This window comes from Microbacterium sp., assembly GCF_011620715.1.
Lineage (GTDB): Bacteria > Actinomycetota > Actinomycetes > Actinomycetales > Microbacteriaceae > Microbacterium.
On record NZ_WOYP01000023.1, the window covers coordinates 1 to 53,165 of the forward strand.

The following is a 53,165-nucleotide window of genomic DNA, read 5'->3' on the forward strand; positions in this document are numbered from 1 at the left end:
GACAAATACCTCTTGACCTGGGCTTCTTCAAGCGGAGACGGAGGGATTTGAACCCCGACTCTGGGGTTGTGTCCAGGTACGCTCGGGCACGTTCGCGTTGCTCTGACGTGGTTCGCGGTCATTTTCGATGGCGTTCAGAGATGCTCGAAGCTGTTGAGTTGTTCGCAAATCTTTCGCACGTCGCTTCTCGCCGAAGCGGGGACGGGCCTTCGCTCGCACCATGCATCGGAGTTCACCCGCGGGCGTCCGGCAATACGTATCGGGCACCGCGGCGGTCCCCAAGCATCTCAAGGAGGCCTCGATCGCGCATTCTACGCAGCAGCACCTTTGCCGCGTCCGATGAGATCGCACATAGTTCCGCGGCGTCGCGACGTGTGATCGCACCATGCGAATTCACGTATGTGAGCACCATCTGCTCCTGCTGCACCTCATCGAATGAGCGCACGCGCACGTACCCCGAGGGTGTTGACAGAGCACGGTATGAGGCGGCGGTCAGCGTGTACCGGCGCCCGCGACCGTTGCCACGCATTTCAACAACACCGCCCTCGACGAGACGAGTGAGCGTGTTCCGCGTGGAGATCTCGCTTGCCTGAGTGATGCGGGACAGCTCGCCGACGGTGAGTCGCGGGTCATCCAGTAGCGCATGCACGATCTGCAGCTCGTCCAGCGAGAATGGTCGCCCGCCACGTTCGTCGTGCTCAACCACGAACTTCACGACAGCGAGGTCGGCTTCCCCCGTCGGCAACGACACGACCACCTGAGTTGCATCAGTCCGCGAGAAGTCCGGTGTCGTACGGCCGCTTCGCAATGTCCACTCAAAGACACGATTGATGCCGCGCCCCGTTCGTTCCACTAGGCCAGCCCGGAAGAACGCCTCCGAAAGGATCCGACTGCGCGGACGTGACGTCGTGAGGAAGTTGTCGAGGGTGACGCCGCGGGGGAAGCCACCAGGGTTCGAGATCGTGAGTTCACCATCGCTCAGCCTCACCGCAATCGGACCGAGCATTGTGTAGTCCCGATGCACGAGAGCGTTTGCGATCAACTCACGGGCAGCGACCGGCGGAATCCGCGGAACTGCGACTCGCGTCAGACCGATATCGATCTCTTCCTCGTCGTTGTACCGCTGGAGCTGCGCGAACAGGTCCTCTGCCGCCTTTAGCAGGGGGTCGTGCGCAAAGACGTTCTGCCTGATCGACGTGCCCTCGATGACCTGGAACGCGGTCTCGTGCGTCGGGATGTATTGACGGATCGCTTCCGGGCGGCCGAAGAGCAAGAGCGCCCCCCGGCGTACCACCGGCGAGTCCTCGCGGCCGTCCAGCACACCTAGTGCACGACCAATCTCGAAATCACTGAGCGTCGTGAGCACACTGGCGTCTCCTGAACTCACTCCCACCATTCGACGCAGGCGGTCGAACTCAAGGGGATCGAGATCGCTAAGCGTGGCCCGGGGCTCCGCGATTGCTGCGTAGTCGATCTCCCCGCGCTCGATGCGGTCGGCGAGCATCTCGTGCGAGAGAAATGGCATGCATTCGGGCCTCCCATCCGCGCGCAGGCCTCGCCGGACGTAAAGCCCTCTCGACGTTCCCGTGACGGTGGCAGCATGCGGAACAGAGATGGCGATGACCGAGACACCGCCGACCTCGACCAGATCCACGGCGGTCACTACTGGAGGAACAGTCTTGTTCGAGATCACAGCTTGGAGGCGGAACGGGTCAGTGGAATCACCGTGTCGGGGGCGCGCGCCGGTGATTGCGCCGTCGTCCTCGATCCCGAGCAGTAATGTCCCGCCGTCGCCATTCGCCAGGCACGCGACGGCCTCTGCGAGCTTGTCATCGCTGAATTGTTCTCGGCGGTCGGACTTGAACTCAACAGTCAGCGACTCGCCGGTGGCAGCGATAGCAAGGACCTCGTTTGGATTCACAACCAAACTATCCCATATTATTTGGGAGTATTACGAATGACTCCTGATCGAATCCAAAGACACCAATCCAATGACCAAAGCGCAGCAGCCGACTGTCCGCGCGAGTCCATGTCATCGCTCATTGCAGATTCCCTTCTCGTTGTCGGATCTCGCCGAGGCGCGCTCCGCGCTCTGCTCTGCGATCATACGAGCCCAGTACCCGGTGTTGGCGACGGGCGTCTTGTCGTCGTGGACATCGGTCACGAGCTCAGGCGCGAAGAGTCGGAGGAATTCGTCCGCGTTATCGAGGATGACGCCCGTGCTCGGGTGGTGCGCGAGGAATGCGCGGCAGGTGCTCGTGCCATCGTCGGCAAGGGAGAACTCGCGCAGCCGGTAGCTGTCCCCTTGCCGGTTGAAGTGCAGCAGCGTGTCGGGAGCGATCTGCGGGCAGGAGATGAGCCACGTTTCAAAGCCATGCCGATCGCGGCGATTTGAGCGCGTCCTGATTGTGGTCTTCGTCGCGGGCGGCCACACTGGCGCGTCGGGACCGTGCAGGTCCCATCCGGTCAGCCCTTCCGCGAATGTCGCGTGGAGGCGTGCGTCGAGGTCGTCGCCGAGCGTCAGCCTGGTGGTGAAGAGGAGCGCGGGGTTGAGGACGCAGATGGCGAAATCAATGTCGTGGGTCGCGATGCCGCCATGCTCGAGTAAGAGCGACCACGCGTCGCGGATATGCAGGGCGAGGGTTGCCAGTGTCCGTGGTGTGGCCTTCTCGAGGGTGTGGAACCAAAGCCCAGCGACGCCTTCGCGGGTCAACTTCTCAAGGTCCTTGCGGAACACCTCCACGGGCGGGGTCCCCGCCTTGAACTCCACATTGAGAATGCGGTCCCCGTTGCGCCGGCTGCCGTGCACCGTGAGGTCGGCGCGCGCGCTCAACGCGTACGTGCCACTCTGCTGGTACGTTTCCGCCGTCGGTGTCTCTACCGAGTAATACGAGCCCGCCTGCTCGAGCAGCACGCACATGAGCACACGCGCTTCCTGCTCGCTCACGCGGCGGATCCCAGCCCGAGTGTCCGCGAAGATCAACTTCGGTGCCGTCGGTTCATCGCTGTAGGCGAGCCACAGCCGTTCGGCGAGCGGGACGCAAAGGTCACCGATGACATCCAGTGTGGTCACACCGTCCACCAGGCACCGTCGCCTTCCAATACCGTCCGCACGCCGAACGTCGATTCGTACATCGTAGGAGCCTCCGTATGGATCGGCACCAGTCGGCTCGGGGCGATCGCGTCGACCAGAAGCTTCAGATCAGCGATTCTCGCGTGCCCGGAGGTACGGTGATGGATCAGCGGAATACCTGCTCCGCCGAGGAGGCGCCGCAGCCGTACACCACTCGGCTTGTCGAGGTACCCGTCCCACATCGACCACACAACCGCTCCTCCGCGGTGTGCTCCGCTGCGGATCAGGTGTGGGATCTCTCGCTGATATGACCCGAGCAGCATCCATCGGCCCCTCCCTGCCGCGAGGTCGTCGCCGAATACACGCCGTTCCTTGACTACCACGACTCGGTCGAACTGTTCTGCGTCCTTCACCTTCACGCGTTGGTGGAGGGGGACGAATGCCCGCATCCGCGGCCAGTCGGCATGCACGTGAGGGGATCGTCGGACGGCCGGTCGCTTCGAGCACATCCGCGGAGTACAGGTCCACCGCCACATCTCGGCCAGCGCGCAGCGCCGCCCGGTACGCGGTAACGGCCCGGTCGATGTTCTGCGGCGAGCTCAGTACGACCACCATCCCGTCCGTCTCGCGCAACGTCTCCGTAAGTGCATGTTCGACCGCGGTCTCGGAATCCACTGCAGTCTGAGCATCGTCCCCATCGATGACGGCAAGCCGCAGGGAGGTGCCTTCGATCACCAGCGCGTGAACGTCTCGCGGCGGATGGGCCAGGAGATGTTGCAGGGAGTGCTTGCGACCATGACCACGAAAGTCCCCCGTGTAGAACAGCGAGCGTCCGCCCGCCTCGATATGCAGCGAATACGCGGCGAATCCAGAGTGGTCCGTGAGGTAGGGAGTGACGGTGAACGGACCGACCCGGAAGGGCTCGCGATCGCGGTAGTGCCCTGCCTCACGGAGATCGATGCCCGACCCCCAGAAGTCAGCGGCACGCAAAATGTCTGCGGCACCGCGCCCGATCCACACCGGTATCGTCGACGGCAACGTCGGGACCAACCCCCAATGACCCTGATGCCCATGACTCACCAACACCGCCAGCGGCAAGGGGCCCGACTCCCCGATCCCGACAGCCTGCGGCAGAACCGGCTCTTCCCCCCACCAGCGGAGCGCCGGCGTCGATCAGGATCGTCGCCGCGCCGTAGGAGAGCTCCACGCAACTCCCGCCAACCTCGGTTGAACCGCGCAACACTCGTGCTCGAAGCGCCTCCCCCATGAACTGGACGCTAGGCGACGCCGCCGACACCCGTCCCCAGCCACGGGCTGAGTAGCCTGCGCATTGCACGAAGGGGCGAGGGATGGAGCCCCTCCCCCTCCGAACAAGCGCTATCCGCCAGAATCATCACCTGAACTGGGCTTTCACATGATCACGGAGGGCAGGAGACAGATATGCGCCCTCCAATTGCGAACAGAAAGTTGTTCGCAGCGTGTTCGCAAATCGGTCCATCGTAAGGAACAACATGCCCCTGATCAGGGCTTTTCATGGCGGAGACGGAGGGATTTGAACCCTCGGACCCCGTGAGGGGTCTCCACCTTAGCAGGGTGGTGCACTAGGCCGAACTATGCGACGTCTCCAGGCACCCAGCGACCGAGGCCGACGGGATGTGCCCAGCAATCATAACCGCTCGTGCTGGAGCGCAACGAACCGGCTATTGCTCCGCACGGGTGCAGGTCACCTGCGCGGCGGTGGTCCCGGTGATCTCCGGCGGCAGGTCGACGCGCGTCTCTGCGGCCACCGAGTCGGACGGTGCGGGAGTTGTGCCATCGGCATCCGGAGTCGCCGCAGGCGTCGGTTCGGCCGCCTCGCCCGTGACGTCGACGCCCGACCCCTGGCTGGCCTCCCCGGTCAGCGTGATCGGCTGGTTAGCCCGCAGCGCCGCGAACAGCTGGTCGGCGACGTCGGTCAGAGGCAGCACGCTGATGAAGTCGGACGTGTATTCGGTGGGGTACTGCACGAAGACGATGTCCTGGTACGGCACGTCCTTCGCCGCCATCGCGATCTGCACCATGCGCGTCGGGTTGGCCAGCTCCGAGCTCAGCACGAGCTGCGGCGGGTCGCTGCGAGTCAGGCCGACCGCGGTGGACGCGAGATTGAACAGCACCGGGGCGTTGGACAGCACTGCGTCGGATTTGAGCTTGCGCACCAGGGAGGACATGAACTGCTGCTGGTTCGAGATGCGACCGAGGTCGGACCCGTCGCCGATGCCGTGGCGGATGCGCAGGAACTGCAGCGCCTCGACCCCCTGCAGCGTGTGCGTGCCGGCGGTGAGACTGAGGCCGGTGTTCGGATCGCTGATGTCGCCGTCGACGCACACGTCGACGCCGCCGATTGCGTCGGACATGTCGATCACGCCGGTCCAGCGGATGGCGCCGGCGAACTGGATCTCCTCGCCGGTGAGCTGCTCGATCGTCGCCACCGTGCAGGCCAGGCCGCCGTAGCCGTATGACGCGTTGAGCGGCTGCGAGCTCATGGCCGAGTACGAGCCCCCACTGCCGTCGGGGCACGCCGGGATCGGCACCATCATGTCGCGCGGGAATGAGACGACGGTGATACGGCGCGGCTGGTCGCTGATGTGCATCAGCATGGTGACGTCATTGCGCTCACCGGGCGCGTCGTCCGGGTCGGCGCACCGCGGGAAGAGGGCGACGTCCTGTCCCTCGCACGAGTCCGAACCGACCAACAGCAGGTTGACCCCGCCCTCGATCTCTCCGATCGACGGGGGCAGCGCCTGGTCACCGGCGATCTCGACCGAGTTCTCACCGAGTGCCGACACTGTGTCCCACACCGCATATGCCGCCACCCCCGCCGCACTGACGGCCAGGACGGCCACGACGACGCCGAGGATCGAGAGAACACGCAGGAGCGGATGCCGCTCCCGCTGCACCGCATGGCGCGCCAGCGGCGCCTTCCCTCCCTCAGAGGGAGCCTTCTCAGCACTCACGAACCGTCAACCGCGCAGGTTTCCGGCCGAGCAGGTGTTCTGCGACGCATCCGTACCCGGGATCGAGTCAGGCAGTTCGATCGCGGTCTCGGTCGGAGCGTCGGTCGCGCCGGGGGTTGCGGCCGGATCGGCAGTGGCGGGGTCGGTCGGGGCGGGATCCTGGGTGATGACGCCACCACCGGCGTTCGGGTCGCTGGTCAGCACGATCGGCTGGTTCGCGGCGAGCGCCGCCCAGAGCTGGTCGGCGGCGTCGTAGTTCGGCGCGACACGGTTCGAGTCGGCCGGGTCATCGACGACCGGGTACTGCACGAACACGATCTGATCGAACGGCACGCTCTTCACGGCGAGCGCGATCTGCACGAGCGTCAGCGGATTCGTCAGGCTCTTGCTCGGGGTGGTGTTCTCGACCGCGGTGGTGGCCAGCTTGAGCAGTGTCGTGGGGTTGGTCAGCACCTCATCGCTCACGAGCTTGCGCGCCAGTCGCGACATGTACTGCTGCTGGTTGCTGATGCGGGCCAGATCGCTGCCGTTCTCGAGACCGTGGCGGGTGCGCAGGAACTGCAGCGCCTCGATGCCCTGGACGGTGCGGTTGCCCGCGGGCCAGTCGATGCCCGTGTAGAAGTCGCGGATGCCGCCGTTGCCGATGCACACTTCGACACCGCCGATCGCATCGGTGATGTTGATCACCCCGCCGAAGTTGACCTTCGCCGCGAACGGAATGTTCATGCCGCTCAACTGCGAGACGGTCTTGACGACGCAGTTGAGACCGCCGTCCATGAACACTGAGTTGATCTGCTGCTTGCTCGCGCCCCCTGTCTCGGAGCCGTCCTCCCGCGTGCACGATGGCACCGGTGCCATCAGGTCGCGCGGGAAGGAGATCACCGTCACGCGCCGCGGCGCATCGGAGATGTGCACGAGCAGGTTGACGTCGTTGAGCTCGCCCTCCGAGTCTGCGCCGGTGCAGCGATCGCCGAAATACGCGGCGAATTCGGGCAGGCATTCGTCGGTGCCGGCGACGAGCAGGTTGACGCCACCCTCAATCGCCCCGATGTCGGGCGGCACGGCTTCCTGACCCTCGAGGTCGACGGCATCCTCGGTGAAGGTCGCCGTGATGTCGTAGGCGGCATATGCCGCGACGCCGGCGCTGGAGACGAGCCCGACCGCGACGACGATGCCGAGCACCTTGAGGAGCAGCGCGAGCGGATGCGGCGACTTCAGCTCACCGTGACGCGCAATGGTGCGGCGGCCACGCTTCGCGGGCTTGGTCGACTGACTCACTCGGGTCCTCTCCGGATGCTTCGGGGTGCAGGCCTCGAGAGCACACCCACGACGAAGCGGAGGGTGTGGGATTCGAACCCACGGGACATTGCTGCCCACTGGTTTTCAAGACCAGGTCCATCGGCCGCTCGGACAACCCTCCCGACGGACGACCGCTTGTGGCGGACGTCCCTCGAACAGGCGTCGAGTCTAGCCGACAGCACTGCTGACCCATTCTTCCAGGGACGCCTGGGCAGGTCCTGTGTCTCGACCCGGTTCCTTGGTCGGCGACGCGAGAACCGCGGGGCGCGCCGGCCGGAGCTACAGCTCGCGCAGGACGGCCGCGACCCCGCCCGCCTGAACGGAGGTGGTGACCTCGCCGGCCGCATCCCGCACTTCCTGCGGACCCTGCTCCATCGCGACCGCGCGGCCGCCGTTCTCCAGCGCCCACCGGAACATGCCGAGATCGTTGCGTCCGTCACCCATGACGAGCACGTGCGCGGGATGGATGCCGAGCCACTCGCGTACGCGATCTAGTGCGGTGCCCTTGTCCACGCCCTGCGGCGCGATGTCGAGCCAGGCCGTCCAGCCGACCGCGTAGGAGACTTCGTTGAGGCCGATCCGCTCGACGAGTTCGACGAAGTCCTGCTCGGTGTCGCCGGGCGAGACCACCACGATGCGGCAGACCGGCACCGAGCTGAGGTCATCGAACGGCACCCGCGCGGCATTCGCGAGGTTCCAGTCGCCGAGGTGCTCGGTGAAGAGCCGGCGGCCGTCGGGCAGCTCGACCATGTATTTCGCATCGGGCAGGTGCTCGCGCAGAAGCGTGAGCACCTCGCTGGGGTCGAAGGTCTCGACGTGGAAGCGCTCGTAGCCGTCTTCGTGGCCCGCACGCCTGTGCAGGATCACGGCGCCGTTCGAGCATACGACGAACTCGGGAGCGAGCCCGAGCGCCTCGAGGATGGCCTGGGTCCCCTCCCAGCTGCGGCCGGTCGCCAGCATCACCTCGTGGCCGGCGCGGTGCACGTGCTCGACGGCGTCGACGACGCCGGGGCTCAGCGTCTCGTCTTCGAGGATGATGGTGCCGTCGATATCGAGCGCGATGAGCAGCCGCCCGGTGGACACGCCCGGGTCATCGACGTCGCGCGCGACCTGTTCGACGAGCTTGGCCGCATTCATCTGCTTCACGACCTTGACGCTGCCCGTCGGCGGCAGGTGGGCCTCCGTCACGCGACAGGCTCCATGATCTCGAGGCCGCCGAGGTAGGGCCGCAGCACCTCGGGAACGACGACCGAGCCGTCAGCGCGCTGGTGCGTCTCGAGCATCGCGACGATCCAGCGGGTCGTGGCGAGCGTGCCGTTGAGCGTCGCGACGTGCTGGGTCTTCGTGCCGCCTCCCCCTTGGCCGCGGGCGCCGCCTCCCCCTTGGCCGCGCGCGCCGCCGCCGACTTCGACCGGCGGGCGGTGGCGGATGTCGAGCCGGCGAGCCTGGTAGGTCGTGCAGTTCGACGTCGACGTGAGTTCGCGGTACGCGCCCTGCGTGGGGACCCAGGCCTCGACGTCGTACTTGCGGGCGGCGCTGGACCCGAGGTCGCCGGCGGCGACGTCGATCACGCGGTAGCTCAGCCCGAGGCTCTGCAGCATCCCCTCCTGCATCGCGACGAGGCGCAGGTGCTCGGCCTCGGCATCCTCCGGCGTGGTGTAGACGAACATCTCGAGCTTGTTGAACTGGTGCACGCGGATGATGCCGCGCGTGTCCTTTCCGTAGGAGCCCGCTTCGCGCCGGTAGCACGTGGACCAGCCGGCGTATCGCTTGGCGCCCTGCGACAGGTCGAGGATCTCGTCCATGTGGTAGCCGGCGAGGGGCACCTCACTCGTGCCGACCAGATAGAGGTCGTCCTCTTCGAGGTGGTACACCTCGTCGGAGTGCTGTCCGAGGAACCCGGTGCCGCGCATGACCTCGGGCCGCACCAGGGTCGGCGGGATGAGGGGAATGAACCCGGCCTGCAGCGCACGGTCGAGGGCCAGCATCATCAGCGCGAACTCCAGCCGTGCGCCGATTCCCTTGAGGAAGTAGAACCGGCTGCCCGACACCTTCGTGCCGCGCTCCATGTCGATCGCATCGAGCAGTTCACCCAGCTCGACGTGATCGCGCGGCTCGAAGTCGAACGTCGGGATCTTGCCGTGCGTGCGCAGGGTGATGAAGTTGTCCTCGCCGCCGGCGGGCACACCCTCGATCACGATGTTCTCGATCTTCGCGAGCGCGGCGTCCGCAGCCTCTTCGGCGGCGGTCACGCTGTGCTGTGCGGACTTGACCTGCTCGCTCAGCGCTTTCGCCTCGGCCACGAGAGCCGCCTTCTCTGCTTTCGGCGCCTGCGCGACGCGCTTGCCGTGCACGTTCTGCGCGGCCCGCAGCTCTTCGAACGCGGTGATCGCGGCACGGCGCTCGCGGTCGGCCGCGAGCGCATCGTCGACCGTGCTCGCCGACTCTCCGCGCGCCTCCTGCGAGCGCTTGACAAGCTCGGGATTCTCGCGCAGGAAAGTCAGATCGATCACCCCGCAAGTCTAGTCAGCGGCATCCGCCCCGATCCGTGACCTCGGGTACCCCGCATTCCGCGCTCATCCCGCCCGGCATCCACGGCTATCGTGTCACCATGACCGAGCCTGCCGTCGCCTCCCGCCGGGCCGCGCTCGTCTACAACCCCATCAAGGTGAATGCCGCGATCCTGCGTGCCACAGTCGAACGGCTCTCCGCCGCAGCAGGCTGGGCGAAGCCGCTGTTCTTCGAGACCACGATCGAAGATCTCGGCTCGGGCGTTGCCCGTCAGGCTCTCGAGGCGAGGGTTGATGCGCTGCTCGTCGCCGGGGGCGACGGCACCGTGCGCGCCGTCTCGGAAGCGATGAGCGGCACCGGCGTGCCGGTCACGATCATCCCGAGCGGCACGGGCAACCTGCTCGCGCGCAACCTGCTGCTGCCGCTGACCGACCCGACGGCGATGGTGCAGGCGACCTTCGACGGCGACCGGCAACCGGTGGATGTGGGCTTCGCGGCGATCCGGCGTGCCGACGGGTCGAGCGAAGAGCGCGCGTTCGTCGTCATGGGCGGCATGGGCCTGGACGCCGCGATGATCGCGAACACCAGCGGCGACCTCAAGAAGCGCGTGGGCTGGATCGCCTACGTCGATGGAGCCGCGCGCTCCCTCGCGAACGCCAAGCCGTTCCGCATCGCCTACCAGGTGGCCGGGCGACGCCTGCACTCCGCGAAGGTGCAGAGCATCCTGGTCGCCAACTGCGGGTCGCTGCCGGCGGGGCTGGAGCTCATCCCGCAGGCGTCGGTGACCGACGGTGAGCTCGACATCGTGATCTTCCAGCCCAAGAACACCTTCGGGTGGATCCTGGTATGGCGCCGGCTCGCGTGGGACAACAGCATCCTGCGCCGCTTCCGTGCCGGGCGCCAGGTGCTCGCGCTGCGCACCGAGGACAACGCGGTGCTGTACGCCCGCGGCAGGGGTCTCGATGTCGCGAGCGAGGCCCCGCAGCCGGTGCAGCTCGACGGCGATGAGTTCGGCGAGGCGGTCCGCCTGCGCTGCCGCGTCGTCGAAGGCGGCATGATCGCGATGGTGCCCAAGGGTCACGACACCTCGAAGATCTGAGCTCGGCTCAGGTGCCGGGCGTCGACGCGTCCGGCGCGACGGCGGTCGCAACAGCGGTGAAGAGCGGATTCGCGATGTTCGCGGAATTCGGGGCCCCGGTCGAGGGGTCGAATGCCTCGTCGGCGTAGGTGGCGGCGATCGCGACGGTGATGTCCTCCGAGGGCAGGTACGCAGTGACCCCCGCGAAGCCGTGGAACTGCGGATTCTGCAGCAGCCAGTCTCCGGACAGGACGATGCCCAGGCCATATGTGTAGAACTCGTTCTGCACGAAGCACGTGTTCGGGCAGGCATCGAGTTTGGTCGTCTTGCCGCGCAGTGTCGGCGCGATCATCTTCTCGAACGACTCGGCGCTGACCATATCGCCACGTCCGATCGCCTGGATGACCGTCGCCATGTCGGTGATGTCGGTGTTCTGGATCGAGCCCGGCCCGAGCGACCACGACGGGTTCCAGTACGTCGAGTCCTCGATGTACGGCAGACCCTCGGCGACCTGCAGGTACTCGCGACGCTCGCTGTCGAAAGCGTGCAGCACCGGCTGCAGGATCTCGGGCGTGCCCGGGTCGGCGGTCTGCTCCATGCCCAGGGGATCGAAGATGCGCTCCTGGATCAGGTCGATCATCGACTGCCCGGTGATCTTCTCGAGCGCGAGGGCGAGCAGCACGTAGTTCGTGTGCGCGTAACCCCAGTTGGTTCCGGGCTCGAACAGGAGCGGCTGGCTGGTGCCGAAGGTGTAGAGCTCCTCCGGGGTCCACTGCCGGAACGGGTTCCGGTTGAAGTCGTCGAGGAACGTCGGGTCCTGGACGTAGTCGGCATAGCCCGAGGTCATCTGCGACAGCTGTCCGAGCGTGACCTTGTCGGCGTTCGGAACATCGGGCATCCAGGTCGCGAGCGGGTCGTCCATCGTGACGGTTCCCTCGTCGACGAGCTGCAGGAGCACCGTCGAGACCATGGGGATCGAGACCGCCCCGCTGCGGAAGTGCATGTCCGTCGTGGCCGGGACCTCGGCCATCGACTCACCCCATGCCTGCATCAGCACGACCTCGTCGCCGCGCAGGACCCGTACGATCGCCGCGCGCACGTGATTCTGCTCCATGGTGCTCTCGACGGCGGCCTGGATCGCGGCGACCTCGGCCGGGTCGGCCGTCGAGCCCCCGGCATCCGGGCTCGCCGTCGTGGTCGGGGTCGCATCGGGTGCGGGCGCGGTGCAGCCGGCAAGCAGCAGCGCAACCGCCATCATGGCCACGCCGCCGATCGCCATCGCCCGAATCCGTCGCGAATCGCCCACGAACACCTCCCTGCCCCGCTGCCGATCGCATGAACGCGCCCACACTACCGTCGCGAGGCACTCGTGCGCGGGGTCGGCCCGACGCATGTCGACCCCGACGGGATCGTAACCGCGTCGGCGCGGTTACGATCCGAGGGTGAGCCAGCCCTCGGTCGTATGGTTCCGCGACGACCTCCGGCTCGCGGACAACCCCGCCCTGAGAGTCGCGATCGACCGGGGCGAGCCGATCATCGCGCTGTACGTGCTCGACGAGGATTCGGTCGGCATCCGTCCGCTCGGCCGCGCGGCGAAGTGGTGGCTGCACGGCTCGCTGACCTCCCTCGGCGAGCGATTGGCTGAGCGTGGCGGCCGCCTCGTGCTGCGTCGCGGCCCCGCCGGCCGGGTCGTGCGAGAGGTCGTGACGGAGACCGGCGCCGGAGCGGTCTTCTGGAACCGGCGTTACGGCGGAGCCGAGCGGGCGGTGGATGCCGACCTCAAGGACGGGCTGCGCGGCGACGGCCGGACCGTCGAGTCGTTCGCGGCATCCGTCCTGTTCGAGCCGTGGACCGTGCGCACGGTCGGCGGCACACCGTATTCGGTGTTCACGCCCTTCTGGCGCGCATGTCAGTCCATGCCCGCGCCGCGGGCGCCGATGCCGGAGCCGCGCACGGTTCCGGCGCCGGACCGGTCGCCGGCGAGCGACGCGCTCGACGAGTGGATGCTGCTGCCCACCGCTCCGGATTGGGCGGGAGGTCTGCGCGAGACGTGGGAGCCCGGCGAGCCGGCCGCCCGCGCCCGGCTGCGGGACTTCCTGGCCGAGGACCTCGGCTCGTACGACCGCTCGCGCGACGAGCCGGCGACCGGGTCGACCTCGCGGCTGTCGCCGCATCTGCGCTGGGGAGAGATCAGCCCGTACACGGTGTGGAACGAGACCGCCGATGCCCGCGGCGCGGGCGCCCATGCCGCCTCGGCCGGGAGGTTCCTCTCCGAGATCGGGTGGCGCGAGTTCGCGACGCACACGCTGTTCCACTTCCCCGACCTCGCGACGCAGAATCTGCGGCCCGAGTTCGATGCGTTCCCATGGCCGCCGCTCCAGCCCACCCAGCTCGAAGCGTGGCAGCACGGCCGCACCGGGGTGCCGCTCGTGGATGCCGGAATGCGCGAGCTCTGGCACACGGGGATCATGCACAACCGGGTGCGCATGGTTGCGGCATCCTTTCTCGTCAAGAATCTGCTGATCGACTGGCGGCACGGTGAGCAGTGGTTCTGGGACACCCTGGTCGACGCCGACGGCGCCTCGAATCCGTTCAACTGGCAGTGGATCGCCGGGTCTGGGGCCGATGCCGCGCCCTACTTCCGGGTGTTCAACCCCGAGCTGCAGGCCGCGAAGTTCGACCCCCGCTCGGAGTACATCCGCGACTGGGTGCCGGAGCACTCCGGCGGCGAGGCGACCGATGCGATCGTCGACCTGGGCGAGACCCGCAAACGCGCGCTGGCCGCGTACGCGCAGATGCGGAGCACGTCGGCCCGAGCGGATCCGTCCCGGTCTGTTGACAGCAGCGGTGGGGAATAGACCCGACGGCCAGCGCGGTTGGCTCTGTGGATGTCAACTTCTGCGCCCGCCCTGTCCGTCCTCGACCTCGTGCCGGTGCGCACCGGGCAGACCAGCGCCCAGGCGGTTGCTTCGTCGCTCGCGCTCGTGGCGCGCGCCGACGAGCTGGGCTACCGCCGCTATTGGTTCGCCGAGCATCACAACATGCCCTCGGTCGCATCGACGACCCCGCCGGTGCTGGTCGCCGCGGCCGCCGCGCGCAGCGAGCGGATCCGCGTGGGATCGGGTGGCGTGATGCTGCCGAACCACTCGCCGCTCGTCGTCGCCGAGCAGTTCGCCGCCCTCGAGGCGCTCGCGCCCGGGCGCATCGACCTGGGCATCGGACGTGCTCCGGGCAGCGACCCGGTGATCACGCAGCTGCTGCGGATGTCGGGCACCACCTCCGACGTGGAGCGGTTCCCCGAGCACGTCCGCGACATCCTCTCGCTCGTCTCGCCCGAAGGGGCGACCGTGCGGTACACGAGCGGCGGAACGTACGACGTGCACGCGACACCGGCCGCCGAAGGCGCTCCCGAAGTGTGGCTGCTCGGCTCGAGCGACTATTCAGCGCGGCTCGCGGCATCCCTCGGTCTTCCCTACGTGTTCGCCAATCACTTCTCGGGCGAGGGACTCGATCGCGCGCTCGAGCTGTACCGCGGCGGCTACCGCGCCTCGGAGGCTCACCCTGAGCCGCAGACGTTCCTGACGATCAACGCCGTTGCCGCGCCCACCGCCGAAGAAGCAGAGGCCCGCGCGCTGCCGCAGCTGCGCATGATGGCGCGGCTGCGCACCGGCAAGGCGCTCGTCGCGCTCGAGACCGTCGAGCAGGCACGGGCGGCGCTCGCCGTCGAGGCCGACGTGCAGACCGAGTCGGTCATGGCTGCGGCGCGCAGCCGCTGGCTGGTCGGCACCGGCAACGAGGTGCGTGCACAGCTGACCGAGTTCGCGTCGCGATACGCAGTCGACGAGGTCATGATCTCGCCGGTCGCGGGGGCATTCGACGGCGAGCCGATGGATGCTGCGCTCGCGCGCGTGCAGACGCTCGAGCTGCTCGCGGCCTGAGCCCGTTCCAGGCCCTGAGCCATGCTCGGCGGACCTACCAGGCGATCAGCTGCAGCGGCGTGATCTCGATGAACACGCTATAGCGCGCGGCCATCTCGGGAAGGGTGAGCTTGAGGCCCGCGAGACCGCCGCGGTACTTGCGCGCGTACTCTGCGCCGATGTCGTCGAGCCAGTCGGCCGTCGGCCGCGGTGACAGCTGCGCCGTACCGCGCAGCACGGTCAGCTGCTCGTGGTCGGCGCCCGCCTCGAGGTGCAGGGCGACGCGGGGGTCAGCGCGCAGGTTGCGCACCTTGACGGTGTTCGGCTCGCTGAGGACGAGCGCGCGGCCATCGTGCCACAAGAACCAGACAGGCACGACGTGAGGGTATCCGTCGCGGCCAGTGGTGCCGATCCACGCGATCTGCTCGGACTCGAGCCGCGCGATCGCGCGAACGTGCACGTCGTTCGACGGCTCGAACACGAATGGGGAGCTTCCGATCGGCATGCCGCTCAGACCTCCGGCTCGCCGCTGACGAGCCCGCGCAGCCAGTCGCGCGCCTCGACGAACACGTCGTCGGAGTACCGGTCGGGGTAATGCACGATCGCCCGGTCGGCGCGCGGATAGGAGCCGAGGAAGATCACCTTCGGGCTGAACCGGCGCAGGCCCAGCAGGGCATCGGCCATGCGCTCGTCCTCGATGTGCCCGTCGGCGTCGATGACGAACCGGTACCGGCCGAGCGAATCGCCGATCGGCCGGGAAGCGAGCAGTGAGAGGTTGATGCCGCGCGTGGCGAACTGCTCCAGCATCTCGAGCAGTGCGCCAGGGTGGTCATCGGGCAGCTCGGCGATGAGCGAGGTCTTGTCGGCGCCGGTCGGCGCGGGCGGCGCGGTCGTGCGGGCGACGAGCACGAACCGGGTGACCGCGTTGGGGTTGTCGCCGATCTTCTCGGCGAGCAGGTCGAGGTCGTGATGCTCGAGGATGCCCGGCGGGGCGATCGCGGCATCCGCATCGCTCGTGCCGTCGAGCAGTCCCACGGCGCTGGCGACATTGCTCGATGCGGGGATGTGCGCGTGGGCAGGCAGAGTCGTGGTGAGCCACTGCAGGCATTGCGCATAGGCGACCGGGTGGGCGGCGATGAGCGAGACAGCTTCGAGTTTCGTGCCGGGACGGGCGACGAGCACGAAGTCGACCGGGACGAGGTATTCGCCCACGATGCGCAGGCCCGGCATCGTGGCCAGGGCGTCCTGCGCGGTCGAGACCCCACCGTCGATCGAGTTCTCGATCGCGATCATCGCGGCATCCGACCGGCCTTCGACCACGTCTGCGAGGGCCTCGCCGACGTTGCGCACCGACTGCCAGGCCTGGTTGCGCGCCTCAGGAACCTGCGCGAGCGCCGCCTCCGTGAATGTGCCGGCCGGGCCCAGGTAGCTGTAGGTGCGGCGAGGGGCGTCAGCTGTGGTCACCCGGATAGCCTAGCCACCGCCACGTTCGGTGCTCCGCCTCGCATCCGTGGCGCCGATCACCGTTGTGGCAACGCGGTCCGGCGCACAACTCCTGCAATCTGTGCGCGCATGCGCCGGATCCGAGGCGAGAGGACCCCCGGGCGGGAAAAAGTGCAGGAGTTGTGCGCCGGGGCGGCGCGGGCATCGAGTCGAACGTGTGCAGTGCAGATGCCGACGAAGCCCAGCAAGGGGCAGACTGGGACCATGAGCCGCGCGGGACAGCCAGCTGAAGCATCCGATCTGATCGACATCGACGAGCTGATCAACGCCTATTACGACCGCAAGCCGGATGCCGGGGTCCCCGAGCAGCGGGTCGCCTTCGGCACGAGCGGGCATCGCGGGTCGTCGCTGAGCACGAGCTTCAACGAGGACCACATCCTCGCCACCACCCAGGCGATCGTGGACTATCGCAACGCCCAGGGCATCGCCGGTCCGCTGTTCCTGGGGCGCGACACACACGGTCTGTCGCTGCCGGCCGAGCGCAGCGCGATCGAGGTGCTCGTGGCGAACGGCATCGACGTGCGCGTCGACGCCCGCGACGCGTGGGTGCCGACACCGGCGCTCAGCCACGCGATCCTCGCCTACAATCGCGGCCGGACGCTGGATGACCCGGGCCGCTCCGACGGCATCGTCGTGACCCCGTCGCACAATCCCCCGCGCGACGGCGGCTTCAAGTACAACCCGCCGAACGGGGGGCCCGCTGACACCGACGCGACCGGCTGGATAGCGGACCGCGCGAACGAGCTGATCGCCGGCGGTCTGGAGGGAGTGCGTCGCACTCCGTTCAAAGACCTCGACGGCGACGGGCTCGGCGAGTACGACTTCCGAGAGGCGTACGTGCGCGACCTCGAGAACATCATCGACATCGCTGCGATCAAGAAAGCGGGTGTGCGCATCGGAGCCGATCCGCTCGGCGGCGCCTCGGTCGAGTACTGGGACCTGATCGGCGAGCACTACGGGCTCGACCTCACGGTCGTCAACCCCGACGTCGACCCGACCTGGCGCTTCATGACGCTGGACTGGGACGAGAAGATCCGCATGGATCCGTCGTCCCCGAACGCCATGGCGTCGCTGGTCGCGAAGCGGCACGACTACGACATCCTCACCGGAAACGACGCGGATGCCGACCGCCACGGCATCGTCACCCCCGACGCCGGGCTGATGAACCCCAACCACTACCTCGCGGTGGCGATCGACTACCTGTACGCGCACCGTCCGGGATGGCCGGCGGACTCGGCGGTCGGCAAGACCCTGGTGTCGTCGATGATCATCGACCGGGTCGCGGAATCGCTCGGCCGGACGCTGCTCGAGGTGCCGGTCGGATTCAAGTGGTTCGTTCCCGGACTGCTGGACGGCTCGGTCGCGTTCGGCGGCGAGGAGTCGGCCGGAGCCTCGTTCCTGCGGTTCGACGGCACCGTGTGGACGACCGACAAGGACGGCATCCTGCTGTGCCTGCTCGCCGCCGAGATCCTCGCGGTGACCGGCAAGACACCCTCGCAGCGTTACGCCGAGCTCGAGGAGACCTTCGGCTCGTCGGCCTACCGGCGCGTCGACGCGCCCGCGACGCCGGCGCAGAAGGCGCAGCTGGCCAAGCTCGCGCCCGAAGCCGTCACCGCGACCGAACTGGCCGGCGAGCCGATCATCGCGAAGCTGTCGCACGCACCCGGCAACGGGGCCGCGATCGGCGGCGTGAAGGTCGTGACCGAGCACGCGTGGTTCGCCGCGCGCCCGTCCGGCACCGAGGACGTGTACAAGCTGTACGCCGAGTCGCTGCGCGGCGAGGAGCACCTGCGCGAAGTGCAGGAGGAAGCCCGCGCGGTCGTGGACGCGGCCCTCGAGGCATAAGCGACGGAGTCCGTCAAGCGAGGGTGCGGGCGAGCGCGGCGCCTGCCTCGCGCAGCCACCGCGCCGGGTCGGCGATCGCGGCCTCACCGCTGCCGGCCAGTTCGGTGAGCGAGACGGATGCCGCGAACGCCGAGGTGTCGGCATCCGGGGCAATTCGCCCCGCGACCAGCGCGACCGGCACCGCCGCCTCGGCGGCGAGCGCGGCGACGTGGGTGGGGGCTTTGCCCGCGGCGGACTGCCCGTCGAACGAGCCCTCACCCGTCACCACGACGGATGCCGCCGCCAACGCTCCGCGAAGGTCGACGAGCTCCGCGACCTCGGCAGCCCCCGGGACGATCCGCGCCCCCCAGGAGAGCAGCCCGAAGCCCACTCCTCCGGCAGCCCCGGCTCCAGGAGTCCGAGGATCGGCGGGCAGCAGCCGCGCGAGCCGGGCCAGGCCGGCATCCGCGCGGAGGACTGCGGCCTCGCCCAGGCCCTTCTGCGGTCCGAAGACAGCCGCCGAGCCGAAGGTGCCGAGCAAGGGGTTCGTCACGTCGCTGAGCACGAGCACGCCTTTCGCGGGCAGGGGGCGAAGCGCCGACAGGTCTGCCGCCGCCACGGTGTCGAGGCCGCGGGCGCCGAGCGGGATCGTGGTGCCGGCGGCATCCGTGAATCTGGCGCCGAGCGCGGTCAGCATGCCCGTGCCGCCATCGGTCGAAGAGCTGCTGCCGATGCCGAGCACGAGTCGCGAGACAGGCTTCTCAAGAACCCCGTGATCGAGGGCGGCCGCGATCGCCTCGCCGAACCCGACCGTGTGCGCGTCGAGCGGGAGCACTCCTGACCCGAGCAGTTCGATGCCCGACGTGGACGCGAGTTCGACGACCGCCGTGCCGTCCGGGGCTTCCGCGGTGGCGGGGAGGAGCAGCCAGGATGCCGCGACCGGGCGTCCGTGCGGACCCGTCACGGTCACCGGCATGCGAGTGCTGTCCGGGATCGCCGCGGCGAACGCTTCGAGCGTGCCCTCTCCGCCGTCGGCCATCCCTCGGGCGAGGATCTCGACCGAGGGATCGACCGTGCGCCACCCGTCGGCGAGTGCCGCGGCCACGTCGGCCGCGGCGATCGACCCCTTGAAGCCGTCGGGCGCGAGGACGACCCTCGTCACGGCACCACTCACGGGGCAGAGTCTACGGGCGCGGAAACCAGCGGCGAGATCGCCGGCAGCGGGTGGTTCTCCGGGCTGGTGCAGGTTGGTCACGGCCAGGTTGTCATGACGTCTGCGCGATGAGATTGGGCGTAGCATCACAGCACCGTGGAAGATCAGCCGAAGGCGCTATCCCGGCCACGGGAGCGGCGAGCTCCGAAACACCATCCGCCTACTCTTCAACGATGAGGAATGACCATGTCGATCAGCCCTGCTGCCGAACGTTTCCGCGCCGCGCGCGATCAGCTTGACGAGCTTCGCGAGGACTACCCGCGAGCGCTCTCGGAGTTCGCGTGGCCGCAGATCGACGGCGCGTTCAACTGGGCGATCGACTGGTTCGACGACATCGCGCGCGGAAATCACGCGCCCGCCCTGGTGATCGTCGAGGAAGGCGGTCAGCGCGTGACGCGGACGTTCGACGAGATGGCGACGCGCTCTGACCAGCTCGGGCACTGGCTGCGGGCGCGAGGAGTCCAAAAGGGGGACGCAGTCCTGCTGATGCTCGGCAATCAGGTCGAGCTCTGGGAGTCGATGCTCGCGCTCACCAAGATCGGTGCGATCATCCTGCCCACGACGCTGGCGATCGGCAGCGACGACCTGCAGGACCGCCTCGAGCGCGGCTCGGTCGCGCACGTGATCGCAGCCGGGGATCATGTCGACAAGTTCACCCTCCTGCCGCAGCAGGTGTCCGGCGTCCGCGTCGGGGACGGCCCACAGGGATGGGCCGATTACGACGAGGCGTTCCGCACTCCTGCCGATCGGATGCCGCACCCCGGCACGCTCGCGACCGACCCGCTGCTGCACTATTTCACCTCCGGCACGACCAGTCGCCCGAAGCTCGTGGAGCACACACACGTCTCCTACCCGGTCGGTCACCTCACGACGATGTACTGGCTGGGTCTGCGTCCGGGCGATGTTCATCTGGCGATCAGCTCGCCCGGGTGGGCCAAGCACGCGTGGAGCTGCTTCTTCGCGCCCTGGATCGCAGAGGCGACGATCTTCGTGTACAACTACGCGCGGTTCAACGCCGATCGGATGCTGGAGACCATCCGCGCCGAGGGGGTCACCTCGTTCTGCGCACCTCCCACTGTCTGGCGGATGCTGATCCAGTCCGACCTCTCCGCCGGTCCCGGTGGGCTGCGCGAGGCCGTCTCGGCGGGCGAACCGCTCAACCCCGAGGTCATCGCCCAAGTGCGCACCCACTGGGGGCTCACCATCCGCGACGGGTACGGTCAAACCGAGATGACCGCAGTGATCGCGAACTCCCCCGGTCAGCCGATCAAAGACGGCGCGATGGGCCGGCCGCTTCCCGGCTGCCCGATCGTGCTCATCGACCCGGTCACCGGAGAGCAGTCCGACGAGGGCGAGATCTGCGTGGATCTGGCACAGCACCCGACGAACCTGATGACCGGATACCTCGCCGATCCGGAGCGCAACGCCGAGGCATCCGCGGGCGGCTACTTCCACACGGGTGACATCGCCGCGCGCGACGAGGACGGCTATCTCACTTACATCGGTCGCACCGACGACATCTTCAAGGCCTCCGACTACAAGATCAGCCCTTTCGAGCTCGAGAGCGTCCTCGTCGAGCACCCCGCGGTCGTCGAGGCGGCCATCGTCCCGGCCCCTGACGAGCTGCGGCTCGCGGTGCCCAAGGCCTACGTCGTCCTGGCCGCGGGCGTCGAGCCGACGATCGAGACCGCGCACGACATCCTGCTGTACGCCCGCACCCATCTCTCGGCGTACCAGCGCATTCGGCGAATCGAGTTCTTCGACCTGCCCAAGACCATCTCCGGCAAGATCCGCCGTGTCGAGCTCCGCCAGCGCGAGGAGCGCATCCACCGCGGCGAAGAGTCCGCCCACGAATGGCGGGACGATCAGATCCGCGACGCCCCGATCGAAGGCGAAGCAGGATCATGAGATCTCGGCCTCTGTGGACATCCACCGGGCCGACACCACACGTCTCACCCCCTGAACGGCGCACCCCCTGAACGGCGCAGAGCCGGCCTCCGCCGGGACCCATAACCTCCCGACGCGCGGGCCGCAACCCCCTGGCGGGTAGCATTCGACCGCGCGTAGCTTCGTAAGGTGCGGGGCATCCGAGCCTCGGACGGAGGGAGCGAAGGTGGCCTACATCACCGTCGGCACCGAGAACTCGACGGACATCCGACTCTTCTACACCGATCAGGGCAAGGGTCAGGCGGTCGTGCTGATCCACGGCTTCCCGCTCAACGGGGAGTCCTGGGGTAAGCAGCAGTCCGTGCTGCTCGACGCGGGTTATCGGGTGATCGCATACGACCGTCGCGGGTTCGGGCAGTCGAGCAAGACCCGCAGCGGGTCGGACTACGACACCTTCACCGACGATCTCGGCGCCCTGATGCACACCCTCGATCTCGAGAAGGTGGTGCTCGTGGGGTTCTCGATGGGCACGGGCGAGGTCGCGCGGTACTTCACGCGCTACGGCAGCGAGCGAGTGGCCAAGGCGGTCTTCCTCGGCTCCCTCGAGCCATACGTGCTCAAGACCGATGACAACCCCGACGGAGCCAGCCCGCAGAAGTTCTTCGACGGCGTCGCGGCATCGGTGCGCGCGGACCGCTACGCGTTCCTCACCGGCTTCTTCAGGGACTTCTACAACCTCGACGACAACCTCGGCTCGCGCATCTCGCAGGAGGCGCTCGACGCCAGCGTGCAGACGGCGAACAGCGCCGGCAACGACGCGATCGCCGCCGCACCGCTGACCTGGCCGACCGACTTCCGCGCAGATATCGAGAAGATCGACGTCCCTGCTCTCATCGTGCACGGCACGGCGGATCACATCCTGCCCATCGAGGCGACCGCGCGCCGGTTCAAGGACCTGTTGCCCGATGCGACCTACGTCGAGATCGATGGGGCGCCGCACGGGATGCTGTGGACCCACGCCGACGAGGTCAACGAGGCGCTGCTCGGATTCCTGGAGTCCTGACCCCAAGCGTCAGCTGACCCGCATCGCACGCGCGACCTCCTGAGCCGCGGGCGCTACGACTGCGGCGCGTTCGCCATCGCCAGCAGCTGGTCGATCATCTCCGGTGAGAAGTCCTCGCCCGCCATCATGCCGATGCGGCCGATCGGGAACGAGTTCATCATCCTCATCATGTCCACACCCTCGGGCATGATCGAGGCCGCGCCGTCCATCGTGCTCATCATCTGCGTCAGGGCAGCCTGCACGATCGGGCCGGCGACCGGGTGGGCGAACACCTCGCCGAGCGAGGACTCCCGCGTGAGCGGCAGCGATACCGCGTCGCCCTCGACCGTGACCGAAGCCGACGAGCGGAGGTCACGGCTCGAGGCCGCGACTTCGACCAGATACGAGCCACCCTCGACGACCCACCGCTGCGCGGCGACATGCCAGTACGCGAGGTCTTCGCGACGGACGGTGAGCACGATCTCGCGGCTCTGGCCCGCGGCGAGGGCGACTGAAGCGAACGCCTTGAGCTCGCGCACCGGCCGCCGCACGGTCGAATCGGCCAGCGAGGTGTACACCTGCACGACCTCGCGGCCATCGCGGGTGCCGGTGTTGGTCACCGTCAGGCACACGTCGATGTCGCCGTTCGCGTCAACGGATGCCGCGGCATCCCCGTACGCGAACGTCGTGTACGAGAGTCCATGCCCGAAGGGGTATGCGACCTCGATGTCGCGCGCGTCATACCAGCGGTAGCCGACGAAAAGGCCCTCGCCATAGCGCACGTGGCCGTCCATCCCCCCGAAGTCGAGGAAGGACGGGGTGTCCTGAAGCCGCAGCGGGATCGTCTCGGTGAGCTTCGCGGAAGGGTTGACCGCGCCGTAGAGCACGTCAGCAGTCGCGCCGCCCCCGGCCTGGCCGAGCAGCCACGCCTCGAGGATCGCGGGCACGCGGTCCGCGAACGGCAGCGCGACGACGCCGCCGTTCGAGAGCACGACGACCGTGTTCGGGTTCGCCGCGAGCACAGCGTCGAGCAGCGCGAGCTGGTCGGCGGGCAGGTCGATGTGCTCGCGGTCGTAACCTTCGGACTCGGCCGCCTCGGGCAGTCCCAGGAACAGCACCGCGACGTCCTTGGACCCGGCGAGCTCGACGGCGGCGGCGCGCAGCTCGTTCGCGTCGGCGGTGTCGCGCGGGCTCACGGTGTACCCCTGGGCGAAGAACGTGTTGTCGTGGCCCGCGTAGCCGCTGATCTCATCGAGCGCGTTGTCGAGCCGGGTCGGGTTGATCTTCGACGACCCGGCGCCCTGGTATCGCGGCTTCTCGGCGAACGCGCCGATCACCGCAACCGAGGCGGCCGGGCTCAGCGGCAGCAGGTCGCCGTCGTTCTTCAGCAGCACGATGCCGCGCCCCGCCGCCTCGCGCGCCAGTGCGTGGTGTGCATCCGCGTCGAGCGGGCCCGTGATCGACCCGGCACCCGCCTGCGACTTGCGCACGAGGTCGAGCACACGCCCGGCGGCGACGTCGAGCACGCTCTCATCGAGCGAACCGTCCCGGACGGCGGCGACGAGCTGCGCGTCGGTGTGGCCGTTCGAGGTCGGCATCTCCAGGTCCATGCCGGCGGCGAGCGAGGGCACACGTTCGTTGACGGCGCCCCAGTCCGAGACGACGAGTCCCTCGAAGCCCCATTCGTCGCGCAGCACACGCGTCAGCAGCCACGGGTCCTCCGATGCGTAGACGCCGTTGATGCGGTTGTACGAGCACATGACCGTCCACGGCTGCGCGTCCTGCACGGCCCGCTGGAATCCGCGCAGGTAGATCTCGCGCAGCGGCCGCTCGTCGACGTCGCTCGACGCGCGCATGCGGTCGTTCTCCTGATTGTTCGCCGCGAAGTGCTTGAGCGAGGCACCCACACCCTTCGACTGGATGCCGCGCACCAGGCCGGCGCCGAGCACGCCCGAGACGATCGGGTCTTCGGAGAGATACTCGAAGTTGCGCCCGCACAGCGGCGAGCGCTTGATGTTGATGCCGGGGCCGAGCAGCACAGCGACGTTCTCGATCGCCGACTCGACTCCGAGCGCCTCACCGACGCGCTCGGCGAGCTCGGCATCCCACGACGCACCCAGACCGACCGCCGGCGGGAAGCACGTCGCGGGGACGCTCTCGGCGAGACCCAGGTGGTCGGCCGAGCCCGCCTGCTTGCGCAGACCGTGCGGGCCGTCGGTGAGCATGATCGCCGGAATGCCCACGCGTTCGACCGCCTTGGTCGTCCAGAAGCTGCCGCCGCTGGTGAGCGATGCCTTTTCTTCGAGGGTCAGTTCGGCGATGTTTTCGGCGGTGCTCGGGGGCAGGGTCTGCGTGGTGTCGGTCATGTGCGCTCCAGTTTCGTGCGTGTGTTCGGGAGGAGAAGTCGGGGTCGGTGGGTTCAGGAGCCCGCGCCAGCGCGCTCTCGGCGGTGGAGGAACCACCGGTGCGCGTTGATGAGCGTGCGCTGCCACACCATCAGCGGGTTGCCTTGATCGGCCAGACCGCGAACGCACCGAGAATGCTCAGCACGATGCCGACCGGGAACAGACCGGCGAAGCCGAACGCGAGCACGATCGCACCCGCCACGGCGGGAGCAAGCGTCTGCGGCAGCGTCGCGGCGATGTTCACGACGCCGAGGTCCTTCGCGAACGACTTGGCAGAGGGCAGCACTTCACTCATCAGCGCGGTGTCCACGGCTTGGAACATGCCGAAGCCGAGTCCGGCGATGAAGCTCATGATCATCCACGCCTCCAAGGTCGGTGAGATCCACGGCAGCAGCATCGCAAGGCCCATGGCGACGGAGGAGCCGAAGACGAAGGGCTTGCGACGGCCGATCTTGTCGGACAGCGGCCCCGAGACGACCGTCGCGATGAGGATGCCGGCGAGGGTGATCAATCCGACGACCGGGATGACAGCCTGCGGGGACTCGACCTTCAGGTAGTCGGTGAGGATGAACAGCTGGTACCCGGTGATCGCGAAGTAGCCCGTGTAGAGCAGCAGGCGACCGGTGAAGGCCCAGAAGAAGTCGGGGTACTTGATCGGATTGACCCAGAAGGTACGAAGGAAGTCGGGGAAGCTGAAGGGCTCGCGGGGCAGCTCCGTGCTCGGGTAGTCGGGGTTGAAGATCACGAACAGAGCCAGCACGACGACCGAGATCACCGCGAAGGTCACATAGCCCGCTGCGATGCTGTTGAAGAACAGCGACCCGATCACCTGGCCGCCGATCGCCCCCACCATGAGGCCGATACCCGACAGTGCCGCGAAGGTGCCACGGCGGGAGACGGGAACTCGGTCGGGCATGACCGCGCTCAGCGGACCCTGCGCGAAGTTGTAGGAGATCTGCACGAGCGACCAGGCGATCGCCACGCCGACGAGGGTGTTCGCGAACGCGAGACCTACCAGCGACAGCGCACCGGCGAGAGAGCCGATGACGATCCAGGGCGCGCGGCGGCCGAATCGGGTGCGCGTGCGGTCGGAGATCTGACCGGCGACCGGCTGGGCGACCATCGCCAAGAACGCGCCGATCGTGGCGACGATCGCGAGGTTGGCGACCTTGTCGGCTTCTCCGAACTGCACGGTGATCTGCTGCGGGAGCAGGATGGCCGGAACTGCTCCCCAGACCAGGAAGATGCCGAGGTTGGCGGGGACGATCCAGCCCAGAAGCCGGCGCACGCCCTTGATGGGGGGAGGCGGGTCGTCGTTTCCGGCGGCGGTGGCGACGAAACTGTTCTCCGTCAGGGGCGAGGAGAGGTCGGTCTCGGGTGCGGACGACGGGATGTACGAATCAGACGGCAGTGTCATGGCGATCCTCGATCTTCGGGACGGCTCTGCATCGAGCCCATAGAAACCTTACGACACTAGGTTTTCAAAATCAAGTGCCGTTCGGTTTAGTCTGGAGGCATGGCACAGCGAGGTTCCTACGCCAAGGGCGTGGCCAAGCGCGAAGAGATCCTCGAGCGCGCCCTCGAGGTGATCGCCCGCGAGGGCTACCGCGGCGCCTCGATAAAGGAACTCGCCGAGGCTGTCGGGCTCAGCCAGGCGGGACTGCTGCACTACTTCGACAGCAAGGAAGAGCTCTTCACCGAGATCCTCCGCAAGCGTGACGAGATCGATGTGGTCCACTACGGCCCGGTGCCGCCCGCCGGCACCGATGCCGTCGACCTTCGTTCCGCCTACGTGGGAATCATCCGCCACAACAGCGATGTGCCCGGATTGGTGCAGCTGTTCTCACGGCTCTCGGTCGATGCCGCCGATCCCGAGCACCCCGCCCACAAGTACTTCATCGAGCGCAACGACAATATCCGGCGGGTCTTCCAGACCGCGCTGGCCCAGCAACAGGCAGCGGGTGAGCTCACCGACCGCGTCGATGCGGCCACGCTGGCACGCGTGTTCCAGGCCGTCGCCGATGGACTGCAGATCCAGTGGATGCTCGATCCGAGCGTCGATATGGCGGCCACGGTCGAGGCACTGTTCGAGGCCCTGACCACCGCGCCCGCGAACAACGGCAGCACCCCGTGACGCAGCATCCCGACTCGTTCGTGACCATCGCCCCGGGTCGGGTCAGCGGAGTCATCAGCGTCGCGTCAGGCATCGCGGCGCAGGACCTCACGAGGTGGAGCGCACTCGCGGCCTGACGGCGAGGCCGCCGGCCTTCAGACGACCACGCGGGCGTAAGGCATCCGTTCCTGCATCACGGCGATCGCCTCGGGGTTGGTGTCGACCAGAACGGCGTCGCGCCCGAGCGCCGAGGCGACCGCTCCGGTTGTGCCGCTGCCTGCGAACAGGTCGAGCACCCGGTCACCCGGGCGGCTGGATGCCGCGACGATGCGCCGCAGCACCCCCTCGGGCTTCTGCGTCGGATAGCCCGTCTTCTCGCGTCCGGTTGTGGGCACGATCGTGTGCCACCACACGTCGGTGGGAAGCTTGCCGCGCGCAGCCTTCTCGGCGGTGACCAAGCCCGGCGCCATGTAGGGCTCGCGGTCGACCGTCTCGGAATCGAACCAGTACGCAGCGGGGTTCTTGACGTACACGAGGATCGTGTCGTGCTTGGTCGGCCAGCGCTTGCGCGTCTTCGCGCCGTAGTCGTAGGCCCAGATGAGCTCGTTGAGGAAGCATTGGCGGCCGAAGAGCGCATCCATGAGCACCTTCGCGTAGTGCGCCTCGCGGTAGTCGAGGTGCAGGTACAGCGTGCCGTCGTCGGCGAGCAGCCGCCACGCCTGGATGAGCCGGGGCTCGAGGAAGCCCCAGTAGTCGTCGAACCGGTCGTCGTACGTGCGCAGGTCGCCTCGCAGCCGCTCATACTCGCGGCCGTGGAAGCCGCGTCGGACCACCGCGCCGGTCTCTTCGGGTGCGGAACGCAGGACCTCTGGTGCGGATTCTGCTTTCTGAGACGGCAGCAGCCCCGCGGCAGCCGATTCTTCCTGCGTTGCGTCCGCGGCGGGGCGGTACTGGGCGGTCTCGAGCGCTCTGCCCTGCACGCGGCCCGTGTTGAACGGCGGGTCCAGGTAGATCAGGGTGAACGACCCGTCGGCGAACCCGGCGGCCACCGCGAGGTTGTCGCCGTGGTAGATCGTGACCGAGCCTCGTTCCCCAGGCCCCGGATCGCTCACGGAACCCGGTGCAGCCACGGCTGCGTCGCGAACTTGGACTCGACCAGAGCCTCGGCGTCGGCGTACTCGTCGTCGCTGATGGTGCCCGGCACGGCGCCGTAGAGCCTCGCGAACGTGTCGATGAAGCGCTCGATGATGGCCTCGCGCGGCAGCCCGGTCTGACGCCGCAGCGGATCCACGCGTTTGGCTGCCGAGACGGTGCCCTTGTCGCTGAGCTTCTCGCGCCCGATGCGCAGCACCTCGGTCATCACCTGACCGTCCATGTCGTAGCTGAGGGTCGCATGGTGCAGCACTCCCCCGTTCGCCAGCCGCTTCTGGGCGGCACCGCCGATCTTGCCCTGCGGCGAGGCGATGTCGTTGAGGGGCTGGTAGGTCGCCTCGATGCCGAGCGAGCGCAGCGCCTGCAGCACCCATTCATCGAGGAAGGCGTACGAGTCGGCGAAGGTCATTCCGGCGACGAGGGATGCCGGCACATACAGCGAATACGTGACGATCGAGTTCGCGCCCATCATCATGGCGCCACCACCCGAGATACGGCGGACGACGTCGTAACCGTGCCGGGCCGCTCCCTCGGGATCGACCTCGTTGCGATACGACTGGAACGAGCCGATCACGACCGCCGATTCGTTCCACTCCCACAGCCGCAGCGTCGGGCGGCGCAGCCCATCCCCGACCCGGGTGGTGAGCACTTCATCGAGCGCCAGGTTCATCCTCGGCGAGACGGGCCTCTCGTGCACGATCTCCCAGTCGAAATCGCGCCAGCCGGGGGCGGTGACCAGCGCGCGCCGCACGGCCGTGCCGACCGCCTCGGGCGTGAAGCCGAGCAGCTGCGCGCCCTCGGGCAGGGCCGCTCGCACGGCCGTCGCGATGGCAACGGCATCCGATTCGATCGGCAGGCCGTTGACGGCGGCATCGATGTCCTCGAGAGCGCTGTCGGGCTCGAGGAAGAAGTCTCCGGCGAGGCGGAACTCGGCGATCCTGCCGTCGCGCTCCTCGAGGTCGACGACGACCAGCTTTCCTCCGGGCACCTTGTATTCACCGTGCATGGGACTCAGCCTATGCGCGCCGGCCCGCCCTCAGTCGCGAGCGGGAAAGCGCGCGTCGAGCCAGGCGAGGAGATCGGCGCGCACCTTGTCCTGCCCGATCTCGTGGAAGATCTCGTGGCGCATGCCGGGATACACGAATGTCGTCACGTCAGTGAAGCCGGAGCGGGTGCGGTAGGCATCGGCAAGCTTGTGCACGCTGATCGGGCCGCCCACCGTGTCTTCACGACCCACCATGAGCAGGGTCGGGATGTCGCGGCCGAGGTTCTTCTTCGGCTTGCCCATCAGCCGGGCGGCATCGACCGGCCCGAAGAGCGTGAGCAGCGGCGTCGACGTCGTGAGCGGATCGTCGAGGAATGCCTGGCCGACCGAAAGGTCGGTCGAGAGCCACTCGGTCCCCATCGCGTCCTTGTGCTTCCACGGGCCGTTGAGGTCTCCTGAGTTGAGCGAGCCCGGCCAGCGCAGGGCCGAACCGCTCAGGATCACCGCGTCGTAGGCGTCGGGGTGGTCGTTGACCAGCATCTGGGCGAGGAATGATCCCCACGAGTGACCGAGCAGGATCAGGGGCAGACCCGGGTTCTCGCCGCGGATGAGCTCGGTGAACTGCCACACCGCCGCGAGCGTCGCCGGAAGTCCGCCCGGTCCGAGCTTTCCGAGCTTGGTCGGATCATCGCCGTGCTGCTTGAGCCCGGTGCGGCCGTGGCCGCGATGATCGTCGGCGTACACGGAGTATCCGGCGGCGGTGAGGGCGTCGATCAGGGCGACATAGCGCCCGGCGTGCTCCCCGACGCCATGGGCCAGCTGCACCACACCTCGCGCAGCGGCCTGGGCGGGGTGGACGTCGTAGACGATCGCGATGCCGTGTGCATCGATGAACTCGGGCATGGGGCCGAGTATAGGTTCCCTCGACCCGACGGATGCTTCGCGAGAAGAGCCGGCTGAAGACCCTGAATATCCTTAGCAAGGATAATGAACTATGCTAAGTATCAATGACCGAGAACGCAGCATCCCCCCACGACCTTTCGCGCGAGGCATCCGATCTGCGTATCGCCACGTTCCGGCTCGCCCGTCGCATGCGCACGCACCGCGCCGTCGACTCGATGAGTGACGGCCAGTTCGCCGTCCTCGCGGGCCTGTTCATCCACGGCCCGCACACCCTCACCGCTCTCGCCGACCGCGAGCGCGTCTCGGCCCCGGCGATGAACCGCACGGTGAACTGCCTGCAGGATGCCGGGTACATCACGCGCAGCGCGGACGAGCGCGACGGCCGTAAGGTCGTCATCGACCTCACCGACGAAGGTCGGGCTGTCGTGGACGAGACCGCGCGCCGCCGCGACGCCTGGGTCGAGGAGGCCCTCGCCGAGATCGAGCCCGACGAACGCGAGGTCCTCACGAAGGCCGCCGCGATCATGCAGCGGATGGTTGCCCGATGATCCCCTCGTCCCCTTCACGCGCCGCCGGCGCGTCGGGCCGAGCTTCCGGTCGGGGCGCCCCGGCCATGTTCCGTTCGTTCTCAGTGTTCAACTACCGCGTCTGGTTCACCGGCGCGCTCGTGTCGAACATCGGGGCCTGGATGCAGGCGACCGCGCAGAACTGGGTGGTGCTCACCGAGCTCACCGACAACGACGCCGCCGCGATGGGCGCCACGATGGCGCTGCAGTTCGCACCGCAGCTCCTGCTGGTCGGCGTGACCGGCTGGGTGGCCGACCGCTTCGATCGCCGCAAGCTGCTGATGGTGACGCAGGGCATCCTGCTGCTGCTCGCCGTCGCGCTCGGCGTCATGATCCTCACGGGCATGATGACCCTGCCGATCATGTACGGCTTCGCGCTCGCGCTCGGGGTCGTCACGGCGTTCGACAACCCCGCGCGGCAGGCTTTCGTCTCCGACGTCGTCACCCGCGAGAACGCCTCGAACGCCGTCGCCTTGAACGCGGCATCCTTCAACGGAGCCCGCATGATCGGTCCCGCGGTCGCCGGCGTGCTCATCGTCGCGGTCGGCACCGGCTGGGTCTTCCTGGTGAACGCGGTCACGTTCCTCGGCATGATCGTCGCGCTCGTGCTCATCCGGCCCCACGAGCTCGTGCCGCGCGTGCACACCGCCGGCGCCTCGCGCCTCGCCGACGGATTCCGGTACGTCGGCCGGCGCCCCGACCTGATCGTGATCTTCGCGATGGTGTTCCTGGTCGGCGCGTTCGGCATGAACTTCCCGATCTTCGCATCGACGATGGCCCTCGAGTTCGGGCGGGATGCCGACGGGTTCGGCCTGCTGAGCTCGATCCTCGCGATCGGTTCGCTGGCAGGAGCGCTGCTGGCCGCACGGCGCGACCGGGCGCGACTTCGGGTGGTGGTCGGAGGCACGCTGCTGTTCGCCGTAGCGGCCGGGGTCTCGTCGATCATGCCCGGCTACTGGGCATATGCCGCGACACTCATGTTCACCGGCTTCGCCGTGGTCACCATGCTCACGACCGCGAACGGCTATGTGCAGACCACGACCGACCCCGCCCTGCGCGGGCGCGTGCTCGCGCTGTACATGGCGATCCTGATGGGCGGCACCCCGATCGGCGCGCCGATCGTGGGCTGGGTCGCCGCTGAGTTCGGGCCGCGCATGGCGATCCTCGTGGGCGCCGCTGCCGCGCTGGTCGCCTTCGCGATCGGATCGATCTGGCTGCTCGCCTCCGGGCGCGTGAAGCGCGACGAGTCGCGGAGATTCCGCCTGACGATCGACGAGACACTGCCCCTGCGGGTCATCGCCCCGGCGCCCGCAGAGTTCTCGGCGGAGCTCGCCTCGACGGCCCCGATCCGCCTGCCGGACGCTCCCGACCGCGCGGGGCGCAATCCCTCCCTCGGGGCGCAGGTTTCACGCCCCAGCGGCAGAACCGCGCCCCAGACCCCGGTCGCCAAGCGCGCGAGCGCCCCTGTCGCGCGTCCGTAGCGGCAGGGACCAGCAGCGCTGCGGGCGCTTCGGGGCGCGGCACGATGACTTCGACCGAGGCTGCCGCGCGGTCACGGCCGAGATGAGCTCGGAGGCGGTTGCCATGTGCGAGGCGATCGCGGATGCCGCAGCATCCGCTTCGCCGCCCTCACCGCGCATGACGGGCCTGACGCACAGAGAACTCGCAGACCCCTATGCTAAGCGACATGACCCCTTTCACATCAATCACTCAGCAAGCTGACGTCACCGCCCTCCAGACCACGTACGGCATCATCGGCCTCATCGTCTACATCATCACCGTCGTCGCCCTCTGGAAGGTCTTCACCAAGGCGGGCTACCCGGGCTGGCTTGCCATCATCCCGATCGTGAACCTCTTCATCCTCGTCAAGATCGCCGGATTCTCGGCCTGGCTGGGACTGCTGTACCTGATCCCGATCGTCAACCTCATCTTCCACATCATCGTGTCGCTGCGCGTCGGCAAGGGCTTCGGCAAGGGAGCCGGCTTCTCGATCTTCCTGCTGTGGCTGTTCTCCTTCATCGGCTACCTGATTCTCGGATTCGGCTCCGACACGTACGACAAGGCACGCATCGCCGCGTGACGCTCTGATCGCCCTGGGCGCGTCCGGCCGCCAGGCCGGGCGCGCCCTTCCTCCGCCTGCGGCGACCACGGCATCCCGAGTGCACGACCTGACTTCGACTGCACGGGCTGGGCGCGGCGCGAAGCCGTGCACTCGGCGCGGGGGTGCCGCGACCGGCTACGCCTCGCGCGTGATCGTCACCTTCACGTGCAGCTGGGACTTGGACGGGCCCGCGTACACACCGCGCAGCGGGGGCACATCGTTGTAGTCGCGGCCGCGGCCGACGAGCACGTGACGGTCGCCGATGTCGATGTTGTTGGTCGGGTCGAAACCCTGCCAGTCGCCCGCGAACCACTCGACCCAGGCATGCGACTCGCCCGTGACGGGAACGCCGACATCGGCATCCGGTCGCGGGTGCAGGTAGCCCGAGACGTAGCGGGCCGGGATGCCGACCTCGCGGAGCGCGCCGAGGGTGATGTGCGCGATGTCCTGGCAGACGCCCTTGCGCGCGTCCCACGCCTCGGCCGCGGTGGAGTGCACGCCGGTGATGCCGTGCATGTACTCGACGGCGTTGCCGATCGCCATCGAGATCCCCTGCGCCGCCGCACCGGGACTTTCGTGCTGCGCGGCGATCGACCGGGCGATCTCGGCGACCTCGGGATGCGGCTTGGTGCGCGCGCTCTGTCCCATCTGCTCGACAGTGGCGATCGACCGGGCGGCCTCGGCGTTCAGCTGGTCCCACGAGATGTCGGGGTGCGTCATCGGGCGCGGTCGCACCTCGACGAGCGAGCGCGCCGAGATCGTCAGCGAGGCGTGCGGTGACAGCACGTCGAATGCGGCCACCCGGGTGCCGAAGTAGTCGACATACTGGTTGACCGACGTCGACGGCTCGATCTCGAGCGACGAGCTCAGCACGAACTGGCTGTCGGTCGAGTTCGGCAGCATCCTGGCCTCGTTGTAGGACGCCGAGACATCGCCCTCGTAAGAGAAGCCTGTGGTGTGCTCGATGCGGAGTCTTTTCACGATCTCTGCTCCCGCGGTTTCACGGTTGTCGCCTCAGCGGTCGGTGAGCGTGTCGAACCATCACGAGATCTCTCCGATCCAGCTGGGTTCCGCCTGCGTCGGGAAGAAGCGGGCCTTGATCGCCTCGGATGCCTCACGCGTCACCTTCTGGACGCGCTCCATGTGCTCCGGCAGCTCCCCCAGGATCTCGCTGACCGGTCGGTACTCGAGATCGTTGCGGATCTGCCCGAGCGCTCGCAGCACCGTGTTGGAGTGGCCGACGCGGTCGGCGCGCGGATCGATCGCGCTCATGCAGTCCTCCGCGCGGGAGATCGAGTAGATGATCGAGCGCGGGAACAGTCGGTCCAGCAGCAGGAACTCCGCGGCGTTCTTGGCGCTGGGCATCCCGCGATACGTGCGCAGATAGGCCTCGTACGCGCCGCACGAGCGCAGGATCGTCGTCCACGATGGGCCGGATGCCTCGGTGAGCGAACGTGTCGCGAGCAGCCGCGCGGTCATGTCGGCGCGCTCGATGCTGCGGCCGAGGGTGAAGAACTGCCACGCCTCGTCACGGCTGGTCGACGAATCGACGATGCCGACCGCGAGCGCCGAGCGCTCCCGCACCCACTGGAAGAAGCCGTGCACCTTGTCGGTCTGCAGGCGGCGCGGCATCCGGGAATTGGTCGTGTTGAGCGTTTCCCAGAGTTCCGTCGAGACGATCTCGCGTGCCCGACGGGCGTTCTCGCGTGCCGCTGTGAGTGCGTAGGCGATGGATGCCGGATTCCCCCGGTCGACGGCGAGCTTGGCGAGCACGTCATCACGCCGGACGATCTCGCCGGGCGCGGGCGGCTGGGACCCCATGACCAGCAGAAGCGACCGGCACGCGGTGTCCTCGTCGATCCAGGGGTCCTCGAGCAGCAGTTGGAGGTGCACGTCGAGGATGCGCGCCGTTCCATCGGCACGCTCGATGTAGCGCCCGATCCAGAACAGGCTTTCGGCGATGCGACTCAACACGACGGGAGACCCTTCTCCGCGGCGGTTCCTGAGTAGCGCGCGCAGCGCGCGTATCGAAGGGCGGCGATGCGACTCAACACGACGCACCGGGGGCGGTCGGCACTTCGGTGGTCGAGCGAGCGGAGCCGGACGAAACGCGGTGCGAATGCTGCGACTGCTGTTGCTGCTCCTGCTGTTCGATGCGCGAGCGGGGGCGGTCCTGCGGCGAGTGGGCCGGTGCGGGCTGGCCGTCGTAGATGATCGGGATCGCGGCGGTGACGGTCGCCGCCTGGTCGGCGACGAGGCCCGCGAGTCCGCTGCCCTGCCCGTATTCGACGTGCGAGGGGGCCGAGCCGCCGACGATCCAGGTGTCCTTCGACCCGCCGCCCTGACTGGAGTTGACCACGAGCTGGCCCTCCGGAAGGGCGACGCGGGTGAGGCCGCCGGGCAGCACCCAGACCTCCTCGCCGTCGTTCACGGCGAACGGGCGCAGGTCGGCGTGGCGCGGCCGCATGCCGTCCTCGACGAGTGTCGGGATGGTTGAGAGCATGACGACCGGCTGCGCGATCCACCCGCGCGGGTCGGCGAGCAGGCGCTGGCGCAGCGCTTCGAGCTCGGCCGGCGAGGCGTCCGGGCCCACCACGAGGCCCTTGCCGCCCGATCCGTCGACGGGCTTGATCACGAGCTCGGGCAGGCGGTCGAGCACCTCTTCGAGCGCGCCCGGATCTTCGAGCCGCCACGTGTCGACATTCTTGAGGATCGGCTCCTCCGCCAGGTAGTAGCGGATGAGGTCGGGCACGTATGTGTACAGCAGCTTGTCGTCGGCGACCCCGTTGCCGACCGCGTTCGCGATCGTCACGTTGCCCAGCCGAGCGGCGAGCATGAGCCCGGGCGCACCGAGCATCGAGTCGGCGCGGAACTGCAGCGGATCGAGGAACTCATCGTCGACGCGACGGTAGATCACATCGACGCGCTGCGGGCCGCGCGTCGTGCGCATGAACACCTTGCCGCCGACGCAGAGCAGGTCGCGACCCTCGACGAGCTCGATGCCCATCAGGCGCGCCAGCAGCGTGTGCTCGAAGTACGCGGAGTTGTAGACGCCGGGTGTCAGCACGACCACGTTCGGGTCGTCGATGCCGGCCGGTGCCGAGGCCCGCAGCGCCGCGAGCAGCTTGTTGGGGTAGTCGCCGACCGGGCGCACCCTCATCGAGACGAACAGTTCGGGGAGCGTCTGGGCCATCACCCGGCGGTTCGAGATGACATAGCTGACGCCGCTCGGCACACGGACGTTGTCCTCGAGCACCCGCATCTCGCCGTGCTCGTCGCGGATGAGGTCGATGCCCGACACCTGGATGCGGACGCCGTTGGCGCTGTGGATGCCGGCCGCCTGCCGGTAGAAGTACTGCGACGAGGCGATCAGTCCCGCCGGCAGGACACCGTCGCGCACGCAGTGCTGGCGGCCGTAGGCGTCATCGAGGAAGGCCTCCAGAGCGCGCACCCGCTGCTTGACCCCGGACTCGACGTGCGACCACTCGTCGAACTCGATCACCCGCGGCACGGCATCCAGCGGAAACGGCCGCTCCTCACCGGCGAAGTCGAACGTCACACCCTGGGCGAGGTACGAGCTCGCCAGCGACTCGGTGCGCCCGCGCAGCTCATCCTGGGTCATCTGCGCCAGTGCCTGATAGAGCTCGCGGTAGGCGTCGCGGGACTGTGCAGCCTCTCCCGGAGAGGCCGGCGCACCGAACATCTCGTCGAACGCAGGGATGCCGGATGCCGTCTTGCGAGGCGCCAACGTGGAGCCGTAGCCGTCGAAGAGATCACCCATGCGACGACTCTAGTCCGGGGCATGTTGCCCGCATGTTTCGCACTCTGCTGCGCCCAGGAACCGGCCCCGGGACGTCTCGATTCGCCACATCCCGCGCGCCTCCGGCACAGGCGGCCGACGTAGGCTCGTCCCGTGGCAGACACGGCGAAGGGTCGATGGTCGGCGGCTGGGGCCGGAGTGGCCGCAGCGGTGCTCGGCGCCGGGCTGGGCGAGCTGACCGCGGCGATCATCGCGCCCGGGGCGAGTCCGTTCGCGGCGATCGGATCGGCGCTGATCGACCTGGCTCCGGCGTGGGCGAAAGAGACCGCGATCGCGCTGTTCGGCACGAACGACAAGCTGGCTCTGCTGATCGGCATCGGCATCGTCCTCGTCGCCGCTGCGGCCGCCGCCGGGCTGGTCGAGCTGAAGCGGCCGCCGTTCGGCCTGGCGATCATGATCGCGTTCGGCGGAGTCGGCGTGCTCGCCGCGGTGACCCGCGCGAACGCGGGCCCGTTCGACTGGGTTCCCTCGCTGGTCGCGGGCATCATGGCTGCGGTCGCGCTCAGCCTGCTGATCGCGCGGGTGCCGGGTCGGCCGCGTCTCTCGGCGGCGACCTCGTCCGGCCCGGATGGCGCACCCGTCGCGCTGCCGCCCCGCGAGCCGGCGCTCGAGCGCCGGACCTTCATCCTGTGGACCGTCGGCACCGCCGCGGTGGGCCTGGTCGCCACCGTCGGCTCGTCGCTCGCCCGCGCCGGATCGCGGGCGGTGACGATCGTGCGCGATGCCCTCACCCTGCCGACGCCGGCCGTGACGGCCCCGCCGATCCCCGCGACCGCCGAGCTGGGCATCAGCGGTCTGGCGCCGGTCGTGACTCCGAACGCGCAGTTCTACCGGATCGACACGGCGCTCATCGTGCCGCAGATCGCCCCGGCAGACTGGAGCCTGCGCATCCACGGTCTGGTCCAGAACGAGGTGACGATCACGTGGGACGAGCTCCTCGCGCTGCCGCTCGAAGAGAGCTTCACCACCCTCGCCTGCGTCTCGAACAACGTCGGCGGCGACCTGATCGGCAACGCCCTCTGGCTCGGCTATCCGATCCGCGAGCTTCTGGCCCGCGCGGCGCCGACCGCCGACGCCGACATGGTGCTGTCGAAGTCCATCGACGGCTTCACCGCGAGCTCACCGATCGAGGCGCTGACCGACGCGCGCAACGCGATCCTCGCCGTCGGCATGAATGGCGAGCCGCTGCCGGCCGAGCATGGTTTCCCGGTGCGGATGGTCGTTCCCGGCCTGTACGGCTATGTCTCGGCGACGAAGTGGGTCACCGAGCTCGAGGTCACCCGTTTCGACAAGGCGACCGGCTACTGGACGACCCGAGGCTGGTCCGAGCGCGGGCCGATCAAGCTGCAGTCGCGCATCGATGTGCCCAAGAAGCAGCAGGGCGTGAAGGCGGGCGAGTCCGTCATCGCGGGCGTCGCCTGGCAGCAGCACGTCGGCGTGTCCGGTGTGGAGGTGCAGATCGACGAGGGCGCGTGGCAGCCCGCCACCCTCGCGACCGCGATCTCCGGCGACACCTGGGTGCAGTGGAGCATGCCGTGGACGGCCACCGTGGGCGACCATCTCATCCGGTGCCGCGCGACCAGTGCCACGGGCGAGCTTCAGACCGAGGAGCTCTCCCGGACGGATCCCGATGGCGCGACAGGCTGGCACGAGCGCTTCATCACGGTCTTCTCCTAGCCCCAGCACCCAGCCCCAGCACCCAGCCCCATCGCCCAAGCCCAATCTCCAGCGCAGCGCCGAGCCCGGCATCCGTCAGCGCTCGTCTCGGCGCCCGTCAGTCGGCGAGGACGAGCCTCAGCTGCTCGACGGCCCAGTCCAGCTCGGTGCCGCGGATCACGAGCGGCGGGGCGATCCGGATCGTCTGGCCGTGCGTGTCCTTCACGAGCACACCGCGACCGAGCAGCCTCTCGGCGATCTGGCGCCCCGTGCCCTGTGCTGGATCGATATCGACCCCGGCCCACAGGCCGGCCACGCGCACGCCGGTGACGCCGTGCCCGACCAGTTCGGCGAGCTTCGCCTCGAGGTGCTCCCCGAGCGCCGCCGCGCGGCGCTGGAACTCACCCGTGGAAAGCATCTCGACGACACGGGTGCCGACGGCGGCCGCCAGCGGGCTGCCCCCGAAGGTCGAGCCGTGCTCGCCGGGGCGGATCACGCCGAGCACGTCGCGGTTCGCGACCACGGCGGACACAGGCAGGATGCCGCCGCCCAGCGCCTTGCCGAGCAGATAGACGTCCGGCACCACGCCCTCGCGATCGCACGCGAACGTCTCGCCGACGCGACCGAGGCCGGACTGGATCTCGTCCGCGATCATCAGCACGTTGTGGCGCTCGGTGATCTCGCGGACCGCGCGCAGGTAGCCCTGAGGCGGAATGATCACGCCGGCTTCCCCTTGGATCGGCTCGAGCAGCACGGCGGCGGTGTTCTCGTCGATCGCCGCCTCGAGAGCCGCGGCATCCCCGAACGGCACCGTGACGAACCCGGGCGGGTAGGGTCCGAAATCCTCGCGCGCCTGCGGGTCGTCGCTGAAGCCGACGATCGTGGTCGTGCGGCCGTGGAAGTTCTCGGACGCGACGATGATCGTCGCACGGTCGGCCGCGATGCCCTTGACGCGGTAGCCCCACGCGCGAGCGACCTTGATGCCGGTCTCGACGGCTTCGGCGCCGGTGTTCATCGGCAGCACGACGTCTTTGCCGCACAGCTTCGCCAGGGCAGCGGCGAAGACGCCGAGCTGGTCGTTGTGGTATGCACGGCTCGTGAGGGTCAGGCGGCCGAGCTGCTCACGCGCGGCGGCGAGGATCGCCGGATGCCCATGGCCGAAGTTGAGCGCGGAGTAGGCGGCGAGCAGGTCGAGGTAGCGCTTGCCCTCGACATCGGTCACCCATGCACCCTCGCCCTTGGCGATCACCACAGGGAGCGGGTGGTAGTTGTGCGCGACGTGCTCTTCTTCGGCTGCGATGATTTCAGACGCGATGGCCGACGTGCTCGCCGACGTCATGTCGTGCACGACCTGCGGGGTGGTCATGAACCGGCCCCGCGCAGCTCGAGCGTGCAGCACTTGATGCCGCCGCCGCCGAGCAGGAGCTCGGACAGGTCGACCAGGATCGGGTTGTAGCCCCGGTCGCGCAGCTGCTTCTCGAAGCCCTTCGCCCGCGGGGAGATGATGACGTTGCGGCCGTCACTCGCGGAATTGAGCCCGAAGACCGCGCCGTCCTCGTCCGAGACGTGGATCGCGTCGGGGTAGCGCTCAGCGAGGACAGCCTGGCTGCGCTCGTCGAACGCCGACGGGAGGTAGGCGATGTTGGCCCGCTCGGGTCCCCCGTTGGCGATGCCCTCAACCGGGTCGAGCACGGCGAGCGCCGTGTCGAGGTGGTAGAACCGCGGATCGCTCAGGGTGAGCGAGACGACCTCGCGGCCGAAGACCTCGCCGATCTCACGGTGGCTGTCACCGGTGGAGCGGAAGCCCGTGCCGGCGAGGATCACCTCGCCCACGAGCAGGAAGTCGCCCTCGCCCTCGTTCACCTCGACGGGCTCGCGCGTGTCGAACCCGGCGGCGCGGAACCAGTCGATGAAGGGCGCAGCCTCGCCTGCGCGTTCCGCGAAACGGAACTTGGGACCGTAGGCGATGCCGTCGATCAGGAATCCGCCGTTGGCGGTGTAGACCATGTCGGGAAGCCCCTCGATCGGGTCGATGAGCTCGATCTCGTGTCCGAGCGAGCGATAGGTGTCGTGGAGGTCCTGCCACTGGCGCATGGCCACGGCGGTGTCGGTCGGGTTCGCCGGCTCCATCCACGGGTTGATCGTGTAGCTGACCGTGAAGTGCTCGGGGCGGCACATCAGGTAGCGGCGGTGGTGTGCTGTGCGGGTCGGCGCGTTCGCGGCCTCAGCGGCCGGCGCAGTGTTCTGCGTCATGGTGTGCTCCTGTGGAGAGGGGCGGCGGACGCTGTCCTCGGGGCCCGGCGGCCCTTCGACTCGCTGCGCGCTCAGGAACGGCAACGGGGAAGGGTGCGACTCGGGCACGCCGGCTCCATTCTCGCACAGGGCCTTCCGCGCTTGCATTCAGAACTCAGGAGTCGACCTGCGACCGGTTCGGCCCTGGTCTGCGAAGGGGTCGACGTCCACGACGACCTTGCCGACCGTCCGACCCGCATCGATGTGAGCCAGGGCCTCGCGTGCCTCGCTCAGGGTGAAGGTGCGCTCGATCACCGCCCGGAGGCGCCCGGCGGCGGCGAGCGAGGCGAGCTCGCGGGTCACCTCCGGCTTTGCGACGGCGGCAAGGGGACGGATGCGGCGGCCCGCGCCCCCGATCGACACGAAGACTGCTCGCAGCATCCGGCCGAGCGGCCCGAGCATGCGACCGCCGTCTCCTGCGACCACCACGAGCGTGCCGCCCGGCCGCAACAGGGCTTTGAGCGTGCGCAGCGGTGCCGTGCCGGCGATGTCGAGCACCGCATCGAACGTCGCGGCAGGCAGTGCGTCGACATCCGTCACGCGGTAGTCGAACGTGCGCCGCGCGCCGAGTTCGGCGACGAGCTGCTCGCTGCGTGCCCCCGTCAGTGCCCAGACCTCCGCCCCGCGCAGCACCGCCAGCTGTACTGTGTAGGTCCCGACCCCGCCCGAAGCGCCGATCACGAGCACACGCTGGCCGTCGGCGACCGCACCCGCCTCCAGCGCCTGCCAGGCTGTGCCGCCGGCCAGCGGCAGCGCCGCGGCCGTCACGGCATCCAGCCCCGCCGGCCGTGCCACCAGCCGGGCGGCGGGGCTGACCGCGAACTCGGCGAGTGCGCCGCCGCCCGGCAGTTCGCCCATGACCTCGTCGCCCCGGGCGAACTGCGTGACCCGCGCGCCGACGGCGACCACGGTGGCTGCGACGTCGATGCCCCGCGTCGCGTTCCTCGGCCGTCGGAGCCCCAAGCCCAGGCGAAGCAGCAGCGGCTCCCCACGCAGCAGGTGGTGATCGGCGGCGTTCAGGCTCGTCGCCCGCACGCGCAGCAGCACGTCGTGATCGCCGGGGGCGGGCACGTCGACGCGCTCGGCGCTGACGATCTCGGGTCCGCCGTACCGGCTCTGCCGCCATGCCGTCATGGTGCGGGTCGTCGTGATGTTCTCGCTCATGTGTTTCCTCCTAGATGACCCCTTCCGACCACGCGTCGGGGTTGCCGAAGCGGTGCGCGGTGATCGTGATCGACTGCTCGTGCAGGAACGGCAGCAGCTCGATCCGCCCGGCGGTGGTGACCTCGTTGGCGTAGATCGCGAGATCGGGGTCGCCGCCCACGGCCTCGGACAGCCGGCGGTGCAGCGCCGCGACCGACTCGGGCAGCCCGACCAGTCGAGCACGAGGCGGCCGAGGAGCCGCTGCCCCATCCGCCGACGTCATTCGCTCGAGCCACTGCTCGTCGGTCTCGACGAAGACCGCGACCGCCTGGTCGCCGAGCGCTCGCCGCACCGCACCCGGCAGCCCGACGGGGGCGCTGACGGTGAAGTCGGACCCACCGCGGATGCCGGCCACCACGATCCGCAGCAGCGCCTGCCACGACGCATCACCCGTCGCTCGCACGGCGACATCGACCGGACGGTACCGCAGCAGATTGCGCTCGAGGCCGAGGTGCGAGACATCGCGCACCTGCCCGAACTCGCGGTCCCATGCGAGCGCATCCGACAGGGCGCCGCGCCGCAGCCACTCGAAGGCGTCGTAGTGCAGCGACGGCTGTGCCGCCTCGATCACGTCGCTGATGCGAGAGTCGAGGCCGCGCAGGTGCAGCGACGCCGAGTTCGCTGCGCCGCCCGACGCACGCCACGAGCCCAGTCCGATCAGGTAGTTGGGCCCGCCGGCCTTCGCACCGGCACCGACCGAGGACCGCTTCCAGCCGCCGAACGGCTGGCGCTGCACGATCGCTCCTGTGATGCCACGGTTGACGTAGAGGTTTCCGGCCTCGACCCCGTCCAGCCAACTCGCGAGATCATCGGGATTCTGCGTGTAAAGGCCGGCGGTGAGGCCGTACGCGACCGCGTTCTGCAACTCGAGCGCGTGTGCGAGCGAGTGCGCGTGCATCACGCCGAGCACGGGGCCGAAGAACTCCTCGCGGTGGAAGCGCGAGCCCGGCTGGACGCCGGTGCGGATGCCGGGGGTCCAGAACCGCCCCTCGTACTCCGGACCGAAGTCGCACGGCTGCGGCTCGACGAGCCAGCTCTCACCCTCGTCCAGCGTGGTGAGGGCCCACGCGAGTTTGCCCTGGGGCGCTTCGATGACGGGACCCACCTCGGCCATCGGATCGCTCGGCGGACCGACGCGCAGCGAGGTGGCGGCATCGGCCAATTGACGTGCGAAGCGCGCGGACCGCCCGACCGGCCCGACCAGGATCGCGAGCGAGGCCGCCGAGCACTTCTGGCCGGCGTGACCGAACGCGCTCTTGATGAGGTCGGATGCCGCCAGGTCGAGGTCGGCGGAGGGCATCACGATCATCGCGTTCTTGCCGCTCGTCTCGGCCAGCAGCGGCAGCTCCGGACGCCACGAGCGGAACAGGGCGGCGGTCTCCCACGACCCGGTGAGGATCACGCGGTCCACGTCTGGGTGCGAAACCAGCTGCTGCCCGAGCGAGCCCTCATCGAGGTCGACAAGAGCGAGCACGTCGCGCGGCACCCCGGCCTCCCACAGCGCCTCGGCGAGCACCGCCGCGCACCGGCGGGCCTGCGGGGCCGGTTTGAAGATGACGCCCGAGCCCGCGGCGAGCGCGGCGAGCACACCGCCGACGGGGATCGCGAGCGGGAAGTTCCAGGGCGGGGTCACCACCGTGAGCCGAGACGGCACGAACACGGCACCGCTCACACGGTCGAGCTCGCGGGCGGTCGCGGCGTAGTAGTTCGCGAAGTCGACCGCCTCGCTGACCTCGACGTCCGCCTCGGCGAACACCTTGCCGGTCTCGGATGCCGCCACCTCGATGAGCTCGCCGCGGCGTGCTTCGAGCGCCCGGGCGGCGGAGCGCAGCACGGCGGCCCGGTCGTTCGCGGGCAGGGCGCCCCACGCCTCCGCGGCCCCGCGAACGCGCGCGACCGTCTGCTCGAGGACCTCGGCGTCGGTGATCAGCGCAGCGCCGATCGTGGAGTCGCCGGCGGTGGACCCGTCGATGCGCGCGAGGATGCTGCGGCTCCACTCGCGGTTGGCCGGCAGCGACGGGTCGGTGTCTGCGGCATTGCGGAAACCGGGAGCACCGACCGCCCGCTGATCGGCCTCGCGCGCGGCGAACACTGCGGTCTCGACGAAGGCGGCGCCGCCGAACATCATCTCGGAGCCCACCGGCTCGAGGGGTGCGGTGTCGCCGACGGCCTCGGACGCGGCCGCCGTGCGGGCGATGCCGAGCACGGCCTGCGTCAGTCCGGCGGCTGCGGTCTGCTCCGCATCGTCTTCACCCGCATCGCCATCGCCGGCTCTGCCGTTCATCGGGGGGCGTGCCGCTCGCGGTCCGGGCTCGGCGGGAGTCGCGGTGCGGTCCTGGCCGCGGTTGCGTCCGGTCAGCAGCGCAGCATCCTTCGCCCGGCCGACCGAGGCGAGGAACCGGTCGCGCTCGCGATCGAACAGCGCGGGCTCGTCGGCGAGTTCGAACGCGGCGGAGAGGAAGTTCTCGCTCGAGGCGTTCTCTTCGAGGCGGCGCACGAGGTAGCTGATCGCGACGTCGAACTCGTCGGGTCGCACGACCGGAACATACAGGAGCACATGGCCGACCTCGCGGGTGACCGCTTCGACCTGGCCCTGGGCCATCCCCAGCAGCATCTCGAACTCGACGTCGGCTCGCACGTCCCGTTCGGCCGCGAGCAGCCACGCATAGGCGATGTCGAACAGGTTGTGGCCGGCGACACCCAGGCGCACCGCCGCGGTGTGCTCGGGCTGCAGTGCGAACTCGAGGCAGCGCAGGTAGTTCGCGTCGGCATCGCGCTTGCTGCCGTACGTGGCGAGCGACCAGTCGTGCATCACGGCATCCACTCGCTCCATCGCGAGGTTCGCGCCCTTCACGAGACGGACCTTGATGCGAGCGCCGCCGGTCTGCACGCGGTCGCGTGCCCACTGCGTGAGCTGCGTGAGCGCAGGCTGGGCGTCGGGAAGGTACGCCTGCAGCACGATGCCGGCCTCGAGCCCCTGCAGCCGGGGGTCTTCGAGGATGCGCGTGAAGACGGAGATCGTCAGGTCGAGGTCGCGATACTCCTCCATATCGAGGTTGATGAAGGTGCCCTCGGATGCCGCGGTGAGGTAGAGCGGGAGCAGCCGCTCTACGACCTCGTCGACGACCGCGTCGAACGCCCACATCGAGATGCGGCTCGCGATCGCCGAGACCTTCACCGAGACGTAGTCGACGTCGGGGCGGCGGATGAGCTGGTGGATGCCGTCCAGTCGGCGCAGCGCCTCCCGCTCGCCGAGCACGGCCTCGCCCAGCAGATTGAGATTGAGCCTCGCGCCGTTCGCGCGGATCTTGGCGATCGCCGGTCCGAGCTTCTCGGGGCGCGCGTCGACCACGAGGTGCCCGACCATCTCACGCAGCATGCGCCGTGCGATCGGCACGACCGGCGACGGCAGCACGGGCGCGACGGCGCCGCCGAGCTGCACGGCGCCGCGCAGGTACCAGGGCAGGAACTTCGGCACGAGCGGGGCGATGCGGCTGAGACTGGATGCTGCCGCCGAAAGGCTCTCGGGACGCATCACGCCGTCTACGAAGCCGATCGTGAAGGGCAGTCCGTTAGGGTCCTTCAGGACTCCGGCCAGCCGCTCGGCCGCGGGATCGACCTCGACCTGGGCACTTTCGGCCACCCAGCGCCGGGCGAGTTCGATCGCCTGGTCGGCGAGGGTGTCGGCAGGCGCGGTGGAGGGCACGGGTGCGGACGGCATGTATCCAGCATGCGGCATCGACGTCGTGATCGCCGGGCCTTACGCGCGCTCGATTTCCCTCCCCCGGAGGGCCGAGCGTAGAGTCGCCCCATGGGAGCCGAACTGCAGACCGACATCGTCGTCCGTCCGGTCCGAGACGTCGACGCCGAAGCGCTCGGCCGCGTCCACGCGACCTGCTGGCACGAGACCTACGACCACCTCATCAGCAAGGCGGCGCTGGAGAAGATCTCCCCGCGACGCTTGGCCGAACTCTGGACGCACTGGGCCGCCCAGGGACCCGAGTTCAAGATCTTCGCCGCGCTCGCCGACGGCGAGATCGTCGGATTCGCCGGCTCAGGGCCGGCCCGCGACAAAGACGCCCCGCGATTGCGCGAACTGTACTTCATCTACCTGCTCGATGCCTGGCACGGCACCGGCATCGGGCAGCGCCTGTTCGACGCCGTCGTCGGCGCAGAGGAGCCGCTCTACCTGTGGGTCGCCGAGGACAATCCGCGCGCCCACCGCTTCTACGTCCGAAACGGTTTCGCGCTCGACGGCGGCGCACACACCGAGCCCTTCCTCGGTGAGACGCTCACCGAGGTGCGGTTCGTCCGCTGACTCGACCGCACTGATCTCACTGCCGGCCTGAGGTGCTTCAGATCTGGGCCCTCGAGGGCATTCCCGAGGTCACCCCGGGCGCCGATCTCGTCGGGGTGATCGCTGAGGCCGCCGGCTCGACGCTGCACGACGGCGACATCCTCGTCGTGACGTCGAAGGTCGTCTCCAAAGCCGAGGGGCGGATCATCGCCGCGGACGACCGCGAGGACGCCATCACCGCAGAGACCGTCCGAGTGGTGGCCTCGCGCACCTCCCCGGGCGGCCGCACCACCAGGATCGTCGAGAACAAGCTCGGCATCGTGGCGGCCGCGGCCGGGGTCGACGCGTCGAACACACCGCGCGGCACGGTGCTGCTGCTCCCGATCGACCCGGATGCCTCGGCCCGCGCGCTGGCGGCCGGGCTTCGGCTGCTGCTGGGCGTGGAGGTCGGCGTGATCGTCTCCGACACCCTCGGACGCGCGTGGCGCGAAGGCCAGACCGACTCTGCGATCGGGGCCGGTGGCGTTCACGTCTTCGAGGATCTGCGCGGCCAGAAGGATGCCGAGGGGCGATCGCTCGAGGTGACCATGCCGTGCGTGGCCGACGAGATCGCCTCGGCTGCCGACCTGGTCAAGGGCAAAGCGACGCGCAGGCCGGTCGCCGTGGTGCGCGGACGCGCCGACCTCGTCGGGTCGCTGGAACTGCCGGGCGCCCGGTCCATCGTGCGCGACCCGGATCAGGACATGTTCCGGCTCGGTGCGGAAGAGGCTTACGCCGACGGGTACGCCGCGGGGGCGGCATCCATCCCCGTCATCGAATAGCCCGAGCCCCGGTGGTCACTTCGGCGATGCTCGGCTCCTTCGTGTCATCGAGTCATGGCTCGCCCGCGCGTGCTCATGCGCGCTGACAGAAGTGAGAGGCTACCGTGGAAAGCGCGGGAAGGGAGCCGACGATGCCGAGACCAGGACCGCTTCCCGTCGACCCGATCGCCGAAGCGAAGCGCCAGTGGATCGCGCACGGATGGACGGATGCCGCTGCCGGCATGTCCGCCGTCACCTCGATCATCCGCGCCCAGCAGCTGATGCTCGCCCGCATCGACGCGACGCTGAAGCCCTTCAGCCTGTCATTCGCGCGCTACGAGATGCTCCGGCTGCTCGCCTTCACCCGCAAGGGGCGGATGCCGATGGCCAGCGCGACCGCGCGGCTGCAGGTGCACCCCACGAGCGTCACCAACACGGTGGAGCGGCTGGTGCGCGATGGGCTCGTCGTGCGCGAGCCGCACCCCGCCGACGGACGGGCGGCGATGCTCGAACTCACTCCGGCCGGCCGCGAGCTCGTGGAGCGCGCGACGAACGCACTCAACACCGAGGTGTTCGCCGACCCGGGGCTCTCGGACGACGACACCGTGGAGCTCGTGCGGATCCTGGCGCGGTTCCGCAAGGATGCCGGCGACTTCGCCGACCCGCGTCCGCTGCCCGAGCCCCTCTGACCGTCAGAGGTCCTCCCGCGGGGCAGGGGACGCGGGGTCAGCGGTTCTGAAAGTCGGGGCCCCGCTTCTCACGGAACGCCGCCATCCCCTCCTTCTGGTCCGCAGTGTCGAACAGGGCCGCGAACGCGTGCTTCTCGAAACGGATGCCCTCCGCGAGCGTCGACTCGAGCGCGGCGTCGAGTGCGGCCTTCGCGGCATACACCGACGGCAGCGACTTCGAGGCGATCGTGTCGGCGACTCTGCCCGCCTCCTTCAGCAGTTCCGCGGCCGGAACCACGCGGGAGACGAGTCCGGCGCGCTCGGCCTCCGCAGCATCCATCATCCGCCCGGTCAGGAGGAGGTCGGCGGCCTTGTAGAACCCCACCGCGCGCACCAGGCGCTGCGAGCCGCCGATGCCGGGGATCACACCGAGATTGATCTCGGGCTGGCCGAACTTCGCGGTGTCGGCGGCCAGGATGATGTCGCACATCATCGCGAGTTCGCAGCCGCCGCCGAGGGCGTAACCCGAAACCGCCGCGATGACAGGGGTGCGGACCGCCGCGAACTGCGCCCAGCCGCCGAAGGGGTCGTCCATCGCCATGTCGAGGCCCGACCTGGGCTCCATCTCCTTGACGTCGGCGCCCGCCGCAAAGGCGCGCTCCGACCCGGTCACCACGATCGCCCCGATGCGCGGGTCGGCGTCGAAGGCCGATGCCGCGGCGACGGTGTCGTGCATCACCTGCGAGTTGAGGGCATTGAGCGCTTCGGGCCGGTTCAGGGTGATCCACCCGACACGCCCTCGGATCTCGACCAGGATCGTCTCGTACGTGTAGCCGGTCATGCGGGGTCTCCTCAGGCTCTGCTCTCAGCGCGGATCGTGTTGATGATTCCCGAGAAATCCTGCCCCGCTCCGGCGCCGTTCGCGAACTCTTCGTAGATCTCGCGCGCCAGGCGCCCCATTCTGGCGTCCACCCCGGTGAGTTCGATCGCCTGTTCGGCGAGTCCGAGATCCTTGTTCATCAGCGCACCGGCGAAGCCGGGCTGAAAGTCGCGGTTCGCCGGACTCGTCGGCACCGGCCCCGGAACGGGGCAGTTCGTGGTGAGCGCCCAGCACTGACCCGAGGCGTTCGAGGCGACGTCGAACAGCGCCTGATGGCTCAGCCCGAGCCGTTCGCCGAGCACGAACGCCTCGGCGACGGCGATCTGAGAGATGCCCAGGATCATGTTGTTGCACACCTTCGCGGCCTGGCCGAGACCTGCGCCGCCGCAGTGCACGACCCGGCGCCCCATCACCTCGAGCAGAGGACGGGCCGCCTCGAAGTCCTCGTCGGTGCCACCCACCATGAACGCGAGTGTCGCGTTCTCGGCGCCCACGACGCCGCCCGACACCGGCGCGTCGACGCTGCGGTGCCCGGCCGCCTCGGCGAGCGCATGCGCTTCGCGGGCCTCGTCGACCGCGATCGTCGAAGAGTCGATGAAGAGGGTTCCGGATGCCGCCACCGCGAGCAGCCCGGGAGTCTCCGCCGATCCGCGATAGGCGTCGATCACGTGCCGGCCGCTCGGGAACATCGTGATGACGACCTCGGCGGATGCCGCGGCATCCCGTCCCGAGTCCGCCACGGGGATGCCGGCCGCACGCGCCGCGTCGATCGCGGCGGGGACCACGTCGAAGCCGACGACGTCGTGACCGGCCCTGACCAGGTTCAGCGCCATCGGCAGGCCCATGTGACCTAAGCCCAGGAAGGAGATCCTCATCGCACGCAGCTCTCTCTCGAATGCGAACTCATCGCGCAGCTCCCAGCAACTCGCGGCCGATGATCACGCGCATGATCTCGTTCGTCCCCTCCAGGATCTGATGCACGCGCAGGTCGCGGACGACCTTCTCGATGCCGTACTCGTGCAGGTAGCCGTAGCCGCCGTGCAGCTGGAGGGCCTCGTTCGCCACCCGGAACCCGGCGTCGGTCGCGAAGCGCTTGGCCATCGCGCACTGCAGCGCGACATCGGCGGCCTTCTCGTCGATCGCGCGTGCGGCGTCGCGCACGAGAGCGCGTGCGGCGCGGAGCTCGGTCGCCATGTCGGCGAGCGTGAAGACGACGGACTGCTTCTCGGCCAGCGCCTGGCCGAAGGTGTGGCGCTCGTGCACATACTGCACGGCGCGGTCCAGCGCCCACTGCGCTCCGCCCAGCGAGCACGCGGCGACGTTGATGCGGCCACCGTCGAGGGCTGACATGGCGATCTTGAAACCCTGACCGAGCACGCCGAGCATCGCGGATGCCGGCACCCGCACTTCGTCGAGGATCACCTGGCGCGTGGGCTGGGCGTTCCAGCCCATCTTCTTCTCGTTCTGCCCGAACGACAGGCCCTGAGCGTCGCCGGGGACGAGGAACGCGGTGATGCCGTGCGCACCGCCCTCTCCGGTGCGGGCCATGACGACGTATACGGCCGCCTCGCCGCCGCCGGAGATGAACTGCTTCACCCCGGTGAGCAGGTAGTGGTCACCACCATGCTCATCAGAGACCCGGATCGCGCTGGTCGTGATGGCTGCGGCATCCGAGCCCGCACCCGGCTCGGTGAGGCAGTAGCTGCCGAAGCCGGTCATCGCCGCCAGCTGCGGCAACCAGGCATGGCGCTGCTGTTCCGAGCCGTACGAGTCGATCATCCACGCGACCATGTTGTGGATCGTGATGTACGCGGCGATCGACGGGTCGGCCTTGGCGAGCTCCTCGACGATCGCAACGGTATCCGATCGGCTCATCGCCGAGCCGCCCACGTCTGCGCGGACGTAGATGCCGCCGAGCCCGAGCTCGCCGGCCAGGCCGAGCGCCTCGCGCGGGAAGTGCTTCTGCTCGTCCCATTCCAGGGCATGCGGTGCGAGCTCGGTCTGTGCGAAATCGCGCACCGCCTCGAGGATCGCCGCCCGCTCGTCGGGTGTCAGGGGCGGCATCGATTCCGCCTCGGTGTGCTGTTCACCCACCGAGTTCGCCGTGGTCTGCGTCATTGTGCAGACTCCCTTCGCACCCTCTTCGGCACGATGGGTACTTTAGCTTGACTCCCCCGTATATGCGAGGACTACCACGGTTCAGGTGCACCCATCTCGGTGTGCCGCGCGGCGGCTGGACTAGCGTGGGAATGTTGCACGCGCGAGGGGAGACGGTGTGGTCACGGGTCCGTTGAAGGGTCAGGTCGACAAGGTCTGGGACGCCTTCTGGTCGGGCGGCATCGCCAATCCCGTCGAGGTCATCGAGCAGATCACCTACCTGCTGTTCATCAAGCGCCTGGACGAACTCCACACCAAAGAGGAGCAGAAGGCGGCCCGCTTCGGCGACCCGATCGAGAACGCCGTGTTCCCCGAGGGCTACGACAGCGACACACCGGGCAGGCGACCGTATCGCGACCTGCGGTGGAGCGTGTTCACGAACTACGCGCCCTCCGAGATGTTCGAGGTCGTCTCCGAGCACGTCTTCCCGTGGCTGCGCCGGATGGGTGCCGAAGGCTCGAGCTACGCCCGAAACATGCGTGACGCGCGGTTCACGATCCCGACGCCGGCGCTGCTGACGAAAGTCGTCGATCTGCTCGCCGACATTCCGATGGAAGACCGCGACACCAAGGGCGACATCTACGAGTACATGCTCTCGAAGCTCGCCACGAGCGGCACGAACGGGCAGTTCCGCACCGCGCGGCACATCATCAAGCTCATGGTCGACCTGCAGCAGCCGCGGCCCGACGACCGCATCATCGATCCGGCGGTCGGCACGGCCGGCTTCCTGGTGATGGCGGAGGAGTATCTGCGCGAGCATCATCCCGAGTTGTGGGCGGATTCCGCGGCCCGAGCCCACTTCAACGGCCCGATGTTCACGGGCTACGACTCGGATGCCGCGATGGCCCGCATCGCGAGCATGAACATGCTGCTGCACGGCGTCGAGAATCCCACGATCGAGCGTGCGGATTCGCTCACCGAGGGCCATCCCGGCGATGACACGTACACGCTCGTGCTCGCCAATCCGCCGTTCGCGGGGTCGCTCGACGACGAGACGGTGGCGAAGGACCTGCAGAAGGTCGTGAAGACGCGCAAGACGGAGCTTCTCTTTCTCGTTCTCATGATCCGGATGCTGCGCAACGGCGGTCGCGCGGCCGTCATCGTGCCCGAGGGCGTGCTGTTCGGCTCGAGCAACGCGCACAAGGCGGTGCGCAAGATGCTCATCGAGGATCACAAGCTGGATGCCGTCATCAAGCTGCCGAGCGGAACCTTCAAGCCCTATACGGGCGTCTCGACCGCGATCCTGCTCTTCACGAAGACGTCCTCCGGCGGCACCGATCAGGTCTGGTTCTACGACGTGCGCGCCGACGGCATGACCCTCGACGACAAGCGCACTCCGATCGAGGCGAACGACCTCCCCGACGTTCTCGCCCGCTGGCAGTCACTCGCCGGTGATCGAGTAGGCGAGGAACGAGCCGTATCGAGATCCCCCGGCGATCGAGTAGGCGAGGAACTGACCACCCCCGGTGATCGAGTAGGCGAGGAGCGAGCCGTATCGAGATCCCCCGAACACGACCGCCCCCGCACCGCGCAGTCGTTCCTCGTGCCGAAGCAGGAGATCGTCGACAACGGCTACGACCTCTCGCTCAACCGCTACAAGGAACTCGAGATCGAAGAGGTCGAGCACCGCTGGCCGCAGGAGATCCTCGACGAACTCGACGCCCTGGAGGTCGAGATCCAGGACGGCCTGAAGCGCCTGCGGAAGATGCTCGCGTGACGACCGTGCGAGTCGGCGACATCGCTCATCAGATTCGTGGCGTCACCTACGCCAAAGGCGATGCATCTGATGTGCCGCTTGACACGCATGTTGCCCTACTTCGCGCAGGCAACATTGGCGAATTTGGTCTGTTGATGGACGACTTGATCTTCGTCCCCAAAGCGAGGGTCAGCCCCCGTCAGATGCTCCAGCCCGACGACGTCCTCATCGCGGCATCCAGCGGGAGCCTGAGCGTGGTCGGCAAGGCGGCGCGCGTTGTAGACCCGATTCAAGGATCGTTCGGTGCGTTCTGCAAAGTCCTCCGCCCGACACCAGGCGTCGATCCCGCCTACTTTGCGCACTTCTTCCGAACGTCCGACTACCGGCGGCACATCTCGTCGGTGGCGGCTGGAGCGAACATCAACAACCTGCGAGGCGGAGACCTCGATCGGATCGAGATACCCCTCCCACCCCTCCCCGAGCAACGCCGAATCGCGGCGATCCTCGACGAGGCCGACGCCCTCCGCGAACGCAAATCTCGGGCCGTTCACTTTCTGCAAGCTCTGGAAGTCTCAACTTTTCGAGACCGAGTAGCGCGGTTGCAGACTCAACGGGTTCGACTCAGAAGCGTCGCAATCACGACGAGCGGCGGAACTCCGTCGCGGAGTCAGCCCGAGAACTTTGGCGGGGCTGTTCCTTGGGTGAAGTCGGGTGAGGTCGCGCAGGGAATAGTCACGTCGACATCCGAGACCATCACGGAGCTCGCGCTGCAGAGAAGTAGCGCGAAGGTCATGCCGGCCGGAACGGTAGTCATCGCGATGTACGGTGCCACTGCCGGGGAGGTAGGCGTCCTGGGTGTCGATGCAGCGACCAACCAAGCCGTTTGCAGCATCACTCCGGCCGAGAGTCTCGATGCGGGATTCTTGCGCCGCTCCCTGTTAGCGATGAAGGAGGATCTCAAGTCAAAGGCCGTCGGCGGCGCCCAGCCGAATCTTTCGCAGGGCATGATCCGCGACATCAACCTCGACCTACCCGCCGTTGCGGAGCAACGCGCCGTAGTCCAGATTTGTGACGAGCCCTCTTTGCCAGGCTGGTTGTGAGTCATTCCACGATCGGTGAGGGAGCAGGGTG

Annotated in this window: 42 protein-coding genes and 2 tRNA genes; 16 read left to right on the forward strand and 28 right to left on the reverse strand. The window is 68.5% G+C overall.

Going from position 1 to position 53,165, the window contains the following annotated elements:
* Positions 1-232: 232 nt before the first annotated feature.
* From QZV84_RS02385 to serS, 9 genes are all read right to left on the reverse strand, one after another.
* Positions 233-1,921, reverse strand: a complete 1,689-nt coding sequence (locus QZV84_RS02385; protein ID WP_292824740.1) for a crosslink repair DNA glycosylase YcaQ family protein — start codon at positions 1,919-1,921, stop codon at positions 233-235.
* Between the two features lie 111 nt (positions 1,922-2,032).
* Positions 2,033-3,082 carry a hypothetical protein gene (locus QZV84_RS02390; RefSeq protein WP_292824742.1) on the reverse strand — a complete coding sequence of 350 codons (1,050 nt, stop codon included), beginning with the start codon at positions 3,080-3,082 and terminating at the stop codon, positions 2,033-2,035.
* Positions 3,070-3,543 carry an MBL fold metallo-hydrolase RNA specificity domain-containing protein gene (locus tag QZV84_RS02395; protein WP_292824745.1) on the reverse strand — a complete coding sequence of 158 codons (474 nt, stop codon included), beginning with the start codon at positions 3,541-3,543 and terminating at the stop codon, positions 3,070-3,072. Before QZV84_RS02395 ends, QZV84_RS02390 begins: the two co-directional genes overlap by 13 nt.
* Before the next feature lie 1,064 nt (positions 3,544-4,607).
* A tRNA-Ser gene (locus QZV84_RS02400) sits at positions 4,608-4,699 on the reverse strand.
* 74 nt (positions 4,700-4,773) lie between these two features.
* On the reverse strand, positions 4,774-6,066 hold the full coding sequence (locus tag QZV84_RS02405; RefSeq protein ID WP_292824748.1) for an LCP family protein: 1,293 nt from the start codon (positions 6,064-6,066) through the stop codon (positions 4,774-4,776).
* 6 nt (positions 6,067-6,072) lie between these two features.
* Positions 6,073-7,344 (reverse strand): LCP family protein, encoded by a 1,272-nt coding sequence (locus QZV84_RS02410; RefSeq protein WP_292824751.1) that lies wholly within the window; start codon positions 7,342-7,344, stop codon positions 6,073-6,075.
* Positions 7,345-7,401: 57 nt separating this feature from the next.
* Positions 7,402-7,486, reverse strand: a tRNA-Ser gene (locus QZV84_RS02415).
* 158 nt (positions 7,487-7,644) lie between these two features.
* Positions 7,645-8,502 carry an HAD family hydrolase gene (locus QZV84_RS02420; RefSeq protein WP_292824854.1) on the reverse strand — a complete coding sequence of 286 codons (858 nt, stop codon included), beginning with the start codon at positions 8,500-8,502 and terminating at the stop codon, positions 7,645-7,647.
* Positions 8,503-8,549: 47 nt separating this feature from the next.
* Complete coding sequence (serS, locus tag QZV84_RS02425; protein ID WP_292824753.1) at positions 8,550-9,878, reverse strand: serine--tRNA ligase; 1,329 nt, start codon at positions 9,876-9,878, stop codon at positions 8,550-8,552.
* Between the two features lie 98 nt (positions 9,879-9,976).
* On the opposite strand from serS, the gene QZV84_RS02430 reads away from it, so the two are divergent.
* Positions 9,977-10,975 (forward strand): diacylglycerol kinase family protein, encoded by a 999-nt coding sequence (locus tag QZV84_RS02430; RefSeq protein WP_292824756.1) that lies wholly within the window; start codon positions 9,977-9,979, stop codon positions 10,973-10,975.
* A 7-nt stretch (positions 10,976-10,982) separates the two neighbouring features.
* Here the strand turns inward: QZV84_RS02430 and QZV84_RS02435 are convergent, their stop codons facing one another.
* Entirely contained in the window at positions 10,983-12,233 is a 1,251-nt protein-coding gene (locus tag QZV84_RS02435; RefSeq protein ID WP_292824759.1) for a serine hydrolase domain-containing protein, read from the reverse strand.
* 163 nt (positions 12,234-12,396) lie between these two features.
* Between QZV84_RS02435 and QZV84_RS02440 the strand changes: the two genes are divergently transcribed.
* Both QZV84_RS02440 and QZV84_RS02445 read left to right on the forward strand, forming a co-directional pair.
* The gene (locus QZV84_RS02440) at positions 12,397-13,812 is read left to right on the forward strand and encodes a deoxyribodipyrimidine photo-lyase (protein WP_292824763.1); all 1,416 of its coding nucleotides are present in this window, start codon (positions 12,397-12,399) and stop codon (positions 13,810-13,812) included.
* Positions 13,813-13,842: 30 nt separating this feature from the next.
* The gene (locus QZV84_RS02445) at positions 13,843-14,892 is read left to right on the forward strand and encodes an LLM class flavin-dependent oxidoreductase (RefSeq protein WP_292824766.1); all 1,050 of its coding nucleotides are present in this window, start codon (positions 13,843-13,845) and stop codon (positions 14,890-14,892) included.
* Between the two features lie 34 nt (positions 14,893-14,926).
* Here the strand turns inward: QZV84_RS02445 and QZV84_RS02450 are convergent, their stop codons facing one another.
* Positions 14,927-15,376, reverse strand: coding sequence for a TIGR03618 family F420-dependent PPOX class oxidoreductase (locus tag QZV84_RS02450; RefSeq protein ID WP_292824769.1), 450 nt, complete (start codon positions 15,374-15,376; stop codon positions 14,927-14,929).
* Positions 15,377-15,381: 5 nt separating this feature from the next.
* Positions 15,382-16,335: a prephenate dehydratase gene (gene pheA / locus QZV84_RS02455; RefSeq protein ID WP_292824772.1), complete on the reverse strand. Its 954-nt coding sequence runs from the start codon at positions 16,333-16,335 to the stop codon at positions 15,382-15,384.
* A gap of 243 nt (positions 16,336-16,578) precedes the next feature.
* On the opposite strand from pheA, the gene pgm reads away from it, so the two are divergent.
* Entirely contained in the window at positions 16,579-18,219 is a 1,641-nt protein-coding gene (gene pgm, locus QZV84_RS02460; RefSeq protein WP_292824774.1) for a phosphoglucomutase (alpha-D-glucose-1,6-bisphosphate-dependent), read from the forward strand.
* Positions 18,220-18,232: 13 nt separating this feature from the next.
* Here the strand turns inward: pgm and QZV84_RS02465 are convergent, their stop codons facing one another.
* Entirely contained in the window at positions 18,233-19,360 is a 1,128-nt protein-coding gene (locus tag QZV84_RS02465) for a glycerate kinase (protein ID WP_292824857.1), read from the reverse strand.
* A gap of 231 nt (positions 19,361-19,591) precedes the next feature.
* Between QZV84_RS02465 and QZV84_RS02470 the strand changes: the two genes are divergently transcribed.
* Both QZV84_RS02470 and QZV84_RS02475 read left to right on the forward strand, forming a co-directional pair.
* Entirely contained in the window at positions 19,592-21,319 is a 1,728-nt protein-coding gene (locus QZV84_RS02470; RefSeq protein WP_292824777.1) for an AMP-binding protein, read from the forward strand.
* A 205-nt stretch (positions 21,320-21,524) separates the two neighbouring features.
* On the forward strand, positions 21,525-22,361 hold the full coding sequence (locus tag QZV84_RS02475) for an alpha/beta hydrolase (RefSeq protein ID WP_292824780.1): 837 nt from the start codon (positions 21,525-21,527) through the stop codon (positions 22,359-22,361).
* Positions 22,362-22,414: 53 nt separating this feature from the next.
* On the opposite strand, the gene QZV84_RS02480 is transcribed toward QZV84_RS02475, so the two are convergent.
* Positions 22,415-24,706 carry a glycoside hydrolase family 3 C-terminal domain-containing protein gene (locus QZV84_RS02480; RefSeq protein ID WP_292824783.1) on the reverse strand — a complete coding sequence of 764 codons (2,292 nt, stop codon included), beginning with the start codon at positions 24,704-24,706 and terminating at the stop codon, positions 22,415-22,417.
* Between the two features lie 130 nt (positions 24,707-24,836).
* Complete coding sequence (locus QZV84_RS02485) at positions 24,837-26,162, reverse strand: MFS transporter (RefSeq protein ID WP_292824786.1); 1,326 nt, start codon at positions 26,160-26,162, stop codon at positions 24,837-24,839.
* A gap of 99 nt (positions 26,163-26,261) precedes the next feature.
* Here QZV84_RS02485 and QZV84_RS02490 point away from each other — a divergent pair, with 99 nt between their 5' ends.
* Positions 26,262-26,879: a TetR/AcrR family transcriptional regulator gene (locus QZV84_RS02490; protein ID WP_292824789.1), complete on the forward strand. Its 618-nt coding sequence runs from the start codon at positions 26,262-26,264 to the stop codon at positions 26,877-26,879.
* Positions 26,880-27,013: 134 nt separating this feature from the next.
* Here QZV84_RS02490 and QZV84_RS02495 read toward each other — a convergent pair whose 3' ends face one another.
* From QZV84_RS02495 to QZV84_RS02505, 3 genes are read right to left on the reverse strand one after another with little or no spacing between them, the layout of a single operon-like run.
* Entirely contained in the window at positions 27,014-27,970 is a 957-nt protein-coding gene (locus tag QZV84_RS02495) for a site-specific DNA-methyltransferase (RefSeq protein ID WP_292824792.1), read from the reverse strand.
* The gene (locus QZV84_RS02500) at positions 27,967-29,016 is read right to left on the reverse strand and encodes a biotin/lipoate A/B protein ligase family protein (protein ID WP_292824796.1); all 1,050 of its coding nucleotides are present in this window, start codon (positions 29,014-29,016) and stop codon (positions 27,967-27,969) included. The genes QZV84_RS02495 and QZV84_RS02500 overlap by 4 nt, the downstream gene beginning before the upstream one ends.
* Positions 29,017-29,046: 30 nt before the next feature.
* Positions 29,047-29,898, reverse strand: coding sequence for an alpha/beta hydrolase (locus QZV84_RS02505; RefSeq protein ID WP_292824799.1), 852 nt, complete (start codon positions 29,896-29,898; stop codon positions 29,047-29,049).
* Positions 29,899-30,002: 104 nt separating this feature from the next.
* On the opposite strand from QZV84_RS02505, the gene QZV84_RS02510 reads away from it, so the two are divergent.
* The 3 genes from QZV84_RS02510 (at position 30,003) to QZV84_RS02520 (ending at position 32,544) form a co-directional block, all read left to right on the forward strand.
* Positions 30,003-30,446: a MarR family transcriptional regulator gene (locus tag QZV84_RS02510; RefSeq protein ID WP_292824802.1), complete on the forward strand. Its 444-nt coding sequence runs from the start codon at positions 30,003-30,005 to the stop codon at positions 30,444-30,446.
* 65 nt (positions 30,447-30,511) lie between these two features.
* Entirely contained in the window at positions 30,512-31,945 is a 1,434-nt protein-coding gene (locus QZV84_RS02515) for an MFS transporter (RefSeq protein WP_292824805.1), read from the forward strand.
* A gap of 206 nt (positions 31,946-32,151) precedes the next feature.
* The gene (locus QZV84_RS02520) at positions 32,152-32,544 is read left to right on the forward strand and encodes a DUF5684 domain-containing protein (protein ID WP_292824808.1); all 393 of its coding nucleotides are present in this window, start codon (positions 32,152-32,154) and stop codon (positions 32,542-32,544) included.
* A gap of 156 nt (positions 32,545-32,700) precedes the next feature.
* On the opposite strand, the gene QZV84_RS02525 is transcribed toward QZV84_RS02520, so the two are convergent.
* The 3 genes from QZV84_RS02525 to QZV84_RS02535 form a co-directional block, all read right to left on the reverse strand.
* The gene (locus QZV84_RS02525; RefSeq protein ID WP_292824811.1) at positions 32,701-33,546 is read right to left on the reverse strand and encodes a transglutaminase family protein; all 846 of its coding nucleotides are present in this window, start codon (positions 33,544-33,546) and stop codon (positions 32,701-32,703) included.
* Positions 33,547-33,606: 60 nt separating this feature from the next.
* Entirely contained in the window at positions 33,607-34,539 is a 933-nt protein-coding gene (locus tag QZV84_RS02530; protein ID WP_292824814.1) for an alpha-E domain-containing protein, read from the reverse strand.
* A gap of 73 nt (positions 34,540-34,612) precedes the next feature.
* Positions 34,613-36,346, reverse strand: coding sequence for a circularly permuted type 2 ATP-grasp protein (locus QZV84_RS02535; RefSeq protein ID WP_292824817.1), 1,734 nt, complete (start codon positions 36,344-36,346; stop codon positions 34,613-34,615).
* 132 nt (positions 36,347-36,478) lie between these two features.
* On the opposite strand from QZV84_RS02535, the gene QZV84_RS02540 reads away from it, so the two are divergent.
* Complete coding sequence (locus QZV84_RS02540; protein WP_292824820.1) at positions 36,479-38,062, forward strand: molybdopterin-dependent oxidoreductase; 1,584 nt, start codon at positions 36,479-36,481, stop codon at positions 38,060-38,062.
* 97 nt (positions 38,063-38,159) lie between these two features.
* Here QZV84_RS02540 and rocD read toward each other — a convergent pair whose 3' ends face one another.
* The 4 genes from rocD to QZV84_RS02560 all read right to left on the reverse strand — a co-directional run bounded on the left by rocD (position 38,160) and on the right by QZV84_RS02560 (position 45,257).
* On the reverse strand, positions 38,160-39,380 hold the full coding sequence (rocD, locus tag QZV84_RS02545) for an ornithine--oxo-acid transaminase (RefSeq protein WP_292824859.1): 1,221 nt from the start codon (positions 39,378-39,380) through the stop codon (positions 38,160-38,162).
* A gap of 23 nt (positions 39,381-39,403) precedes the next feature.
* The gene (ddaH, locus tag QZV84_RS02550) at positions 39,404-40,294 is read right to left on the reverse strand and encodes a dimethylargininase (RefSeq protein ID WP_292824823.1); all 891 of its coding nucleotides are present in this window, start codon (positions 40,292-40,294) and stop codon (positions 39,404-39,406) included.
* Between the two features lie 147 nt (positions 40,295-40,441).
* A complete protein-coding gene (locus QZV84_RS02555) occupies positions 40,442-41,497 on the reverse strand; it encodes an NAD(P)-dependent alcohol dehydrogenase (protein WP_292824826.1) in 1,056 nt (351 codons plus the stop codon).
* Between the two features lie 10 nt (positions 41,498-41,507).
* Complete coding sequence (locus tag QZV84_RS02560) at positions 41,508-45,257, reverse strand: proline dehydrogenase family protein (protein ID WP_292824829.1); 3,750 nt, start codon at positions 45,255-45,257, stop codon at positions 41,508-41,510.
* A gap of 90 nt (positions 45,258-45,347) precedes the next feature.
* On the opposite strand from QZV84_RS02560, the gene QZV84_RS02565 reads away from it, so the two are divergent.
* The 3 genes from QZV84_RS02565 to QZV84_RS02575 all read left to right on the forward strand — a co-directional run bounded on the left by QZV84_RS02565 (position 45,348) and on the right by QZV84_RS02575 (position 47,322).
* Positions 45,348-45,854 carry a GNAT family N-acetyltransferase gene (locus tag QZV84_RS02565; protein WP_292824832.1) on the forward strand — a complete coding sequence of 169 codons (507 nt, stop codon included), beginning with the start codon at positions 45,348-45,350 and terminating at the stop codon, positions 45,852-45,854.
* A gap of 32 nt (positions 45,855-45,886) precedes the next feature.
* Entirely contained in the window at positions 45,887-46,654 is a 768-nt protein-coding gene (gene cofE / locus QZV84_RS02570) for a coenzyme F420-0:L-glutamate ligase (protein ID WP_292824835.1), read from the forward strand.
* A 131-nt stretch (positions 46,655-46,785) separates the two neighbouring features.
* A complete protein-coding gene (locus QZV84_RS02575) occupies positions 46,786-47,322 on the forward strand; it encodes a MarR family transcriptional regulator (protein ID WP_292824838.1) in 537 nt (178 codons plus the stop codon).
* Positions 47,323-47,359: 37 nt separating this feature from the next.
* On the opposite strand, the gene QZV84_RS02580 is transcribed toward QZV84_RS02575, so the two are convergent.
* From QZV84_RS02580 to QZV84_RS02590, 3 genes are read right to left on the reverse strand one after another with little or no spacing between them, the layout of a single operon-like run.
* Positions 47,360-48,142 (reverse strand): enoyl-CoA hydratase, encoded by a 783-nt coding sequence (locus tag QZV84_RS02580; protein ID WP_292824841.1) that lies wholly within the window; start codon positions 48,140-48,142, stop codon positions 47,360-47,362.
* Between the two features lie 11 nt (positions 48,143-48,153).
* On the reverse strand, positions 48,154-49,056 hold the full coding sequence (gene mmsB, locus QZV84_RS02585; protein ID WP_292824844.1) for a 3-hydroxyisobutyrate dehydrogenase: 903 nt from the start codon (positions 49,054-49,056) through the stop codon (positions 48,154-48,156).
* A gap of 28 nt (positions 49,057-49,084) precedes the next feature.
* Complete coding sequence (locus QZV84_RS02590; protein WP_292824862.1) at positions 49,085-50,245, reverse strand: acyl-CoA dehydrogenase family protein; 1,161 nt, start codon at positions 50,243-50,245, stop codon at positions 49,085-49,087.
* Between the two features lie 211 nt (positions 50,246-50,456).
* Between QZV84_RS02590 and QZV84_RS02595 the strand changes: the two genes are divergently transcribed.
* Positions 50,457-52,055, forward strand: coding sequence for a class I SAM-dependent DNA methyltransferase (locus tag QZV84_RS02595; protein WP_292824847.1), 1,599 nt, complete (start codon positions 50,457-50,459; stop codon positions 52,053-52,055).
* Positions 52,052-53,134, forward strand: coding sequence for a restriction endonuclease subunit S (locus QZV84_RS02600; RefSeq protein ID WP_292824851.1), 1,083 nt, complete (start codon positions 52,052-52,054; stop codon positions 53,132-53,134). The genes QZV84_RS02595 and QZV84_RS02600 overlap by 4 nt, the downstream gene beginning before the upstream one ends.
* Positions 53,135-53,165 lie beyond the last annotated feature (31 nt).

Bases quoted from the DNA above. Each gene is read 5' to 3' on its own strand.
- QZV84_RS02470 (WP_292824777.1), top strand. From the start codon at position 19,592: ATGACCATGTCGATCAGCCCTGCTGCCGAACGTTTCCGCGCCGCGCGC.
- QZV84_RS02485 (WP_292824786.1), bottom strand. From the start codon at position 26,162: ATGACACTGCCGTCTGATTCGTACATCCCGTCGTCCGCACCCGAGACC.
- QZV84_RS02565 (WP_292824832.1), top strand. From the start codon at position 45,348: ATGGGAGCCGAACTGCAGACCGACATCGTCGTCCGTCCGGTCCGAGAC.
- pgm (WP_292824774.1), top strand. From the start codon at position 16,579: ATGAGCCGCGCGGGACAGCCAGCTGAAGCATCCGATCTGATCGACATC.
- QZV84_RS02450 (WP_292824769.1), bottom strand. From the start codon at position 15,376: ATGCCGATCGGAAGCTCCCCATTCGTGTTCGAGCCGTCGAACGACGTG.
- QZV84_RS02435 (WP_292824759.1), bottom strand. From the start codon at position 12,233: ATGGCGATCGGCGGCGTGGCCATGATGGCGGTTGCGCTGCTGCTTGCC.
- QZV84_RS02510 (WP_292824802.1), top strand. From the start codon at position 30,003: ATGACCGAGAACGCAGCATCCCCCCACGACCTTTCGCGCGAGGCATCC.
- rocD (WP_292824859.1), bottom strand. From the start codon at position 39,380: ATGACGTCGGCGAGCACGTCGGCCATCGCGTCTGAAATCATCGCAGCC.
- QZV84_RS02430 (WP_292824756.1), top strand. From the start codon at position 9,977: ATGACCGAGCCTGCCGTCGCCTCCCGCCGGGCCGCGCTCGTCTACAAC.
- QZV84_RS02535 (WP_292824817.1), bottom strand. From the start codon at position 36,346: ATGGGTGATCTCTTCGACGGCTACGGCTCCACGTTGGCGCCTCGCAAG.
- QZV84_RS02520 (WP_292824808.1), top strand. From the start codon at position 32,152: ATGACCCCTTTCACATCAATCACTCAGCAAGCTGACGTCACCGCCCTC.
- QZV84_RS02560 (WP_292824829.1), bottom strand. From the start codon at position 45,257: ATGCCGTCCGCACCCGTGCCCTCCACCGCGCCTGCCGACACCCTCGCC.
- QZV84_RS02515 (WP_292824805.1), top strand. From the start codon at position 30,512: ATGTTCCGTTCGTTCTCAGTGTTCAACTACCGCGTCTGGTTCACCGGC.
- QZV84_RS02575 (WP_292824838.1), top strand. From the start codon at position 46,786: ATGCCGAGACCAGGACCGCTTCCCGTCGACCCGATCGCCGAAGCGAAG.
- QZV84_RS02505 (WP_292824799.1), bottom strand. From the start codon at position 29,898: ATGCCCGAGTTCATCGATGCACACGGCATCGCGATCGTCTACGACGTC.
- QZV84_RS02480 (WP_292824783.1), bottom strand. From the start codon at position 24,706: ATGACCGACACCACGCAGACCCTGCCCCCGAGCACCGCCGAAAACATC.
- mmsB (WP_292824844.1), bottom strand. From the start codon at position 49,056: ATGAGGATCTCCTTCCTGGGCTTAGGTCACATGGGCCTGCCGATGGCG.
- ddaH (WP_292824823.1), bottom strand. From the start codon at position 40,294: ATGACGCAGAACACTGCGCCGGCCGCTGAGGCCGCGAACGCGCCGACC.
- QZV84_RS02445 (WP_292824766.1), top strand. From the start codon at position 13,843: ATGTCAACTTCTGCGCCCGCCCTGTCCGTCCTCGACCTCGTGCCGGTG.
- QZV84_RS02420 (WP_292824854.1), bottom strand. From the start codon at position 8,502: ATGAATGCGGCCAAGCTCGTCGAACAGGTCGCGCGCGACGTCGATGAC.
- QZV84_RS02555 (WP_292824826.1), bottom strand. From the start codon at position 41,497: ATGAGCGAGAACATCACGACGACCCGCACCATGACGGCATGGCGGCAG.
- QZV84_RS02580 (WP_292824841.1), bottom strand. From the start codon at position 48,142: ATGACCGGCTACACGTACGAGACGATCCTGGTCGAGATCCGAGGGCGT.
- QZV84_RS02490 (WP_292824789.1), top strand. From the start codon at position 26,262: ATGGCACAGCGAGGTTCCTACGCCAAGGGCGTGGCCAAGCGCGAAGAG.
- QZV84_RS02500 (WP_292824796.1), bottom strand. From the start codon at position 29,016: ATGCACGGTGAATACAAGGTGCCCGGAGGAAAGCTGGTCGTCGTCGAC.
- QZV84_RS02590 (WP_292824862.1), bottom strand. From the start codon at position 50,245: ATGCCGCCCCTGACACCCGACGAGCGGGCGGCGATCCTCGAGGCGGTG.